Origin of the sequence: Riemerella anatipestifer, assembly GCF_009932355.1 — a bacterium.
Taxonomy (GTDB): domain Bacteria; phylum Bacteroidota; class Bacteroidia; order Flavobacteriales; family Weeksellaceae; genus Riemerella; species Riemerella anatipestifer_E.
Genome location: NZ_LEKU01000014.1, coordinates 1 through 57,671, shown reverse-complemented (window position 1 = coordinate 57,671; position 57,671 = coordinate 1). Strand labels below are relative to the sequence as shown.

Below are 57,671 nucleotides of genomic sequence, written 5' to 3'. Positions count from 1 at the left end.
AATGTAAATCTTCTTTCTTTGGTGAAGTAAATGGGTGATGCATCGCATGGTAACGCTGAGTTTCTTCGTCCCACTCTAAAAGAGGGAAATCTACCACCCAAAGAGGAGCAAACTCATCAGGTTTTCTTAAGCCTAACCTGTTGCCTAATTCCATTCTTAAAGCTGAGAGTTGAGTTCTTACGGTGGAAGCTGTTCCACTCATGATAAGCATTAAATCACCTACTTTTGCTCCGAATTTTTCAGCAATCAGTTTTAAATCTTCTTCAGTGTAGAATTTATTAACCGAAGAGGTTAGTGTCCCGTCTTCTTGATATTTTACCCAAACCATGCCGGTAGCACCTATTTGTGGGCGTTTTACCCAATCTATAAGTTCATCTATTTGTTTTCTAGTATAGTTTGCACAGCCTTCTACATTGATACCAACTACCAATTCTGCTTCATCAAATATTTTAAAATCTTTTCCCTTAACAATTTCATTCAGTTCAGTAAATACCATTCCGAATCTGATGTCTGGTTTATCATTACCATACTTTTGCATCGCCTCGGCAAAGGACATTCTAGGGAAGGCTCCAAAATCTTTCCCTGTAACTTTCTTTAGGAGATGAGCTGTCATACCTTCAAATACATTCATAATATCTTCCTGCTCTACAAATGCCATTTCACAGTCTATTTGAGTAAATTCAGGCTGTCTATCTGCTCTTAAATCCTCATCTCTAAAACATTTTACAATTTGGAAATATTTATCCATTCCACCTACCATTAAGAGTTGCTTAAAGGTTTGTGGAGATTGTGGTAGAGCGTAAAACTGCCCCTCATTCATACGGCTAGGTACTACAAAATCTCTAGCTCCTTCTGGGGTAGATTTAATGAGTACAGGTGTTTCTACCTCTATAAAACCTTGGTTAGAAAGGTAATTTCTCACTTCTTGTGCCATCTGACTACGAAAGATGAGCTTATTTTTTACAGGTGTTCTTCTAATATCTAAATAACGGTATTTCATTCTCAGTTCTTCACCACCATCTGTTTCATCTTCTATAGTGAAAGGCGGAAGTTGAGATTCATTTAAAATATTTAGCTCTTCTACTAATATTTCTATTTCTCCAGTAGGTATTTTAGGGTTTTTGTTGCTTCTTTCAATAACCTTTCCCTTGGCTTGTATCACAAACTCTCTACCTAGTTTCTTAGCTTTCTCTAGTAGCTCTTTAGATGTTCTTTCCTCGTCTAAAACAAGTTGAGTAATGCCATAGCGGTCTCTAAGGTCTATCCAGACTACGAAACCTTTATCTCTTATTGTCTGTACCCAGCCAGAAAGTGTTACATTTTCATCAAGATTTTTCAGCGAAAGTTCGCCATTAGTATGTGTTCGGAACATAATATTCTATTAGTATTATAGTTTATTTTACAATCTGTGCAAAGATACGGAATTGCCCTCAAAAAATATTTTTCTTTCACTTTTTTTATTTTTTTTGATTTAAAGAAGGCTTGATATCGTATAAATATGATAAATTTGTCGTAGATTTATAATTTTAGGAGAATATATATATGTGTGGAATTGTTTGTGCTTTTGATATAAAGCAATCGGCGGAGAGTCTTAGACCTCAGGTATTAGAAATGTCAAAAAAAATACGTCATCGTGGTCCAGATTGGAGTGGTGTGTATAGTGACGATAAAGTGGTTATCGTTCACGAGCGTCTAGCTATTGTGGATCCTACTTCTGGGAAACAGCCACTGTTCAGTCCTGACGGAAAGTTGGTTTTAGCTGTAAATGGTGAAATTTATAATCATAGAGAAATTCGTAAAAGATTTGAAGGGAAATATCAGTTTCAAACAGAATCTGACTGCGAAGTCATTTTGGCTCTTTACCAGGAGAAAGGTAAAGATTTCGTAGATGAACTTAATGGTATTTTTGGATTTGCCCTTTATGATACCGAAAAAGATGAATATTTTATCGCTCGTGACCACATGGGGATTATCCCATTATATATAGGTTGGGATAAAAATGGAACTTTTTATGTAGCTTCTGAACTTAAAGCTTTAGAAGGTTATTGTTCTAAAATAGAAATATTTCCTCCAGGTCATTATTGGCATAGCAAAGAAGCTAAATTTGAGCAGTGGTACAAAAGAGAGTGGAGAGCGTTTGACAATGTAAAAGACAATGCCACTAATCTGTCTGAACTTAGAGAAGCTTTAGAAGCTGCCGTTCACCGTCAGTTGATGTCTGATGTGCCTTATGGTGTACTACTTTCAGGCGGTTTAGATTCTTCTATTACTTCAGCCATAGCTAAAAAATATGCTGCTAAAAGAATAGAAACTGATGACCAATCTGAAGCATGGTATCCTCAACTACATTCGTTTGCGGTAGGGTTAGAAGGTTCTCCAGACCTTAAAGCAGCGAAAGAAGTAGCAAAGCATATAGGGACCATTCATCATGAAATAAAATTTACAATACAAGAAGGTTTAGATGCTATAAGAGATGTAATTTATTACCTAGAGACTTACGATATTACTACGGTAAGAGCTTCTACGCCAATGTATTTAATGGCGAGAGTAATTAAATCTATGGGGATAAAAATGGTGCTTTCTGGAGAAGGCTCAGATGAACTTTTTGGAGGTTATCTTTATTTTCATAAAGCTCCGAATGCAGAAGAGTTTCATAACGAAACGGTAAGAAAATTAGATAAACTCTACCAATATGACTGCCTAAGAGCTAATAAATCTCTTATGGCTTGGGGGATAGAAGGACGAGTACCGTTTTTAGATAAAGAGTTTATGGATGTAGCTATGCGTATCAACCCGAAAGATAAAATGATTACTCCAGAGCGAATGGAAAAATGGGTGCTTAGAAAAGCCTTTGAAGATGTCTTACCAGAATCTGTAGCGTGGAGACAAAAAGAGCAATTTTCTGATGGAGTAGGCTATAGCTGGATAGATAAGCTTAAAGAACTAGTGAACGAAAAGATAACAGATGAGCAATTAGCTAATGCTAAGTTTCGTTTTCCTGTACAAACGCCTACATCTAAAGAAGAATATTATTACAGAAGTATTTTTGAAGAACACTTCCCTTCAGAAGCGGCAGCACTTACTGTTCCGTCTGTGCCATCTGTGGCATGTAGCACACCTACCGCACTGGCTTGGGACGAATCTTTCAAAAATATGAACGATCCTTCTGGAAGAGCCGTAGCAAAGGTACACACCGAGGCTTACCGAAAATAGATATTTAATAATCTTAAAAATAATTAAGGTTGAGGTTTGGATTGAAAAATATTCCAAACCTTTTTTATTGAATTGAAATACAGTAGATGAAGATTATTTTCACGCTTATTTTTAATCAATTGTTTAATTTTGGCAAGCCTTTTGATTAGAAAGTTATTGTAAAAAACAAATTTTATAAAATTAAAAAATTGGAATTATGAAAAAATTATTTTTAGGATTAGCGGTAGTAGCTGGTTCATTTGCATTTGGACAACAATTTGGAGCAAAAGCAGGTTTAAATGTATCTTCTATCTCTAAGGAGGGCTACGATGATACTAAGGCTAAAGTAGGTTACTATGCTGGGGTATTTCTGAACGCTCCTGTATCGGAGAGTTTTAGTATCCAGCCTGAGATACTTTATAACAATTTGGGCTCTAAAACTACAATGAATGTTCCTATATTAGGAAAAGCAGAAACGAAATTAAACTTAGACTATATCTCGGTTCCTGTAATGTTCCAATATAAGGCTACTCCTGAATTTTATCTAGAAGCTGGACCAGAGTTTAGCTTTTTAGTGGGAGCAAATACTAAAACTTCTTACGAAACACCTCTTGGGTCGGGAAAAATCCCTGCAGAACTTAATAAGGATAACTTTAATAGCTTCAACTTTGGAATGGGGTTAGGTTTAGGGTTTGATATTACACCAAACATAGGTGTTAATGCTAGATACGTAGCAGGTTTTACAGATATTTCTAAAAATGGAACAACTTCTGCGTCAGATAATACAACCAACAAGAACAATACTTTCCAAGTAGGTTTAGGAGTTAAATTCTAGAGTATATTTTAGCAAAAGTAAAGCTGAGAAGTTTCCCTCTCAGCTTTTTTTATTTATATTGATATGGAAGAAAAATACTCATAAATAGTTATGAGTGTTTTATTTTTTAACCTAAGATAGTAACACCATTTTCTAGCATTTCGTAGATGGCATCTCTTCCGTTTTCAGGTTTTACGTTTACAGCACGAGTACCATTAAAGTGTAGACAGGTTAAGAATCCTTCTTTAACAGCATCTAAACAAGTGTATTTAACGCAATAATCTAGTGCTAAGCCAACAATTTCTACTAATTGTATATCGTTTTCTTTAAGATAGTCAGCTAACCCTGTTTTCATAAAATGATTATTGTCTTGGAATGCACTATAGCTATCTATTTCTGGGTTTTTACCCTTTTTTACAATATAATCTACTTTGCTAGTGTCTAAGTCTTTATGGAATTCTGCACCAAAAGAATTTTCTACACAATGGTCTGGCCACATAAATTGTGGTACGCCGTTCAGTGATATGGTTTCACCTACTTTTTTACCATTATTAGATGCAAATGATTTGTGATTTGCAGGGTGCCAATCTTGTGTGAAAATTATTTTATCATATTGATTCTCTTCAATTAAAAGGTTGATGTAAGGGATAATTTCATTAGCGTTTGGTACAGCTAAAGCTCCTCCTTCACAGAAATCATTTTGAACATCTACCACAATAAGTGCTTTTTTCATATTTTTAATCTTTTATAATTTCATCTCAAAACAAATTTTTCGCCAAATTAAAATTACTGACAAATAGACATATTTTACAAGATTTTACGCTAATATTGTGGACAACTTATTTTTCTGTACTTTTGTAGCTTTAAAAGTGATGAGTTTATGAAGCCTAGTTTAGCAAAGGGAACAAGAGATTTTTCGGCATTAGAAGTTTATTGTAGAAGATATATCATTAGTATTTTACAAAAGAATTTTGAACTGTTTGGTTTTTCTCCATTAGAGACACCTAGTTTTGAAAATTTATCAACTCTTACAGGGAAATATGGGGAGGAAGGAGATAGGCTTATTTTTAAAATTTTGAATTCTGGAGATTATTTAAGTAAAATATCAGAACAAGATTTAATAGAAAAAGACCATAAAAAACTCACGCCTAAAGTATCCGATAAGGCACTGAGATACGACCTTACCGTTCCATTTGCGAGATTTGTGGCTATGAATCACGGTCAGCTTGTATTTCCGTACAAACGATACCAAATTCAACCTGTATGGCGCGCTGATAGACCACAGAAAGGTCGTTTTAGAGAATTTTATCAGTGCGATGCCGATGTGGTGGGTAGCGAAAGCCTTTGGCAAGAGGTAGAGTTAGTTCAGCTTTATTTAAAGTCTTTTGCTGAGCTTAATTTAGATGTGAAAATCCATATCAATAACAGAAAAATACTTTCAGGGTTAGCTATTTATGCAGGTATAGCAGAACAGTTGATAGATTTTACTGTAGCTTTGGATAAGTTAGATAAAATCGGTAAAGAAGGGGTTATTGAGGAGCTTAAAAATAAAAATATACCTAGTGAAGCGATAGAAAAGTTGGAGTTTCTATTCCATCCATTAGAGGATAGTTTAGAATATCTATCGGCACTTAAAGAGCGTTTTTCTGATATAGAAATAGGGCTGAAAGGTGTTGAGGAATTAGAGTTTGTGATTAAACAATGTCTTGCTTTGGGTGTTTCTCCAAAGGCGCTTCAATTTGATATTACTTTAGCAAGAGGACTAGATTATTACACAGGTGCTATCTTTGAAGTTAAGTCTAACGAGGTACAGTTAGGCTCCATTGGTGGTGGTGGTAGATATGACAATCTAACAGAAGTTTTCGGTGTTAAAAATATTCCTGGAATAGGGATTTCTTTTGGCTTAGATAGAATTTATCTAGTTATGGAAGAGCTCAATCGTTTTCCACAAGAAGTGTCTCAAAATACGAAGTATCTTTTTGCTAATTATGGAGAGCAGGAGGCTTTTCACTCTATGGATATTATACAACAATTAAGAGCTAAAGGTGTTTCTGCGGAGCTTTATCCAGAAGCTGCTAAGTTGAAAAAACAATTCACTTATGCGGAGAAAAAAGGGATTCCATATATTGTGTTTGTAGGGGAAGAAGAAATTAAAACTAAACAAGTTTCTATTAAAAATCTAGAGACTGGCGAGCAAAAATCGGTAACTTTAGAGGATTTTTTAAACCAAAATTTATGATAAAATTATACCATAATAACAGATGTTCTAAGTCAAGAGGAGCTTTAGAACTGCTAAACTCTGCCAATGAGAATGTGGAAGTGTTCGATCTCCTTAAAGATTCTTTAACTAAAGAACATTTAGAAGAAATACTTTCATCTTTAGAAATGAAGCCGTCTGAACTTATCCGAAAGAAAGACACATTCTTTAAAGAAAATTATGGAGACAAAAGCTATACAGAGGACGAATATTTAGAAATAATGCTGAATAATCCTCGTCTAATAGAACGCCCAATAGTGGTTAAAGGTAAAAAAGCCACTATAGGCAGACCAACAGAACTTATCATTGATTTTTTGAAAAAATAAATAATTGAGGTTATCTTTTTAAGGATAACCTCAATTTGTTTTTAGAGATTTTTAGGCTTCCATTCGTTGAAGAATGCCTTTACTTTATCTAGACTGTAGCCTTTGTTCTCTTCTAATACAGCACTGTCTTGTATATGGATTACCTTGCCTGTTTGGTCTAAAACAATAAATACAGGATAACCATATTTCTCACCAGGGTTGCCATATTTTTCAAATAGAGCTTTGTTTTCGTTTTCTTTTGAATAATTCAAATGATAGTAGAGGTAGTTTTGGTCTATAATTTCTTTTATTTCAGGCGTTTTGTTGATGTAATCATTAAATCTAAGACACCAAATGCACCAGTTGCCACCTGCCTGTAGAATGATGTTTTTATTCTCTTTTTGAGCTTGAGAAATTAAGGCAGCAATCTTCTCCTCGGCGTTATCTTCTGGGTGGTAGGGCTTTTCTAGCTTGTCCTTTTCTTGCTCGGCTAGTTTTTGTTTAATTTCTGTACTATCACTGGTATTGCTAGTTGAGTTCTCTGCATTTTTGTTGCAAGATAAAATAGCGAGTGTAGCACTCATCAATCCTATGGTTAAATAGCGGTATTTCATAATTTTTTGATTTTAAGTTTAAATCCCAAAAATAAAGAATAATTCTGACATCTCATCTGTTTTGTAATTTGTAAATTTGCAGTCGTTAAGAAAAATCAATGCTAAATAATATCCTTTTTAGAACCGTTTATATCATCTCTAAACTGCCTTTAAGGGTGCTTTATATTTTCTCCGACCTTATTTTTGTACTAAGCTATTATGTAGTAGGTTACCGAAAAAAAGTAGTCTTGGAGAATTTAAGAAAATCTTTCCCTGAGAAGTCCGAAACGGAAATCAATACAATTTGTAAAAAGTTTTATCAAAACTTTGCAGACTATATTGTAGAAACATTAAAAACCTTTATTGTATCTAATAACGAGCTAAGAGTACGAGTTCAGCATATCAATCAACATTTGTTTTCGGAGGCGTTAGAAGAGCAGAAAAATATTATAATGCTTTCCGGACACATCTTTAATTGGGAATGGTTTAATGCCCTTGCAGAAGTAGTTCCACAAAAATACTGCTTTCCTGTATATAGAAAAATGCAGAGTGCTTTTTGGGAAGAAAAAGTTAAACTCATTAGAGGTCGTTTTGGTAATACAGCATTAGAGGCTAAGCAAGTGATAAGGCATATATTAAAGCAGCCTAACGATGGTAATTCGGTGTATATGTTTGTGGCAGACCAGTCGCCGTATGTGGTGGATGTAGATTATGGTTTAGAATTTTTAAATCAAAAAACACCTGCCTTTATTGGGTATGATAAACTTTCTACCAAAATGGATTTAATCTTTATTTATTGCGAAATGAAGAAGGTTAAACGAGGGTTTTATCAAGTTAATTATTACAGAATTTACCCCGATGGAGAACGATTTCAGCCGTACGAAGTGGTTAATAAATTTCATAAAATGCTAGAAACCACTATTAAAAAACGACCAGACAATTGGCTTTGGAGTCATAGGCGATGGAAGTATCAAGATGCCATTAAAACTTTTGCTAAATAATAAAATTATGAAATTAGCAATAGCAATACTTAATTGGAACGGAAAGCATTGGCTTAAAAGATTTTTGCCTAATGTAATTAAACATTCCCAAGGAGTAGATATTTGGGTGATAGATAATGCTTCTACAGATGATTCTGTTGTTTTTTTAGAGCAAAACTTTCCAGAGGTTAAAGTGGTTAAAAACTTAAAAAATAACGGCTTTGCAGGTGGATATAACGAAGGTTTACAAGCTGTAAAGGCAGATGTTTTTTGCTTGTTAAATTCTGATGTAGAGGTAAGTTCTGGTTGGTTAGAGCCTGTTTTAGATTTGTTCAAATCAGATGAGAATATCGTGGCGGTACAGCCTAAAATATTAGATTTTAATAACGAAAAGTATTTTGAATTTGCAGGTGCAGGTGGCGGAATGATAGACAACCTAGGTTATCCATACTGTAGAGGTCGAGTTTTTGATGCCTTGGAGAAAGATGAAGGGCAATATGATGATATATGCGAGATACATTGGGCTTCGGGGTGCTGTTTATTTATTAGAAGTGAAGATTTTTTCGGCATCGGTGGTTTTGACGAGCGTTTTTTTGCCCATCAAGAAGAGATAGACCTTTGTTGGAGATTGAGGAATTTAGGAAAGAAAGTTTACTATACTGGGCTTTCTAGAGTGTATCATGTGGGAGGTGGTACTCTTAATAAACAAAGCCCTTATAAGACTTATCTTAATATAAGGAATAATCTTTCTATGTTGCTTAAAAATCTACCTGTCTATCTGTTGTGGATTATTTTCGTTCGGTTGTGTTTAGATGGTGTGGCAGGACTTTATTTTGGGGTTAAAAACGGTTTTCCTCATCTTTGGGCAGTGGTAAGGGGGCATTTTGGTTTCTATGCTCAAGCGTACGGAACTTGTCGTAGGAGAGATAAAAATCAACTTAGCAAATATTATCAGTCCAAGTGGCTAATATTCAAATATTTTTTGTTCAACCAGACTAAGGTTTAGAGATTATTTGTATTTTTGCTTTACCACTGTAATTGTGGTTCTAATTTGGTATAAACATGAAACTTAATCTTCCAGAAAAACTATATTATTCCATAGGCGAAGTTGCCAAGGCTTTTGATGTAAATACATCACTCATAAGGTATTGGGAAAAAGAATTTCCTGTAATAAAGCCTAAAAAAAATAAGAAGGGTAACCGATATTTCACGCCAAAGGATATTGATAACCTAAAGATGATTTATCACTTAGTAAAGGAAAAAGGCTACACCTTAGACGGTGCTAGAGTGGCATTGGCTACTAACGAAAAAGTAAGCGAAACGGTAGAAATAATAGACCGATTAGAGTTTATAAAATCAGAACTTACCAAACTTAAAGACGCTTTGGTGGATAAGGAGTAAATGAGGCTAACATCTGATAAAAATGAATAATCGTAAATTTTTAGATATATTCTATTTGATTATTTCAAATCTGATGTTGTTTTGTTATGTTTATAAATTATGTTTTTCAATAAAAATTTCGGTAATCTTTTTCAATGCTCTCTTATCGTTATCATGTTTAAATTTTGCCATTATAACTTCTCCCAAAACCAAATTATTGAATAAAGAAAGTATTTGGTATATAATCTCTGAATGGATTTTAGGATTCGTCATAGTATCGTTTTTTACTAAATTCTTTTCTATTAGAAGCTCAGAGCTTCAGCTTTCTTTTTGGTTTTCTGTTTGTGGTGTTTCATTATTGGGTGGTATTTTGACTATTGTAAATCACAATAAAATTTTTGGTAGTAAGATTGATATTAAGAAATACTTTATCTGGTTGATTCTTTTAACTTTTCTTTTTCCTTTAGTAAGTTATTTCTTTTTTAAGTTTATGTATCATAAAGAATTTTATGACTTAAGTTTTTACATCATTATTCCTGAAATAATTATTGTGCTGATTTGGCAAATTTTTATGCAGTTAAGTCTAAAAAAGTACTAATCTAAAGAGTTTAAAGATTTATTTAGAAACTATTTTTCAATTCCATAATTTTATTTAATTTGGTAGCATCTAACTAAAATTAAATGCTATGAAAAAGCCATTCTCTAGACTGGAGTTCAGTATGATAAAAAAGCAAGTGTTAGGGTGGTCTGTTATAGCGGTGTTGCTTTTAGGAATTCAGATATTTTTTTACTTTTATAAAAAACAAAAAGAAGAGCAACCATTACCTGAGCTAACTTTTACCACCTCGGTAGAACACCAAAATAGAGAAAAATTAAATCTTACCCCATTTAATCCTAATCAGCTAAGTTTACAAGATTGGCAAAATTTAGGGTTTTCTGAACGACAATCTGAAACAATCCTAAAGTATAAAGATTTGTTGGGAGGTTCTTTTTCGTCTAAAGAAGAATTGTCTAAATGCTATGTAATCTCGGCAGAGAAATTTAGCGAATTGTCAGAATTTATAATGCTTCCTGATAAAGTGGCTAAGTCTTATGAGAGCTCATCTCGTCAATCGTTTTATAAGTCTAAAATTACTGTAAATAAGCCTTTTAATCCAGATTTATACTCTGTTTCGGATTGGATGAAGCTCGGCTTTTCTGAAAAACAGGCTCAATCTTTTATCAAATATAAAAATTATTTGGGTGGAAGTTTCATTAGCAAAGAAAAATTAAGAGACTGCTATACCTTAAGTCCTGAAAATTATGCTATTATAGCACCGTATGTTCTTTTGCCAAATAAAGTAAATCTTAGTACAACCAACGAAATTGGAGAGAAAAAAGAAAGTGCTGTATATCAACCTTTTGATCCTAACGACTTGGATTTAGTAGGCTGGCAAAAGCTGGGTTTTTCGGAGAAACAAGCTGCCGTTATTGTAAACTATAAGCAGAAAATACTCAAAGGAAGATTTAAAACAGTAGACGAGGTTAAGAAATGTTTTGTGATTTCTGATGAGAAATTCCAAGCATTAAGTCCTTATATTAGAATTAAAAATGAGGAACCTTCGGTAGTAGAAACTACAAAACCTCAGATAAAGACTAATTTTGCTTCGGTGGACCTTAATGAGATTTCTTATGAGCAGTTAGTGGAATTTGGGTTTACGCCTAAGGCAGCTAAAAGTTATATTTCGTTTAGAGGGCTACTCGGTGGGTTTGCTAACAAAAAGCAAATTCTAGAAACCTATTATATCGACCCTGATTTAACTCAAAAGTTAATAGAAACAGCCAATCTAAATACCTCTAAAGTAAAGAAATATAGCTTATCTAACGCTCCTGAAGAGTGGCTAAAGAAACATCCTTATTTTAAATATCACGCAGATAAAATTATTTTTTACAGACTTACAACGCCCAACGATAAAAAAATCATAAAATTTATCAACCCTAAACCAGAGTATTTAGAAAAAATGACTTGGTATATGGCGGAGTAAGGGTTTTAATTGTTTTTTTTAATAAAAATCCGTACTTTTACCCTCTTATTTTACCTAATGAAAATGGAAAAATCACTTCATATTTCATTTGAAGTTTTCGAAAGTATAGAGGCTTTAAATGATACAGAAAAAAAACTATACGAAGCCGCTAAAGCAGTTAGAGAAAAGGCTTATGCACCTTATTCTAACTTTTTGGTAGGCTGTGCTATCCTTTTAGAAAATGGGGAAATTGTAACGGGGAGTAACCAAGAAAATGCAGCTTACCCGTCAGGGTTGTGTGCGGAGAGAACTACCATTTATTGGGCATCTGCCAATTATCCAATTGTTAAAATGAAGAAGTTATTTGTAATTGGTGCACCAAAAGATAGTATTTCATCAATAGCAATTCCTCCGTGTGGAGCCTGTAGACAGAGTATTTTGGAGTATGAGGCTCTCCAAGAAGAACCGATAGAAATTTATTTTGCTTCTGTTTCTGGCGAAATCTATAAAACGAAATGTATAAGAGATTTACTGCCGTTTTCTTTTGATAAATCATTTTTATAATAATAGATTTATAAGACATTAAACATGGAAAAAATAGATAGCCTTAATCAAGTAGCAGAGTTTCACAGAACCTTTAATGCGCCTATATTAGACCAACCTCAAATTCCGTCTAAGGAAAGATGTGAATTAAGGGTGAGCCTTTTACAAGAGGAATTAAATGAGCTAAAACAGGCAATAGAAGACCAAAATATAGTAGAGATAGCGGATGCTTTATGCGACTTGCAGTATGTGCTAAGTGGAGCTGTTTTAGAGTTTGGGTTAGGCGAAAAGTTTGTAGAATTGTTTAACGAAGTACAAAGGTCTAATATGTCTAAAGCTTGCGAAAACGAACAACAAGCAGAGGAGACGGTAGCTTTCTATAAGGAAACAAAAGGGGAGGAGGCTTATTATGAAAAATCAGGAGCAAAATACAATGTACACAGAGTTTCTGATGATAAAGTATTGAAAAACAAATATTACTCTCCAGCAGATTTAAAATCAATAATAGAAAAATAAAAATAATATCATGATAAAAAAACTTGCTCTAAGTACCGTATTGTCACTGGGGATGGCTTCTTGTGGAGTGGTTGAGAAAACAGTTGTTAATCGTCAAGTAGAGTCCGAACAGTATGGAAAAGTTTTATTAGGAAAGCAAACGCTTAGTCAGTTTCAGCAAGAGCCGTTTAAAACATGGTATGATGAGGAGTATGCCAACTACGAAACAGATAAAAATACTATAGCGCTACTTAAAAAAAGCAAAGAGCTTAATAAATACAATCTTACCGTTTTTGTAGGCTCTTGGTGTGAGGATAGCCATAGAGAGTTTCCTAGGCTGATTAAAATATTAAAAGAGATAGATTATCCGTTGTCTAAAATGAAAATAATAGCACTTTCTAAACGCATGGAATCACCAGAAAGTGAGGAGTTAGATTATCATGTGAAAAAAGTACCAACTATTGTTTTAGAACGCTACGGAAGAGAGATTGGGCGTATTGTAGAATCACCATCTACAGGCTTTTTGGAACAAGATTTGTATAATTTAGTAAAGAAAAAGTAACCTAAATTGAAAAATATTAAAGTTATTATAGGATTTGTAGGGGGCGTTTTAGTAATGCTCCTTATTTTCTTTGCATGGAAGGGTTTTACGACCAAAAAAGGAGATGAAATCGTAAGTGATTATTACCTTATTAACAACCAAATTTCTAAAATGAATAAGATGGTGGTTATGGAACAAAACTTTTCTAGTATGCAGAAAACCACTATTAAATCTGAGCTTTTAGGGAGCAGTCTATTGCCATCTACTGAGAAAAAAATTATCACTTTTACAAAGACTATGGCACAGGTGTCCTATGATTTAACTAAAATGAAGATAGAGGTAGATAGTACTGATAAGAAACTAATTATAAAGGAGTTACCACAGCCACAAGTTAGGATTATACCAAGTGTAGAAATACAATCTCTAGATGATTCTTTCTTTGACCGTTTTGATGAGAAGGATATTAAAAAAATAACTCAAAATGCTAAAGATGAGGCATACAAAAGGGTTAATCAGGAAGATTTAAAGAAACAAGGAGAAAAGCAACTTATGACCAACCTTAACGAAATATTTGTTCTTGCTAAAGCCTTAAAATACGAGATTGTAGATGAAACCAAAATGATTCCTCTTGAGGGATATTAAATTAATTTATATTTAGCAGTTATTCAATATTTTATAAAATATTTTGTGATAAAAAAGTGAATATGATTAATAAATTTTTTATGGAAAGGAGTCTTCCAAGGTGTGGTCTACTGCAATCGAAAGTTGAAAGGATGACGAAACTCTAGCAAAAACGTTTTCTATTTCCTAAATTGCGAGAGAACTAAAAGCGGGTATTTTCTAGAAATTTTCTGAGATCACTTCAATTCCGCATCTTGCAACCCCCATGTTATGTGATGTTTTTCTCATTTTTCAAGTAGTATATTATAAAAATTATTATTTGCAAAAAGAATAAAAATTTAATTAGAATATCTTTCAAGGGGTTTAAAATTTGCCAATTACTTACATCAAAAACTAAATTCCAATGCTTTTCGCCTTCAATATTTCTTTTTCCAACAACTTTCCCTTCTATAAAGTTTGGATCAAAGATATAAGAAGGATTAAAGTTCTTTGGGAATTTTTTAAAAGAATTTTCAGTCAAATATATTTCTGAATAATCAATATTAAATCTCTTTAGACTATCTGGTGTTATTGTTCTCAAATATATTTTTCCTGTTTTAACAGTTAAATCAGGACAAGTGCAAGCCAAACCTTCAACTTTTAATTTACCCCAAGAAAATGGCATTAAATTATCCGAGAATATAAATAATTGAAAGAGAAATATCAGCGTAATTATTGAATAAAGATTTCTTTTATTTTTTAGCATCTTAATTTTTATTTTCCTTATATATTGTTGATTAAGGGATTTAACAAAATGTCGCATAAATAGTATTATGTATAATAATCAATCGGATTATTTATCAGGTATTGGCTTTTATTAAAATTGAAAATATTTGGAAACTTGTTGGATTGAGTGAATCATGGATTTCATAATAAAAGCAAGTTTTTTTTAGTTGTAATTATATTTTTCTGCTAGAAGTAGTTTTTTTGTGGTTAGACTACTTTTTTGTTGAGAAATAGTAAAATGTAATTATATTTCGTAACTCTCAAACTTTCCATTATCAAAAAATAAAACCACTCTTTTAACTTTTGGAGTGCTAGGTTCTTTTTCAATGTTAATAATCTTTTCGGAGCCTGAATTTTCTACTTTTTTCTCTAATGGCTGAGATTCTTTTATAGATTCAGTTTCTTTATCTACTTCCGTTTTATGAGATTCTCGCGGATTAGGAAAAACTTGTTTTTTTTCTTCACTTATAAAATTACTTTCAAAACTAAATAAATCGGGGAGGGTAGAGGTGGACTGTTCTCTACTATCATTCTCAGAGGACTTATCGGTTTTTAGCATTTCACCTTCTCCATTGATGAGCCAATCCCATTCAATTTCTGGAAATCGGTCTTTTATTTTTATAATAAAGTCAAGAGAGGGTTTGTTTCTCCCTGAAGTGATGTGAGAAATACTAGATCGCTGTACTTCTATTTCGTCAGCAAAATCAGAGGCGGTAAGCTCCGAATAAGCTATAACTTTGGATATTCTTTCATTTAAACTCATAAAATAGAGATAACAATTGTTAATTAATGCGCTTTACAAAAGTAAAATAAATAAATGAGTTAACAATAAACATTTGTAAAATTGAGATGAAAACTAAAATTTACAAAAATAAAAAATGCTTATAAATAATTTATTATAAGCACTTTATTTAATTTTAAATATGTAAATATTCGTAGAATTTAATCTGTTTTTTTCACTGGAATTAAAGAGGCAAGAATGCTTACGGCCAAAATACTTACAATTATGATAAGCGAATGTGTAGTGGTAAATCCAAGCTCATCTAGCTGATGGTGCAGAAGCATTTTCGCTCCTATAAAGGTAAGCAATACCGCTAAACCTATTTTTAAGAATCTAAATTTATCTATAATCCCTGCCAATAGGAAGAACATAGACCTAAGACCTATGATTGCAAAAATATTAGAAAAGAACACTATGTAAGGGTCTTTAGTAACAGAGAAAATAGCAGGAATACTATCTACGGCAAAGATTAAGTCGGTAAATTCTATAATGATAAGTACTAGAAATAGAGGGGTCATTTTTTTTACCCCATCTATATTTACAAAGAATTTATTTCCTACAAACTGATTATGAACTTTAAAATATTTATTAGCAAATTTTACTACAGGATGTTTTTCAGTATCTATACTTTCTTCTTCATCTTTTGATAGGAACATTTTAATCCCTGTAAATACTAGGAATGCTCCAAAAACGTACATTATCCAAGCAAACCTTTCTATAAGAGCGGCTCCTATGAAAATAAACATAAACCTCATAGCAACAGCACCTAAAATTCCCCAAAATAGAACTCTATGATAGTTCCTTTTCTCAACACCAAAAGCTGTAAATATTAGTACAATTACAAATATATTATCTACCGATAGAGCATATTCTACCACGTAGCCTGTAAGATATTCTAGTCCTAAATTTTGGTTATAAATCTGGATACTCGTTTCTAAATCATTTGGGATTATCTTTATAGGATGCCTATGTCTCTGAACAATGGTTTCTAGTTTTTTAATACTATCGATGCCGTGTAATTGATGTCCAAAACCTAACAAGATAGAGTAGAATACCATAGATAGGCAGACTACAAAAACACTCATTAGTAAGGCCTTCTTAAATGAAATACCTTCCGTTTTTTTATTTTTTGATTTGCTAAGTACTCCTAAATCTAGAGCCATAACAATCCCAATGAATATTAAAAATCCTAATAGAAATATAGTTTCGTTTGTCATAAAGCAAAGATATGAAAATAAAAAATCTTAACTAATTACAAAAGTGAAAATATGAACGTTTTTCATGAAATACACATTTGTAAGTGTTTAATGTTAGTTTCTGCAAATGGGGATAAATAGCAGTAATTACAATTAAAGTTAATTTGATAAAATACTTTATATAAAATTTATAAAATACTGATTTTTAATATTTAATAGTTTTTAATTGAATTGTATTTAATCCACAATTTTATCAACAGACATTTAGTCATATAGAAGTGTTTAAACAATTTACAAAAGTAAAATATTGTTTTTGCTTTTTTAGTATTATCTTTGTGGAAATAAAAATATTTGTTATGACAAATGTGTTTTCGTATGTTAAAAATGTAAAATTTAAAAATAGATATATTTCGCCCGAAAAATTGTTTGTTTTTCTAAAAGAGAAGTATGGGAATGTTTTAGAGCAGATAGGAACCTCTCCTATGGGGTTACCTATTTATATGATGAGTATAGGGAAAGGGAAAACCAGTGTAGTCGCTTGGAGTCAGATGCACGGTAACGAATCTACTGCAACTTTAGCTATGTTGGATTTATTAGAATCTTTAGAGCATAATCCATTTTTATCAGAACAACTTTGGCAGGATATAAGATTGGATTTTATTTGGATGCTTAATCCTGATGGTTCAGCAGTTTGGACGAGAAGAAATGCTCTGGATATAGATATTAACAGAGATTTTGTTAAAGAATCTTCTTTAGAAATGAGACTTCTAAAAGAAATCGTTTTAAATGGTGATTATCACTATGCTCTTAATTTGCATGACCAAAGGACTATTTTTACAATAGATGCGGTTCATCCTGCGACTTTATCTTTTTTAGCTCCATCAGAAAATATAGAGCGAGAAGTTACAGAAAATAGAAAGAAAAGTATGGCGGTGATTGCTGAGATTTTTAGCAAGTTATCAATAGAAATTCCAAATCAAATAGGGCGTTATTCAGATGAGTTTTACCCTACTTCTACAGGAGATAATTTTATGAAAGCAGGAATCCCTACCGTTTTGTTTGAAGGTGGGCATTTCTTTGATGATTATACTCGTGCAAATACGAGGGAATATTACACTAAGGCTCTTTACTACGCTCTGAGGGCGATGGCTGACTTAAAAGGAGAAACTGGCGGATATGAGAAGTATTTTGAGATTCCAGAAAATAGAGAAACTCATTATGATGTTATTTATAGAAATGTAAAACTAAATACTAATTTCCCTTGTGTGTTAGATGTAGCGGTACAATATAAGGAAGTCTATCATGAAGGAGATGAGGAAATTAGCTTTGTGTCTTATGTGGTAGAGGTGGGTGATTGTAGTAGAAAGAAAGGTTGGAAGGAAATAGATTGTACAGGTAAACACTTTGTGAGTGATAAGAAATATCCTAAATTAGATGCCGTTGTTAATTTCAAAGTAGAATAACTTTCTTTTTCCAAGAATAAAATGAAAGACACATTTGTACATAAGGGAAAACGAAAAATACTGGTAGAATATCTAAGAGAAAAACTGGGTATTTGTGATGAAAATGTACTATCAGCGATAGGAGCATTGCCTCGTCATTTTTTTATGGAAAGTGTTTTTGAGGATTATGCTTACGAAGATAGAGCTTTTCCTATTGCTGCACATCAGACGATTTCTCACCCTTCTACTGTGGCGGAACAAACCGAATTATTACAGGTAGAAAAAGGAGAAAAAATATTAGAAATAGGCACAGGTAGCGGCTATCAAACAGCGGTTCTTATGGTGATGGGAGCGAAAGTTTACACTATTGAAAGACAGAAAAAGCTATTTGATTTTTCTAAAAAGATGTTTAAAATTTTGGGGCTTCGTCCACATTTTCAAAGTTTTGGAGATGGTTTTTTAGGGTTGCCTACTTTTGCTCCGTTTGATAAAATTATTGTAACCTGCGGAGCTGAAACTTTGCCTGTAGAGTTATTAAAGCAACTTAAAGTAGGTGGAAAAATGGTCATTCCGCTAGGGGCTTTAGAAGAGCAGATACTTTATAGATTTACCAAAATTTCTGAAACAGAAATAGAAAAGGAAACTTTTGGAGTGTATAAGTTTGTTCCAATGTTGGGAGATACAGATGGCGTTTAAATAGGCTATCGTTGAAAAATTGAACGATGAAATTCGTGTGAGAGTTTAAAAAAACATTATCTTTGCTAAAAACCAATAAAACAATGGCAGAATATAAATTATTACTTCCTTCAATGGGAGAAGGCGTTATGGAAGCAACTATTATTTCTTGGCTATTTGACGAGGGTGACTTCGTAAACGAGGACGATAGTGTAGTGGAAATAGCAACAGACAAAGTAGATTCAGATGTACCTACTCCTGTTTCGGGGAAGATTGTTAAAATTTTAAAACAAAAAGACGAAGTAGCACAAGTAGGAGAGGCTATTGCGATATTAGAAACAGAAGGAGGAAGTGCAGTATCAGATACTACACAAGAAGCGCCAAAAGTCGTTGAAACTGTAGAAGAAGTTCCTAGTGCTGATGTTATAAAAACAATAGAAGCACCTTTAAATGAGTCTAAGGTAGAATTTTCAGGAGATTTATATTTGTCGCCTTTAGTGAAATCTATTGCTCAGGAAGAAAATATTTCAGAAGCTGAATTAAAAACTATACAAGGTACAGGTCTAGAAGGTAGAATTACCAAAGAAGATATATTAAAATATGTGGAGAATAGAGGTCAATCTTCTTCACCTGTTAAGAAACCGGAAGTACCTCAGGTGGTAGCACCTAGTAGTGCGTCTGCGGTGGCTTCTGTACCTGTAAGTACTTCTGAGGGAGATGAAGTGATACAAATGGATAGAGTTAGAAAAATTATTGCTGATTCTATGGTGCGTAGTAAGCACACGGCTCCTCATGTAAGCTCATTTATAGAGAGTGATGTTACCAATGTGGTGAAATGGAGAAATAAGTATAAGAATGTTTTCCAACAGAGAGAAGGCGAAAAGCTTACATTTATGCCTATTTTTGTAAGAGCGGTAGTGAAGGCTATTCAGGATTATCCAATGATAAATGTTTCTGTAGATGGAGACAAAATCATTAAGAAAAAAAATATCAATATAGGTATGGCAACAGCTTTACCAGACGGAAATCTTATTGTGCCTGTAATTAAAAACGCAGACCAATTATCGTTGAGTGGTTTGGCTAAAGCTATCAATGATTTGGCTCATCGTGCGAGAAACAAAAAACTAAAACCAGAAGATACTCAAGGCGCTACTTATACTATTTCTAATATTGGTTCTTTTGGCAATTTAATGGGTACACCAATTATTCCTTTGCCTCAGGTGGCTATTTTGGCAGTAGGAGCTATTGTTAAAAAACCTGCGGTACTAGAAACTCCAGAGGGCGATGTAATTGCGATTAGACAGAAAATGTTTATGAGTCACTCTTATGACCACCGTGTGGTAGATGGTTCTTTAGGTGGAATGTTCTTAAAAGCGGTTCACGATTATCTAGAGAATTGGGATTTGGATACAGAAATTTAATTGTAAAATTTTCTAAGATTAAATACTAAAAAAAGCTATCTCAAAATTGAGGTAGCTTTTTTATAAGTTAGAGTTAAATTTATATATATTTATATCTAATAATCACACAGGCTATAGACTTTTTAATATTCAGAATTACATTTGAAGATTTCTATAAAATTGTTCTTAGATGTCATTTGTGCTTTTTTATATCATTCTCTCTACTATTATCATAATAATATGGGTACATATATGAGCAATAAAGGCGCTTTCTAATCCCTTCTTCCAATATAGCCAACCAAATATTATGCCTCCAACTGAATTCCCAATAAATACATAACTTAATAATCCAAAAGAAGGGTTTTCCACGGCTTGATAGGTAATAGGGAAGTGACCAATAGCAAAAATAACCGATGCTATAATAATACCAATCCAATACACAATAGGTTGAGTTCCATTAAGTATTTTGGAAGCAATCCAAGTAACGAAAGTCATCACACCGAATCGCATTAAGATTTCTTCGGTTAGTCCGCCGTACAGAAATCTAGCAGTTAGGGTGGGTTGCAGAGTTTCTCCTAAGACTATAAATTCTTTCGGAAGCATTGGCTTAAATATAATTCCTGTAAGGCTTAATAAAACTCCTGATAGGATACCACCTAAAATACCATATTTTAGAATATTTTGGAGATTGGGGAGCTGATGACTTTTAATTTCGACTATGTGTTCAATAATGGGAACTTTTAGATTTACCTTTTGATGGAGAATAGTTCCTAGAACCACAGCAACAATGAGCATTATAGTGGGGTTTACTAATGCAAGTATTTTTATTTGTAGTGGACTAAAACTCTTACGTAGTATTACTTCTGCTTCAGGAGGTAAGGGTATTTCCATTGTGAGAATTGAAAATACCCCTATCATTCCTAAACATAATAGAATTAACCCTAATTCTATGTTCTGTTTTTTCATTTATTCAGCTTTTGAAAGTTTTTAGAAAATGGACTAATCAATACGCTGGTCTTTAATCTCATTTATAATTTCGGGGTTTAATAAAGTAGATGTGTCCCCAAAATTACTAAAATCACCTTCGGCTATTTTCCTTAAAATTCTACGCATAATCTTTCCACTTCTTGTTTTAGGTAAGGCAGATACAAACTGAATTTTATCTAACTTAGCTATAGGACCTATGGTATCTGCTATCAGATGATTGATTTCTTTTCTTAGATTTTCTTTATCTCTACTTTCTCCAGTATCTTTTAGAATCACAAAACCGTACAAGGCGTTTCCTTTAACCTCGTGAGGATAACCTACAATAGCTGACTCTGCCACGGCAGGGTGTATGTTAATACTATCTTCTATTGGTGCAGTACCTAAGTTATGTCCAGATACTATAATAACATCATCTACACGCCCTGTAATTCTGTAATAGCCTACCTCGTCTCTTAAAGCTCCATCTCCAGTAAAATATTTACCTGGGAAAGCTGAAAAATAGGTCTGTTTGTATCTCTCGTGGTCGCCCCAAATACTTCGTGCTATACCTGGCCAAGGGAATCTAATACACAAACTACCATCAACTTGGTTTGCGGTGATTTCGTTTCTCTTATCGTCCATGAGTACAGGCTGTATTCCCGGTAGAGGTAAGGTAGCATAAGTAGGCTTAGTAGGAGTGATAAAAGGAATAGGAGCAATCATAATTCCACCCGTTTCAGTTTGCCACCAAGTGTCTACAATAGGGCATTTTTTCTTACCTACATGGTCGTTGTACCAATGCCAAGCCTCGTCGTTAATGGGTTCACCTACGGAACCAATTACTCGTAAGCTAGATAAATCGTGTTTTTCTACCCAGTCCGAAGATTCCTTCGCCAAAGAACGGATAGCGGTGGGGGCAGTATAAAATTGAGTAACTTTATGTTTTTCTATAACTTCCCAAAATCGGTCAGGTTGTGGATAGGTAGGTACACCTTCGAAAATGACAGTTGTAGCCCCATTAGCTAAAGGACCATATAAAATATAGGAATGCCCTGTAATCCAACCTATATCGGCGGTACACCAATAGATGTCGTTTTCTTTGTAGTTAAATACATTTTTAAAGGTATAAGCAGCATAAACCATATAACCAGCACAGGTATGTAGCATACCTTTAGGCTTTCCCGTAGAACCTGAAGTGTAGAGGATAAAAAGAGGGTCTTCAGCATCCATAATTTGAGGAATATTGTCCACAGGAGTAGCGTTGTACAGAGGTTCTAACCAAAGGTCTCTTCCTTCTTTCATGTTGATAGAGTTATGAGTTCTTTTCACTACAAGAATTTTTTCAACAGAAGGTGTTTGCTCCATGGCTTCATCTACGATAGATTTTAAGTCTAACACTTTACTACCTCTATAACTTCCATCGGAACAGATAATCATTTTAGCTTCACAATCGTTAACTCTAGAAGCTATGGCAGAAGCTGAAAATCCTGCAAAAATAACCGAATGTATAGCTCCTATTCTAGCACAGGCTAACATAGCAACGGCTAATTCTGGAATCATAGGGAGGTAAATACATACTCTGTCTCCTTTCTGTATGCCTTGGGCTCTAAGAACATTGGCCATTTTGCCCACTCTCTCATACAAATCATTGTAGGTGATGTATTGCGTAGCTTCCTCAGGATTGTTCGGTTCCCAAATAATGGCGTTTTTATCGCCTCTTTCGGCAAGGTGTCGGTCGATACAGTTTTTGGTAATGTTGAGTTTAGCATTTTTAAACCATTTTATTTTAGCCTCATGCATATCGTACTCTACGACTTTGCTCCATCTTTGATACCAAACAAAATTTTCATCGGCTACTTTATCCCAAAACTTTTTAGGATTTTTTATAGATTTTTTATACTGCTTGAAATAGTCGGGTAGATTTTCAATAACATAATTTTTCATATACTTTACTTTTGTTAGGTTTATTATAAAATTATTTACTAATTGTGTTTATGAGTTCACTAATATAATTAAAAAATATTAAACTGTAATAAATGTAAGTGGAGCCGTTTTAACTTTAAACAAATAGAATCGCTTTTAGTATCTTTGTAGCACAGATATTTTAAGAGAGATGAATTGGGATAATTTAAAGATAAGTATTAAAACTTTTTACGGATTAGAAGAAGTTCTAACGGAAGAGGTAAAAAAGCTCGGTGGGAGAGAGGTTGAAACTAAAAATAGAGCGGTAAATTGCGTAGGCGATTTGGGGTTTCTCTATAAGATTAACTATGCCTTGCGTACAGGAGTTAAAGTTTTAGTACCTATCTTGGAGTTTAAGGCTTATAATGAGCAAAAGTTTTACGATAAATTATCTCGCTTTCCTTGGGACGAATTTATGAATTTGAACCAAACCTTTGCCATAGATGCTACGGTGCATTCGGAAAGGTTTACCCATTCCCATTTTATGACTCTTAAGATGAAAGATGCCATAGTGGATTACTTTCAGCATAAATATCATAAACGCCCAGATGTAGCTCCGAAAAACCCTGATATTAAATTCCATCTACATATTGATAGAGATATGGTGGTGATTTCTTTGGATTCTTCTGGCGACCCTCTCTTTAAAAGAGGCTACAGAAAGGAGCAAGGTGTAGCACCAATTAACGAAGTATTGGCATCTGGAATGCTACATTTGGCAGGTTGGGACGGCAAAGGTAATTTTTTAGACCCTATGTGTGGTAGTGGTACATTGCTGATAGAAGCTGCTATGATGGCAATGGATTTACCAGCTCAACTTTTTAGAAAAAAATTCGCATTCCAAAATTGGAGAAATTACGATGAAGAACTTTTTATTAAGATAAAAGAATTTAGAATCAATAGGATAAAAGAGTTTATGGGGAAAATCATAGGTTATGATATAGACCCAAAAGCTTTAGCTGTGGTAAGAACTAATATTGAAACCGCAGAGCTGGAAGATGTGATTGAACTAAAGAAACAAAATTTCTTTGAGTCAGAAAAAGAGCATTTTCCGCTTTTAATGGTATTTAATCCACCTTATGACGAGCGAATTAGTATCAATGATGAAGCATTTTACAAAAAAATAGGAGATACCTTTAAACAAAGTTATCCTAATACTTTGGCGTGGCTTATTAGTTCAGATTTAGAAGCGGTTAAAAAACTTGGGTTAAGACCTAGCCGAAAAATAAAATTATATAACGGTAAGTTGGAAACCAGATTCCTGCAATACGAAATGTATGAAGGAAGTAAAAAAGCCAAAAATCAAAACTAAATACTCTTTATTTTATGCCTAGTATTTCTATCATTATTGCTATCTATAATAGGAAAGACGAACTTTTTGAATTGTTAAATTCCCTATCTAGTCAGACGGATAAAGCGTTTGAGGTGATTGTAGTAGATGATGGTTCAGTTGTAGATTTACGACCTACAATAGCATTATTTGAGGAAATGCTGAACATTCAGTTTTTTAGGAAAGAAAACTCTGGTCCTGGTTTAACAAGAAACTACGGTGCAAGGCGTGCCACAGGCGATTGGCTGGTATTTGTAGATAGTGATGTGATTGTGGAAAATAACTATATAGAAGAAATAAAAAATAATATTTCTAAAACGTCTTGTGATGCCTTTGGTGGGGCGGATAAAGCCCATAGAGGATTTAACCTTATGCAGAAAGCCATTTCTTATTCTATGACTTCCGTTTTTACAACAGGAGGGATTAGAGGTAGTAAAAAAGCGGTATCACGATTTCAGCCGAGAAGTTTTAATATGGGTGTTAAAAAATCAGCTTTTGAGCAGGTAGGAGGTTTTTCTGAAATGCGTATAGGAGAAGACCCGGACCTGTCTATGTCGTTATGGGAGGCAGGCTGTAAAACGGCTTTTTTTGATAGTATTGGGGTGTATCATAAACGCAGAACCGATTTAGGTAAATTCTCAAAACAGGTCTATCAGTTTGGGATTGCTCGTCCTATTCTCAACCAAAGACATCCTAAATATGTAAAGCCTACTTTTTGGTTTCCTAGTTTGTTTTTGATAGGCTATATTATAGGATTTTTACATTATTTTATTTGGCATAATGGCTTATTACTCGGGCTTTACGGCTTATATACTTTTGTAGTTTGGATACACGCACTTATAAAAACTAAAAATATCAGTATTGCTATAATGGCAGTTATGGCAACCTATGTGCAAATGTTTTCGTATGGATATGGTTTTCTTAAGTCTTGGGTAAAGCTAAATGTTCTAAAACAAGACCCTAAAGAAGCGTTCCCAAGCCATTTTCATAGATTTTAATCTTCGTCTTCGTATTGCTCAAGATAGTAGGAAAAACTAAAACCATCTATCTCCTCATCAGCTTCTTCAAGGGTAGCCAAGAGGTCTTCAAAATCTTCCAGTTGCTCTACAGTCATATTTACAAATTCTAGGTGTAGAGGAAGTTCTATATCTCCACTAATGGAGTCGTAGAGAGCATCTAGATTATTTCCGAAATAATCGGGAAGAGATAATTTTTCTTTTAATTGAGAATAAAAATCTTCCTCATCGCCAATATTAAAAAAATCTATATATACAGTTTGCATAACCATTCTAAGCTTAAAAAATAATACGACAAAGGTACTAAAATTGTGTGTATTTTGGAGTTATTTAATTCAGTATAAATCAGGGGAATTTTCTGAAACCAAAGTGAAAGAACTGAATTATTTATAAAATAAATAAGTTGGACTTGATAAAAATCCAACTTATTATTTTTTATGCTCAATGTTAGAGTTATTTACTTAGCAGTAAAACTTACTTGTAAATCCATATTGTCTTTAATGACTACATCTTTCATAGTAGATTGGTAAACAATACCCCATTTTTGTCTATCAATAGAGAATTTATCCGAAGTTAAGGTAACTTCTCCTTTGTTTACATCTATTTTTGCAGGGAAAGTTACGGTATTGGTTTTGCCCTTTATAGTAAGTGCCCCTGTAATAAGGTAGTTGTAATCTGCTTTTCCTGTTTTTTTAAGAGAGGTGATTTTAAAGCTTCCCGTAGGATATTTCTCTACCTCAAAAAAATCTCCATTTTTAAGATGATTATTGAGTTTTGTTTGATACTCTCCTGTGAGGTCTGTGGCGTTGATGCTCGTCATATCCAAAAGGAAAGTACCTCCAGCTAACTGGTTATTTTTTAAAACTACAGTGCCATTTTTTACTCCTAATGTCCCATTATGAGAGGAAGCGTCGGATTTCATTACCTTATAACCCCACCAGTTAATATTGGCTTTTTCTACTTTTAGATTTTTGGTCTGAGCTGTAAGTAGCCCACCTACCATAACGAATAATAATGCTATTTTTTTCATTGTTTAATTATTTTACTAGTGCAAATATACATTTATTCTAATTCTAAATTATTGATCTATGTTAAGGAATTTAGAAATTAAGGTTCATAATATCCAATCCAATTTGTATTCCGTTTTTAGAAGGGATAAGAGCTTCATCGTTGAATATTGGAGTGAAGTCTTTTTTGATGAATAGATTAAACCCTCCGTAGCTTACACTGAATTTAGCTCCAAATAGAAACGAATTTACACCATAATCTATTTTGTTTTGGTATTTTTTGAACTTTCCGCCTTCGTTGTAATATTTCACTTTAATTAAACTTCTTAGGTTGATACCTCCGTAAGCTCCAAAGCCTATACGCCATTGTTTTTTGCTATTATCTAGATAAGATTTCCCCTTGTATTCCGTATAGCTAGGGTTCAGCACATACTGAAACTCTATAGGAAATGTAAGATAGACATGGCGAAGTTTAGAGCGCTTTAAAGAGCCTTCTTGGAATTCTGATAGTTGGAGGTGTCTATTTTCTTGTTGAAAAACCAAAGGGCGTTTTGGCATATAGGTGTCTGATCTATACGCTAATCCGTAGCGGATGAATAACGGACTGATGGTATTGCCTATTTGTCTTTCCTTTCTAGCTTGTACCTCAAAACTATGTGAGTTGCCTATACGCATATTAGAGGCTGTTTCAAACGGATTAAGGCTTCCTGCATTTTCAGTTAAGTTGAGAAAGGCGTAGGAGACAGATAGCCCAGATTTTTTAAGCAATGAAGCTGGGGTTTTCTTTTTGCTAGATCTAATATCGATGCTGTTTTTTCTTATAACGAAAAACCCTCTTATAGTATCATTTTCGGGAGAAAGTACTCTGTGTCTTACCTGTTCTTTGGTGAATTCTTCTAGAGTTTTTTTCTCTTCTTGGATTTTGGTGTTAATGCGTTGTTCGTACTTACGAGCAATTTCTGACTTTTGGTTTAAAAGGTTTTCGTGTGAAAGCTTTTTATCAGAATAAAGAACTTCCAAAGAATCTATTTCTTTATTCATAAGCTGTTTTTCTGATAGTACAATACTGTCCACCTTTTTGCTATAAGTTTTAAGCTTGTTTTCTTGGGCAGATACCATCATAGCGAATACCATGGTGCTGAACAATAAAATTTGAGTTTTCATAATGTGATAAGTTTTTAATCTAATTCTATATATTATTTTTCTTTTGAATATACTTTTACACCGAGAACTTCCACTTCTTTGGGTTCTTTAATTTCAATAGGGAACGTATTTTCTTTAGCTTCCTTTTTATCTACTTTTCCAAGTTTAGATTTACTTTCTGATTGATTTCTCTTTTCTTTGTCTATTTCTCTACCAAAGAGCAATTGGTCAGCTGTTACATAAGTTTCTTCCTTTTTTTCTTCAGATGATTTAGCTAAGATTTCAGAATTTTCTAAATCTTTAATTCTTAGGCTGTCTTTGTTTGTATGGTTATTTTTAGCAATAGCTTGATAATTATTTTTTTCTACTTTTAATTGAGGTTTAATTTCTGTTTCATTCTTTTTTTCTACGGGTAAAGTTTCTTGTGAAATAATATTTTTGGTAGTGCTTTCCACTGGTGTTTTTGTAGTGGTAGTTTGATTAGAAACAATAGCATTGCTATGTTCGGGAATGCTAGGTATATTTAATTTCCATAATAAACCTCCAAGGCTAACTAAAGCCAAAAATACAGCAGCATATCTCATTATTTTTTTGATGCTGAAAATAGGAGTCACTTTTTCGTTTGTTTCTAATTTTTCTTCTAGCTTTTCCCATAGCATAGGAGAAGGCTTTTCGGAAAGGTTTTCGTAGCTATGCTTTAAATTTTTATTTTCCATAAGATTGTTTTTGAGTGATGAATTCTTTGAGCCACTTTTTAGCTTTATTAAATTGACTTTTGCTAGTTCCTTCTTTTATATTGAGGATTTCTGCAATTTCGGAGTGTTTTTTTTCTTCAAATACATACAGGTTAAATACAAGTTTATAGCCCAATGGCATTTCTGATAACAACTCTTCTATCGGAATATCCAATAAATGATTTTGTGTTTCTGTATCTTCTGGTTCGTCTTGTAGGTCATCATTTATGTCTTTTTCTATGTATAAAATGTGCTTCTGTTTTCGTACGATGCTAATGGCTTCATTTATAACAATTCTTCTTAACCAAAAGGTGAAAAACTCTGCCCCTTTACAAGTGTCTATTTTTGTAAAAACAGTATAAAAAGCCTTTAATAAAGCATCTTCCGCATCGGATAGATTATTAGTATAAGATTTTGCTATGGCTAACATTTTACCCGAAAAAGCATCATAAACTTGCTTTTGTGCGAGTCGGTTATTTTGTTTTAATAAGTTAAAAATCTCTTTTGAAATCACGGTGATTGGTTTCTTCTATTCATAAGACGGCAAAATAATAAAAAGGTTGCCTCATCTGAAAATTAAAAATAAAAAAAGTCATCAAAATATTTTGATGACTTCTATTGGTTAAAGTAAAACTAAGAAAATATTATTTTCTCACTCTCTTTTTTGTAGTTGTTTTAGTTGCTTTTGTAGTTTCTGATTTTTGGGTAGCTTTGTAGAAATTATTGTAAGCATATTCTGCTGCTTTGTAAGTATCTATAACACCACCAGCTCTAGAAATTAAATCAAAACGATTGTTAGTATTTGAGTTAATCATAGCATTTACAGTAGATTTATTAGCTGTTTTTACTAATGACTCTATAATCTGCTCTGGAGTAAGGTTAGGCATATAAGCTAAAAGTACCGTTGCTGCGCCTGCTACTACTGGCGAAGCCATAGAAGTTCCTTGTAGATATTCGTATTTACCATCTGGAACGGTAGAGTAGATTTTATCTCCAGGAGCAAATACATCTACCATTTTACCATTATAGTTAGAGAAACCAGCTCTTAGAAACTCATTGTCATTTGTACTAGCTCCAACTACTATCATATTGTTTATGAAAGGTTTTTCATCAGTTGGTTTGTAGAAGTTAGTAGGGTAGTACACATTTTCTTCTATATTTTCGTTATCATTACCTGCAGCTTTTACAAGGAGTACTCCTTTTTCTTGAGCATATTTAAAGGCGTCCCAAACATATTTCTTACCTGGAGAAACAGGTTTCCCAAAGCTCATATTTAAGATTTTAGCTCCATTATCTACAGCGTATCTAATAGCATTAGCCACATCTTTATCTCTTTCGTCTCCGTCTGGTACCGCTCTTACGGTCATTATCTTAGCTACTTTAGATGCTACACCATACTGCACTTCTTTACCATGAGGATATCCAGCAATAATACCAGCCACGTGAGTTCCGTGCTGAGCATCTGGACCTTCGTAATGGTTGTTACCGTAGTATTTTTCAGAATAGTCTTCGTAGTTATCTCCTACGATTTCTTGTCTTGTATCAAAATCTAGATTATATTGCTTGGTGGCCTGCGTTTCAAAATGCTTTAAAGCATCGTTAATCTCTTTGCTTAAAGTTTCTTCTACTTCTTTAGAAGTTTTGCCTTGCATTTCTTTAGATGCTGCCATTTGGTTGAGTATCTGTAAATACATTGCTTCCTCTTGAGAAGTAGGTTTTATAGTAGCTAAATTTTCTGCAGTTAAAGTTTTATCTCCTAGAACTTTAGCAATGGCAGAAATTCTAGATTTAAACTGAGAGTAATATTGGAAACTTTGTTGAGCTTCAATTCCTTTTTTATTGAAAATCTCTTTGGATTTCATATACATTTCAAACTCTTCAGGCATTTGAGCTTGATTAGCTTTGTTTTTAGAAGAGTCATCGCCTTCAAAGATAGGCTTGTATTTCTTAACCACTCTAGTTACTTCTAGGTTATCTACATCTACATCGGCTGTCTTTCCTCCCATAAAATTCCAACCGTGGATATCGTCTATGTAGCCATTACCATCATCATCTATCCCATTATTAGGAACTTCATTAGGGTTTTTCCACATATTTTTTGCCAATCCTGGGTGGTCTACTTCTACGCCACTATCTAATACACCTACAACCACAGTTTTAGGCTTTAAACCTTTAGATTCTAAAAATTTATAGGCATTGTTAGTATTTACTCCATAAACATTAGTTGTGGAGAAATCTTTGTGATACCAAGTTTCTGCGTCTTTATCTCTTTTTTCTTGTGCTAAAGTTAAATTCAGTCCTGCTAGAAATAAAGCAGCAATCATTATTTTCTTCATTATTTTTTATTTTTTTAGACTTTAATATAATACCGACTTTCAAGTATTATACCATTTTATTTTTTTAGTTTAACATTTCTGATATAAGTTGTGGCTTCTGGACCAATGTTACAGATTAAATCTAAAATAGATAAATCTTCTAAAAAGCCCAACTTATCAGAAAAGGTTTGATAATATTCGTTTACTTCATAAGAAGTAGGCTGCTTGGCAGAAAAACAGTCTCTATAATCTTCTCCTTCAATTTCTTTCTCGTAGCTTTCGGAAAGTTGAAAGGTTTTATCTGTCTTTAAAATATTTTGAATTATATCTAAAGCCTTTAAATTAAAATCTTTTAAATAAGTTTCTTTAGATTGAAATATTTTTTCCAGCTTTGACTCATAAAACTCAAAATAAGGCGAAGTTTGGTAAGCTATTTTTATAGATTTCCAATGTAGACTCTGCCAATTTTCGTCATAGGAAATCTCCAAATCTTTCAACGCTCTTTTTCCATTATGCTTTATCGGAATGCTAAGGGATAGTTTACCATTAGCACCGTAAATGTTAGCTCTATTTCTGTAGGTTTGTTTTGGGAAGTTTTCGTATTGTTCTAGAATTATAGGTTCTTCCGACAAAAACTCTGACCACCAAGAAATAGGAGGGAGGTAAAACAAAGGTAATAGTTTCATCTAGTCGTCTTTTTTCTTTTTGAATAATTTAGAAATATACTCCCAACCGAAAAATAATCCAAGAATGATAGCGGCTATCCACCAATAAGAAGTTTTGTTAGCTTCTCCTGTATTAGTAGCTTTAAACATTCTGTCCCATCTTATTTTTTTAGGTCCTTCATCAAAGACACCTTGCAGACTCATCCAAGTAAACATTGGTTTTCCTACGATGTATTCTTCTGGCACAAATCCGAAAAATCTTGCGTCTAATGAAGCATCACGGTTATCCCCCATCATAAAGTAATAATCTTGTTTGATGGTGTACTCATTGGCTTCTTTACCATTGATGTAGATTTTTCCGTTTTTGTTTTCTAGTTTATTGTGTTCATATTTAGAAATAATCCATTGGTATTCAGGAAGTGTTTCTTGATTGATTTTTACTACATCTCCTTTTTTAGGAATTCTAATAGGTCCGTACCAATCCTGATTCCAATCTTTATTGATTGGGAAAATGGTATTAGTCGTATCAATTTTAGTCTGTTGAGGATTAAGGTAAGAAATTGTTTTTTCACCTTTTTCAGAAAGTATTTCTTCCGCTTTTACAAATTCAGGAAGTTGTTTAATATCTGCTAACAACTTATCTGTAAGCCCTTGGAAATGGTAAACATAACCATCTGCAGTAGCTCCTTCCTGTAAAGGTAAATATCCCAAACGATTCCAAAGTTGATTAACATCTATCTGTTGAGAAGTATATACAAGATAAGAAACTTGATTTTCTTGGTCGCCTAAAATAACCTCTGGCTTACCATTGATGAAAAGTCTCCCTTTTCTAACCTCTAAAACATCACCGCCTACAGCCACACACCTTTTCACATAGGCATCTTTTCTGTCTATAGCGGTATGTACAGAGTCTTGCGGATAATTAAATACCACAATATCGTTACGTTCTACTTTCTCCCAACCAGGTAGTCTAAAATAAGGTAGTTTAACGGCTTCTACATAAGACTTAGGGTCGTCCTTTGGATTTTTAGGCTCTCCTGTATCCATTATTGTTCCTTGCAAAAATGGTATAGCTAAAGGTCTCATAGGCATTCTATAGCCGTAGTTGAGTTTATTAACAAACAAGAAATCTCCCACCAATAAAGTACGCTCCATAGACCCTGTAGGAATGCCAAATGGCTGAGTAATAAAAGTATGTATTACCGTAGCAAACACCGCAGCGAAAGTAATAGACCCTAAGAAAGATTCTTTTTTCTCTTCCTTTTCTTCTCCACTTAGATAGAAGGTGTCTTTTTCTTCAATTTCAGTTTTAGGGTTGTAATTAACCGTTGCCATATAGATAAACGGTAATACTACTGTAAGAATTTGACTTACAATATCTGTTTTCCCAAATTTCTTCATAAGATGTAAGTGAAAAACAGACATCATAATAGGACCTACAATAGGGAAGTAGGATAATACAACCCACCATTTCGGCTGTTCGGTTTCTTTTAAAACTATAAAGTAGTTATAAAATGGTATAAAAGCAAAAACAGGATTGTATCCCATTTTCTTAAACAGTTTCCATGTAGAAATACCCATTAGTACAGAAAGAATGAGTACAAAAACGGTATATTTTAATATATAATCCATTGGTTTATTTTTTATTGAATTTAATCGTTATTTATTGAAATAGAACATCTTTCATACTGAAGTTTCCTTGCTTGCCTACAATCCATTCGGAAGCAATTACAGCTCCTAGAGCAAATCCGTTTCGGTTAAAAGCGGTATGTTTTATTTCAATTTCATCAACTTCGGAACGATAGAATACACTGTGAGTACCAGGTACTTCGTCTTCTCTTATGGCTGTAATGCCTAAGGCTTTATCTTTAGTTTCATCTAACTTCCAACTATCAAAATCAGTATGTTTTATAATGCCTTCTGCTAGAGTAATTGCCGTTCCGCTAGGAGCATCTTTTTTGTGAGTGTGATGAATTTCCTCTAACTGACAACCATATTCTCCAAAGTTATTCATTAGTTGAGCTAGCCTTTCATTTAATTCAAAAAACAGATTAACTCCAAGACTAAAGTTAGACCCATATAAAAATGCAGTTTTGTTAGCTTCTGCTATTTTTTCTATTTCAGGCTTTCTTTCTAACCACCCTGTTGTACCACAAACCACAGGAATATTAAGTTCAAGACAAGTTTTGATATTTTCAAAAGCGACTTCTGGATTAGAAAATTCTATTACCACATCGGGCTGATTAAGATTTTCTAGGGTAGGAGATTCATTAAGCCTAGCAACCACTTGATGTCCTCTTTTGGTAGCTATTTGGTCTATAATTTTCCCCATTTTACCATATCCTACTAGTGCAATTTTCATAAGTTTTGTTTTTTTAAAATCTATAATTGAGTGAAAACCCTAATTTTCCGTTTTGTAAGCCCCATTGGTCACTGAGTAGAGTAGGAGCAATGGCTAAATCTGGGTCGTTTCTTTGTTCGTGTAAATGAGCGTCCACAACGGCATCAATAATATTGAGCAAATAAATTCCTGCCGAAATGGCGATGGCATAATCTCTTTGGCGTTTCATTCGGTCTTGTGTATTTCCAAGAACGGTAGCATCTACACCGCTAATGCCAGAAAATTCGTGTGGCTGATTGTTAAGCTCTGCTACAAAAGCTTTTCGGTAGCGTTCATAATTGTTTTGATTCCAAATGGCAATGCCCACGCTGGTACCTACAGCACCCCATACAATAGGGATTTTCCAATATTTTTTGTTATAATACTGCCCTAAACCTGGTAATACCGCAGAATAAAGCCCTGCAAGTGTGGGATTGTAAGTTTTGAGAATAGGTTTATTAGCATTAGCTTTTTCTATTTCTTGTACTACTTCAGTCTCTGTTTTAGAAATACCAAGAGTATCTACATTAGTGTTCTGAGCTAACCCTAGCGAAATGAATAGTAAAGCTAAAAAACTAAAAACTTTAGACATTAATTTATTTTTCAAAAGCATTTAAAATTCGTTCTAGCTCTTCTTCATTATTGAAATCAAAAACTATTTTTCCTTTCTTTCCGTTGGCAGAGGCTTTGATATCTACCTTGATTTCTAGCAAATCAGAAAGTGATTTTTGAGTTCTTTTTAAATGATTAGGAAGCTCTCTTTCTACTTTATTTTTTTTCTCTTTAGGATTTTTTAGTCCAGATGCTACGGCTTCCGCTTGGCGGACATTAAGCTGTTCTTTGATAATTTTATCAAATAGCTCTTGTTGTAGCTTTTCGTCTTGAAGGCTTATGATGGCTCTTCCGTGTCCTGCTGAAATTGCTCCTGTTCTAATAGCTCCTTGTACTTCTGGGCTTAGTCTTAGAAGTCGGATATAATTAGTAATCGTACTTCTTTCTTTACCAATACGCTGACTTAGATTTTCCTGTGTCATACCTATTTCCTCAAGCAACCTTTGGTAAGTTAAAGCAATTTCAATAGCATCTAAATCTTCTCTTTGGATATTTTCCACAAGAGCCATTTCTAGGAGCTCTTGGTCGTTTACCAAACGAATGTAGGCAGGGATAGTTTTTAATCCTGCTATTTGGGACGCACGATATCTTCGTTCCCCTGAAATAATTTCAAATCTAGCACCGTCTTTTCTAAGCGTGATAGGTTGTATTACCCCTAGGTTTTTAATAGATTGTGCTAATTGATTAAGAGCATCTTCGTCAAAGTAAGTTCTAGGCTGGTTAGGGTTGGGGTAAATATCCTCTATGTTAATCTCTACGATACTTCCCATAATCTGCTTAGCACCTTCGTCTGTAGCAGTGTTTATGGTTGCCTTTTTTTCAGCATTCAATATCGCTCCTAAACCTCGCCCCATAGCTCTTTTTTTATCTTTCATTTAATAATGATTTAGATTTAATGTTTTTAGTTTGATACTTTTTCTTCATTTTTAAGTAAAACTTCCTCAGCAAGTTGTATGTACTGTATTGCACCTTTACTCTCGGCATCGTACATTAGGATACTTTCTCCAAAACTAGGTGCTTCACTAAGTCTTACATTACGATTGATAACGGTTTCAAAAACCATATCAGGGAAATGGGTGTTTACCTCTTCTACCACTTGGTTGGACAGCCTAAGTCTACCATCGTACATTGTTAAAAGAAGCCCTTCTATATCCAAATTAGGGTTATGTATATTTTGTACATTTTTGATGGTATTAAGTAGTTTACCTAAACCTTCTAGTGCATAATACTCACACTGTATAGGAATAATAACAGAGTCTGCGGAAGTAAGTGCATTAACTGTGATAAGACCTAAGCTAGGAGCACAATCTATAATGATGTAGTCATAATCGTCCTTTACTTCTTCTAGAGCTTGTTTTAGCATGTACTCTCTGTTGTCTCTATCTACAAGTTCTATCTCTGCAGCAACCAAATCTATGTGAGACGGAATGATGTCTAAATTAGGAGAGCTAGTTGGTACAATACATTCTTTCGCGGTAACGCTATGTTCCAAAAGATTGTAAGTAGAATATTGCACTTCCTCTATGCCTAGCCCAGAAGTGGCATTAGCCTGAGGGTCTGCATCTATAATCAAAACTTTTTTCTCCAAAACGCCTAATGCCGCAGCCAAATTAACGGAAGTTGTAGTTTTCCCTACACCACCTTTCTGATTAGCAACACCTATTATTTTACCCATATTTTTGATTTAAGTCCCAAAAATACAATTTTTTTAATGCAGTCTCAATTTTCAAAATATAAAAATATGTTAATTTGTTTGTAATGAATGCTTTAAACTTATAAAAAATTATCCACAATTTTAAGGTAATTGTGGATAATTAATTGGTCAAAAATTGTAATTATTTATCATTCAAACTTTATAGATACAGGAATTTTGAAGTAAGAACGCACTGCCTCTCCTTTAATTTTAGCTGGAGTCCATTTACCTCTGACAGATTTTATGGCTTTTTCTGCTTCCTTATTAAACATATTGTTTTGCCCCTCCGCTTTTACATTGGTAATAGTACCATCTTTTTCTACCACAAATGTTACCATTGCCTTTACAAGACCTTCCTCTCCAACCATTGCTTCATAATCAAAATTCTCACCTACTTTAGCTCTAAAAGAATCTATACCTCCCATAAATACAGCATCTTCGTCCACTACGGTTTCTATAACATTATTGGGTTTAACTACTTCTGGCGCTACATTATTAGTGGCAGCTCCATTTCCAATGTTAGGTTTGGTAGGTGCAATACTAGTGGTAGAAATAATTCCTTCTTTATTTTCAAAACCAGATGCAGCTGTTTGTAGAGTTTTAATACTTGGTAAAGGTGTTTCTATAGGCGGATTAGCCGTAGGTGTAGGAACACGAGTATCCACTGTTTTAACTTCTACCGTTTTTTCGACTTTCTTAACCGATTGTACTTTGGGTACGATGGGTTTAACTATTTTATCCTCTTTTATTACAGGGGCAATAGGTTTTAGCTCTATTTCTACGCCTTTATTGGTAGTAATATGTACTTTTTTTGTTTGCAAATAAGCATAGGTCCCTCCAATGAAAACCCCGAATAAAGCCACTCCTGAAAATAAAGCTTTTTTAAGATAATAATCAGCTTCTGCTCTAAGAGAATAGGCTCCATAGGCTTTATTTCTACCTGCAAATAAGAGCTCATCTAGAGCTTTCTGTTCGTTTTGATTTTGTGAAAAAGTTATCATTTGTCATAAAATTTAAAATTAATACTAAATAAATCTACAAATGATTATTAGTTTTGAGGCTTTTTGCAAAAAGTAATTTGTCGCAATCAATTTTCTTGCCAAAATTAATTTTAAATATGTAAAATGATATTCTTAAAAGTATATTTTAGATGTAAATAAACATATCTTACTATCTATTGATACCTCTGATGTTCTTTATTCTTTGAGAATTTCTGTATTATAGGTTTAAAGAAAGCTTTATACTTTTCAGCATCTAAAATTTGCGAATCCGTAAGTGCTTTTACAGTAAACCATATACCTAGAGGAGCTAGTATTAAGTTTGGTAGCCACGCTGCTAAATAAGGGTCGAGTTTCCCTTTCCAAGATAGATTTTCAACGGTTAAGTTAAGAACATAAAAAATAATGAATATGACAATCGCAATAACCACAGGAAAGCCAATGCCTCCTTTTCTTATGATAGAACCCAAGCTAGAACCTATTAAAAAGAAAATAATACAAGTTATGGAGAATGAAAGTATCCTCTGCTGATACATAATCATCTTGCTACGTTGTTTAAGCATTTCGTATAACTCAGGGTCTTTATTGCTTTTTTTGTCCTCTTTAAGAGTGTTTATTTTTTTATATGCATTGTAAAGAATTTCTATTTTCTTCTCTTTTTTTAGAGTATCAATTTTAAAAGGTTGTGTAGCTTTTTTATTTTTTGATTTATCTAGGTAATTGACATAAAAATTATTCTGAGCTACTAGCTCGTTACTAATATTATCAAACCTAGTCTTTTGCTCTTTTTCTAGCTGAGCTATAGAACCATTGATGTCTAGATAGGTTTGGAATTGATAATTTTCGGTAATTTTTTCTTCTTCTATGGCTTTGTTTATAAATTCACTTACATCAAAATGGGTTACTAAACTATCGAATTTTATACTTTTGTTAGGTTGTTTAGTCCTTTCATTATAATTGTAGCTAGTATTTTCATCTTCATAAACATAGCCTTTATATAAGATGAGTTTTAGATAGTTTCTGTTTTGTGCAGGTACAAACTTCCCTTTAGGGGCAATAATAGTTTGCTGTGGATTGTTTCCATTTACTTCTTTATGGATGATAATACCTTCTAAATTCTCGCCATTTTCTCCAGAAATTTTATCAAATTTTACAGATGCTCCAGGTATTACTCCGATAAACTGACCTGCAGTAAAGTTGAGTGCAGGTTTAGTGGCTGCAATATTGTAAAGCATATTTTTGGCTTTTCTATTAAAGTCTGGAATAACATTGTTAGAAAAGATAAATAAAATGATGGAGAGTAGTGTTACAACAAATATGAGCGGACGCATAATTCTAAATAATGAGATGCCTGCCGCTTTCATTGCTGCGAGTTCGTAGCGTTCACCAAATGCACCAAAGGTCATTATGGAAGAAAGGAGTACCGTAAGAGGGAGTACCATATTAACTACGCTAACACCCATATAGAACAAGAGTTTGCTTATTTCAAAAGGGGAAAGCCCTTTGCCTGTAAACTGTGAAAGTTTAATCCAAATGATGTTAACTAAGAAAATAAAAAACAATACGCTGAATATGAACAAAAAAGGTCCAAAAAAAGTTTTAATAATATAGCGGTCTAGTTTTTTCAGCATATCTTGTATGATTACAAAATCAATTTAAAAGCCACAAAGATAAAACCTCTGTGGCAATTTTTATAGTTTTTAATGATAATTTTTAACACCTACTCTTTATAAAACTGAAAAGTATTGTCTAGAAAACTAACAACTATATTAAAGCTTAAAGTTCAGTAATAAGATAGTTTTGATATTTTGATTTATTAAAACTAAAAGTATCAGCACTTAAGTTTTGATTACTTTTAAAATCTTTAATATCAATCACAGCAATATCATTATCTTTGGATTGCTGTTCTAGTTTTAAAAGTTCTTTTTTACCAGCATCTACAAAAAGATAAACATATTTTATTTCACTTTGTTTAGTGGGTTTCATTCTTACCAAATCAGCTACCTTACCTGTACTGATTTTCTTTTTGCCTAGATACTCAATATCGTAGCCTTTTTTGTAATCGTCTAGATAGCTCATAGGGGAAAACATTGCTGTATCGTTGTTGAGCATAGCGATGGTAACCTCTTGGTCTTCATCACTGATATTGTAAACTTTTTTTCCGTCAAATATCTGCTCGGTTCCCATTATTTTTAGTTTATATTGAGAGCCATTAGAATAGAAAATACCTGTCTCAGCTTTCTGAACTTTATTCTTACCAGAACCGTATGAAAATTTAAAGTAGGTATTCTTTTTTGATTTATAATTAGCCGATACACCATCTAGAAGAGCTTTCGCCTTTGCATCAACTTTTTGAGCTGATAGGTAAGAAATAGCTCCTAGAGATAGGGCAACTAATCCTGTTTTTTTTAGTATAGATTTCATAGATTGTTTTTTTAATTTCGTCTCATTGATTCCAAAAACTGTTCCAATGATGTTAAATCTTGAATGAGGACTTCCCTTGCTTTAGAACCATTAAAGCTACCTAAAATACCTGCTGCTTCTAACTGGTCTACAATTCTACCAGCTCTGTTGTATCCTAATTTAAGCTGTCTTTGTAGCATGGAAGTAGAACCTTGTTGTGTAGAAACTACAATTCTTGCTGCTTCTTCGAAGAGGGCATCTTTTTCATTAGGGTCAAAATCGCTACCAGAACCACCATTATCTTCCCCACTATACTCTGGTAGTTCGTAAGCTCCAGGGTAGCCTTTTTGTTCGCCTATAAAATCAGCTATTTTCTCAACTTCAGGTGTATCTATAAAGGCACATTGTACACGGATAATATCATTACCATTGGTGTAGAGCATATCTCCTTTGCCTATTAGTTGGTCAGCACCAGTAGCGTCTAATATCGTTCTAGAATCTACACTTGCATTTACTCGGAAAGATACTCTAGCAGGGAAATTTGCCTTTATCATACCAGTGATAACATTTACCGATGGTCTTTGGGTTGCAATAATCAAATGAATCCCAACCGCACGAGCTAGCTGTGCTAGACGAGCAATAGGGTGTTCTACCTCTTTACCTGCTGTCATAATAAGGTCAGCAAACTCATCTACTACTAAAACGATATAAGGTAAATAACGATGCCCGTTTTCTGGATTTAGTTTTCTTTCAGTGAACTTTTTATTGTATTCCTTAAGGTTTCTACAGAAAGCATTTTTAAGTAAATCGTATCTGTTGTCCATCTCAATACACAGAGAGTTAAGTGTATTGATAACCTTAGAATTATCTGTAAGTATAGCTTCTTCTGTATCAGGTAGTTTGGCTAAATAGTGTCTTTCTATTTTAGAATAGAGTGAGAGTTCCACTTTTTTAGGGTCTACCAATACTAGTTTAAGTTCGCTAGGGTGTTTTTTATAAAGCAAAGACGCTAATATCGCATTGATTCCTACGGATTTACCTTGTCCTGTAGCTCCTGCCATTAGAAGGTGTGGCATTTTGGCTAAATCTGCCATAAAGACCTCGTTAGAAATGGTTTTACCAAATACAATAGGCAAATCCATATCTGTGGTTTGGAACTTTTGAGAAGCAATTACCGAACGCATAGATACCATAGACGCATTTTTTCTAGGTACTTCTATACCTATCGTCCCTTTGCCAGGCATAGGTGCAATAATACGAATCCCTAAAGCCGAAAGGTTAAGAGCTATATCATCTTGTAATTTTTTAATAGATGCTACTCTTGTACCTACTTCTGGTACTATTTCGTAGAGAGTAACGGTAGGACCGATGGTTGCTTTTATCTGTGCGATACCTACATTAAAGTTCTTCAGAAGTCCTACAATTTTATTTTTGTTTTCTTCTAGTTCTTCTTTATTGATGGTGATTTCTTCATTACCATAGTCGGCTAGTAGCTCAATACTAGGCATTTGGAATTTAGCTAATTCTAGCCTATGGTCATAAAGTCCGTGTTTTTTTACTAATTCGCTAGCGACATCTTCACTTTCTATAACTTCCACAGGAGCTACTTTCTCTATGCTGAAATCAATGTCATCATTATTTGAAATATCTTCCTTTGGGGTTGATTCTAAAGAAACTTCTACGATATTTTCCTTTTTAGTTTCCGAAGTTTTGTTAGGTGTCGCAATGATTTCGGCTGTAGATTGAGGCTCTAAATCAAAATTGATATTATCAAAGGAGATATTTTCCTTTTTAGTAGGAATTTCTATTTTGGGAGTAGAGATAATATTATAGGTTGGTTCTTCTTTAACTAAATTATCTGCATCAGAGTCTAAATCTGTGGTATCCTCAGTAGAGGTGTCTTCATCGTCTTCTTCATCTTGAAAACCTGTTTTAACTTTAATATTTTCCAAAGTAGAAGTCGCTTTATCGTTAAGACGGTCAAACTTAGCTTTAATAACGCTCGGACGAAGATTAAACTCCAAAACAAAGTACAAAGCAATACTGGTAATAAGGATAAGCCAAAGCCCAAAATCTCCGATGAATACACTTAGATAATCATATATTTGGAAACCATATACACCACTTAAAACACCTTCGCCTTTGGTAATAGCTCCAATAAAAATAGGTAACCAACAAATAAAAAATAACGAATGAGAGAATGCTTTTAAAGGTTTAAAGTACTTCTTTTTAAGAACTAAAGTTCCTAGCATAAAGATTAAGAAAGCAATAATAAAGGCACTTATTCCAAAACTTTCAAAGATAAATAGATTCCCTAGCCAATCTCCGAATTTCCCTATAAAATTAGAAGATTTTACAGATTTGTCCGTAAGCATTCCTGCTTGGCTTTGGTCAGACTTCCAACTTCCCAAATAAGAAATGAAAGAAAGAACTAAGATGGCAGAAATTAAAATTAAACTTACGCCTATAATAATACGCCCTTTGGATAAGGTTTTACTAGGAGTTTTTATATCTTGTTTTGGATTCATACTCTAAAAATTATAAGAATTGCAAATTTAACAATTAACAATGACAAAATAGGCTAGACCACTTAGAAATTAGTATAACTCTCTCTTGTAGAATGTGTAATTTTCATTCTCATATTTGGCATAGATGTGTTGCACACCATTACTTAAAATAATTTCGGGGGATTTTATAATGCTATTATATCTCGCGATTTGTTCAAAAGTAGCTTCGGTAAGAGGAACGGAAGGAGCTTTGCACTCTATTAAAATTTTAGGCTTTGTCTTTTCTGTAACTAGTAAATCTAGGCGTTTTGTTGTTCCGTTAAGCTCTAGTTTTTGTTCTGTGATAAGGGCGGAAAGATGATAACCTTTAGTCTTGTGAAAATAATGTATCCAGTGTTGTCTCACCCATTCTTCAGGTGTAAGCACCAACCACGATTTTCTTGGTAAATCGTAAATAAAAAATGTATCTTTGTCTTTCTTAAACTGGAAATCAAAAGTTTCCTTAAAATCAAGTTTTGGAAGTTGCATTTTTATGAAAGAGTTAGAAATAATCCTCAAAAATATTAAAAATAAAGAACTTCTCCCTATTTATTTTTTTCATGGGGAAGAGCCTTATTATATAGATGTAGCGCTAAAACATTTCGAAAATGAAGTCCTTACGGAAGATGAAAAAGCGTTTAATCAAACCGTAGTTTATGGTAAGGATACTACCTATTCGGAAGTGTTGGCGTTAGCAAGGCAGTTCCCAATGATGGGCGATAAACAGCTTATCGTACTCAAAGAAGCCCAAGATATTAGACTTACAGAAAAAGAGACAGAAGCTCTAGAAGCCTATGTTAATAATCCTGTGCCGTCTACCATTTTGGTAATCGCTCACAAGCATAAAAAAGTAGATTCTAGAAAAAAGTTTGCTAAAACTTTGGCTAAGAATAAAATGCTTTTCCTTAGCGAACCTGTCAAAGATTGGAATTTACCTCAATTTATACAAGATGAAATTTCTAGAGCAGGGCTGAAAGCAGAACCTAATATCCCTACAATTTTAGCTGAATATCTAGGAAACGACCTTTCTAGGATAGCTAATGAAATCAATAAACTTAAACTGATTTTAAAGGAAGGAGAGGTGCTTAACAGTCTTCTTGTAGAGAAACATATTGGGATTAGTAAAGATTATAATGTATTTGAACTACAAAAGGCATTAGGAACAAAGAATGAAGAACAAGCGATGAAAATAGCTTATTACATCGGTAAAAATCCAAAATCTAATCCGTTTGTGATGATGTTGGGTAGTTTGTATAATTATTTTTCTAATCTTATTGTTTTTCATAGCCTTAAAGGTATGTCGCCACAGAGTATTGCTGCAGAGATGGGTGTTAATCCTTATTTTATTAAAGATTACGAAACATCGGCGAGGCTTTATCCGCTAAAACACGCCACTAGAATTATATCTATTCTTAGAGAATTTGATATGAAAAGTAAAGGTCTAGGGGCAGTAAATATGACAGATGCTGAGCTTCTGAAAGAAATGGTTTATAAAATTTTGAATGTAGATAAAACAAAAGTTAAAGTATAATTAAAAACTGAAAAATAAAGATTCTAATTATGAAAAAAAATATCATTGTGGCTTGTTTGGGCTTAATGCTTTTAGCCTCTTGTAATAAAGATAAAGAGATATTAAATACACTCAATGAATATAATCTTTCTATGGAAGAAAAAGGGTATCATTTTGGTGATGCTATCAAACTTCCAGAAGAGGTTACTAAAAATGCTGAGACGATAAGTATTAGTTTTGGAGATAAAGAAATATCAGACCTTAAGATTACTCCTGAAGTATTTAGTTTAGGCGATAACGAGGTGTCTTTTATCATTAAAACTAAAAATGGAGAAACATTAACTCAAGACGCAACTATCTATGTTTTTGCTAAAAATCCAGAACAAAATTTAAGTTACACTATTGTGAACGAATATCCACATAGCACCGAAAACTTTGTGCAAGGATTTCAGTTAGAGGGTAATACTATTTACGAAAGTGATGGGCAACACGGTAGCTCCAGAATCCTAAAGTATAACTTAGGAAGTATAACGCCTTTGGCTGTAACGCCACAGTCTAACGATATTTTTTCGGAGGGTTCTACTATTGTGGGCGATAAAGTCTATCAACTCACTTGGCAAAACAAAAAAGGATTTATTTATGATAAGGCTAGTTTAAAACTTTTATCAGAGTTCCCTTATCCTGGGGCGATAGGCGAGGGGTGGGGACTTACCTATGACGGTAAAAACCTTATTTTATCAGATGGAACAAAAAATCTCTATTTCTTAAACCCTAATAATCCGTCTGAAATTACCAAACAGATTGCCGTAGCAGGAAATACTCAAGCTTATGACCGACTTAATGAGCTAGAATATCATCAAGGATTTATTTACGCTAATGTATGGCAACAACCGTATATATTGAAAATCAATCCAAATACAGGAGAGGTTGTAGGGAAATTTGATTTTTCAGAAATAGCTAAAAAACACACCTCGGGAGAAGATGATGTCTTAAATGGAATTGCCTTCAAAGGTGAAAATATGCTAGTTACAGGGAAAAATTGGGATAAAATCTACGAGGTTAAGATTAAATAATTTAGTGAAGTGCGAACCCTCGTCTTCGTTATAAGTTTTTGGTTTGCAAACCTTTCTGCACAGGTTATTGTACCTATAGATGAAAGGGTACTGAAGTCTGTGCAAGATATTTTTATAGACGATTATGAAAATATCTACCTATACCAAAATAACGATTTTAGCTTTACCAAATATAACATACAAGGGCAAAAACAAGGACGAATGATGATGGTATTTCCGTTTAAGGTTCAATCGGTGCAAAATCCTCTTAATATCGTTTTGTTTTCAGAAAATCAGCAGGAAATAAAAATGCTAGACCAAAATCTTAACGAAATTCAAAGTCTTAAGCCCAGTCAAAGTCCCAGCTATATCAGCCATTTATATATGGAAAATCTACAATTTATGTGGCTGCTTAATCCTATGTCTAAGACCTTGTTACAGTATCATTTCAGAGAAAATAGATTACTTAATTCTTTTGTTTTAGATATAGATTTTAATGATATTAAAGATTTCATCGTAGATAATGGTTTCTTATATTATTTGCAAAATGACTATTTAATAAAAATATCCTTAATCTCAAAAAAGGTTCAAAAAATGGAAGTGCCATTTGCTAGGAAGTTAAGGAGAGAAGGAAACTCTATTTTTGTGATTACCAATACTTCTGTAATTGAGTTGAAAGAAGATAAATTAAAAACTGTTTTTTCTGAACCTAAAGCTCAAATTGTGGAAAAAAATAGCAATGGATATTTGGCTTTGATAGGGGACAAACTTTATCTTTACGAACTTTTTTAAATCAATAATTTTTTTTCAAAAAACAAATCCATGCATATAGCAGTAACAGGAAATATAGGTGCAGGTAAAACTACACTTACCAAGATGTTAGCAAAACATTACGGCTGGGAGGCTCAGTTTGAAGATGTAGATGATAACCCTTATTTAGACGACTTCTATCACGATATGTCTAAATGGTCTTTTGCCTTACAAATATATTTTCTAGGAAGTAGATTTCGTCAGGTTAAAGAGATTAGAGAGAGTGGTAAAAACATTATTCAAGATAGAACCATCTACGAAGACGCTCATATCTTTGCTGAAAATCTAAACGAAATGCAACTCTTAAGTGATAGAGATTATAAAAACTACACATCGCTTTTTGAGTTGATGAAAACTTTTGTTTCTGCACCAGATTTACTGATTTATTTAAGAGCCTCTGTACCCAAATTGGTAGGACAAATTGCCAAAAGAGGGAGAGATTATGAAGCAGAAATAAGTATAGACTATCTTTCTAAACTTAATAATAAATATGAAAGTTGGATACAAAATTATAAAGAAGGTAAACTTTTAATCATAGAGGTTGATGATTTAGACTTCGTAGAAAGACCAGAAGATTTTGGTTCTATATTAGAAAGGATAGATGGTCAGCTCAATGGTTTATTCTAAATTAAAAAGCACTAAAGGGAATCTCTTTGGTGCTTTTTTTGATAGAAAGTTATACTCTTGTAAACTATTATTATGTACTATTTTAATATTAAATTCAAAAATTTAGTTAAGCTTTTAATATTAACGATTTTTATATTACAGTCTTGTGATAGTAAAGTTGAGACTAAGGAACGAAAATCTTTAAAGGTTTACCATAGCTCTTCACCTAAGTCTAATGAATATATTGAGCCTGAAAAAATTTCTTTAGGAGAAGACTTTGAAGATATAAATGCTTATGCAAAAAATATATATGAGAAAAATGGAATTATCTATATTGACCTTGATTTTGTAGAAGTAAAGTATAGAAATATAGATGAAAAGTTTATTGTTAATAAAAGCTCTAAAATAAGAACTTATATCATTGATGCTCATACTTTGGTTATCTCAAATGACTGTGAGAAGTTAGTACCATTAGATATACTTAAATACAAAGAGTCTTTGCTGAAAGATAAAACAACTGTTACTATTGGTGAGTCAAAAAATGGACGAATGGTAAGTGTTAATTTTGGTTGTTATGGATAATAAGTTAGACTGTTAAAATGCGTTACTTTACTGAGAGTGAGAAATAAATATCTAATCTTAACTAACAACATTGATACTTCATAGTACGACTCTATGTAATTCTTTGAGTGATTAAAATTGTTGTTTGAAGAGTCAAGCAAATGTTTTTTAATAAAACAAAGTTGTTATGAGACATTTTTTCACTCAATAATTTTAAGACTCAAGTTTATATTTCCTTCCAAAAGTTTATAGCTTTTGTTTTCCATTTGTTCAATATATTTTTTACATCCCATTTCTGAAGAAATAGCTCTTGAAAATTTTTGATTACTTATTACAATCCTGTAATTATTATTGCTATCAAAATCATAGGTTCCGTTATATTGAAATATTGGCAATAGAACATTTTTAGTTTCTCCTTTCATAATTATTTGAAAATCTTTTTCACATTCACTATATTCTCTTTCAGCAGGATAACTACTTGAATAATATGATTTTTGAGGAAGGTATTTTTCATTTTTTAAAATCAATGCTCTGCCCCAAAATGAATTCACAGATGTATCAATAAAATAATTAAAATTTGAATTGTTTTTAATTGTAAAAAGATAATAAGTTCCAAGAGAATACTTTACATATTCAAAAGGAAAGATTATATTAACTTCTTTATTGTCATTCACAATAGTTTGTGATTGAAACTTAGATGTAGAATAAATTACAAAAACAATTGATAAAAATAATTTAATTTTTGACCATTTAACATTATTCCGTAAAGTGAATAAATGAGTTTTACTTTTCAATTTAACATCTTTTTTCTGTTTTTTACAAATATTATGTCAGCTGTAGTCGTTTTAATCTTTGAAGTTGCTTCCACTCACATAAAGACCAAAATTTATTGAAAGTCCTAGCTCATTCATTCTTCTTATATCTTCTGTATCAATATTATACTCACCAAGCATTCCGTTTCCGTTATGAATATCCATCTCAACCTGTATATAACAATCAGCTTTTTTAACAAGTTCTTTGATTCCATTCTTATCTTGTTCTAAAAAGTCAAGCAATTTTTTTAGCTTATCTTCAAATTCATCGGGTTCTGGATTAGGTAAAAAAGTAAGATTACTAAATGTATATCTTAACTTTCCTCTTTCTTTTAAGTCCCCGTTGTTCCAAAATTCGGTTGGTGTTAACTGTGTAATTGCTTTTAAGTCGTCAGCTGATAATGTCTCTGATGTTACTCTAAAACAAACATAATAGAACGATTCTGTACCAACATTTATAACCTCATTTATATTTGTGTCAATATATACCGAAAAATAAAATCTCTCGCCAAGCACAGGTAAGTAAGCGATAATTAGTCCATCTTTTCTATCACGGTCAATACGGTCAATCCTAAGATTATTATCAACATAAATTGGACTATGAATTTCAAGATACTGCTCCGTTACCGCAAGTGTTTTATTCTTGAATTCTTTTTCTATAATTTCTATTGCGTGTTGGTCGGTCATACTATTATTACAGCAAATGCTTTTTCAATGCTACTAAATTAAACAAAATTGTGGAAGCGAAAAGTTTTTGTGGCAAAATATTACAACCGTTTCAACCTTGTCTTCAACACGCTCGTAGAAATACCCTGTTGTCTACAGTATCTTTATTTCTTTTTTTCGATTTTTAATTTCAGAATTAGGTTATAAATATTTAATATAATTAATAAAAATATTGTTGTAATCCAAATCCAAAATGCGACATCTAATGAGATAATTTTTCCATTTTGACCACTTTCAGATACAAGAATTTCATTCCATTTTGTAAAGCTAATTGCAATTACGAAAGAAATTATACTCAGTATGATTCCAATTTTCGGATTTTTTTTTGAAAAAAGCAATGAACAAAAGGCAATGGGATTTGCTGTCCAAATCAAAAATTCTAATATTCCGCCTCCCAAAAAAGATAATAATCCAAAAAAGAACAAATCTATACCCATGAAGTTCTTAATCTCATCATAATCCTTTACAATAATTGCATTGAAGAATAGAGATATAATGAAACTAATAAATACTAAAATTTGATACTTATATTCAATAATTTTTCTTTGAATTTTCACTTTGAATTATTTAGCATTATGGTTTGGTGATATTGTAGATAACGGCTGAGTATTTGCGATGAAATGTTACCGATTTTTCTGTCATTCCCTGAACTCTGCCTCTTGCAAATTACTATGTTGTAGGCAGTGCTTTTTATTGCCCTTTCCAATTAATTTGATTTTGAATTTCTTCAAATGTAAAATTTCCAAATTTTATAATTTCGCCCTTTTTATTAATGTATCCGTGTCTTTGACATTCTATTGAATAGTGTTGGCAATCACTTTCTTTAGGATGTTCAACCCAAGGTTTTTTAACACATTTCTCAGCAATTATTGCTTTTCCTTTATTGAATGAAGATACCATTTCAAATTGCGGGGGAATAATAATTTTCCCTTTTTTATTTGCAAATCCAATCTTTCCGTTAGAATTCACTATTCTAATCCTATTTTCAATTATATCGTCTGGACTTGGGGTTCCAAATTCAGTATTGTATACTTTAAACAGTTTGTTTTCATTTATATCAATCGCTGTCCAACCATCCTCACCTGTAATGGAAAATATTGAAAAGTATCCCATTGTTTCGGGTCTATAGTTTAATCCATAAGAATCATCAAGTTTCTTAATTACATTTCTGTTTTTATCAGCAATGTAACTAGTTTTATAATCTTCATCTAAGTAGATAACCTGAAATTTTTTCTGTGATTTACAGGAAAACAAAAATATTAAGGATATAAAAAAAGTCAGTGTCTTCATCTGATAGCGGTATTTTTGGATAGTGTTGCTAAACTAAGAAAAAAAGTAATACGGAAAAGCAGAAGTGACTAAATATTACCAAACTTCAATCCTACACCTACCCCGCCTTTCGCAAATACTATGATGTAGCGAAATCCGCTTCGCTCCTTTCGCTACATCGGCTCGGCGGCTTACACCGCCTGATGAGCTCGTCGCTTCGCGAACTTCGCACATCAAGCGGTTTTGCAAAATTCCCTCTCGGAAGCAGAGCTTCCAGAGGAAACTTCGCAAAGCCGCCGAGCCGTTGTGTGCAGTTTTTATATTAGTTCTTCAATATAGATAATTGTCTTTTTATCAACTAAAATTTGGATACTATAAATAATTCCATCAACTGTTTTTGAAAATGTGAGATTGTCTTGAATTTTTTTCCATTCTCTAGAAGTTTCAAGACTTTGCAAAATCTTCAGACAGTCCTCTTCATTTGTTATAAACTCGTAATACAAGACGTAGTCAGGACCTGCATCTTCAAATCTATCCTGAATTACTTTGACAGAATCTGGAAACTTAATTCCTGTATTCTTTTCAAATCTAATATTGCTTTTTGTTCGATAATTACATGAATTTAAAAAAAATGAAAATCCAAAAATCAAGAGAAATATTTTTGTTCTCATAAATTATATTTTTTAATTTATATAAACTAGATTTGTCTTTCTGGTACTATATTTTTCAGAAAATTGCACAGAAACGGTCAAGTATTTGCGAAGGGCGGAACTGAAATGAACCTTAAGTTCAATTCAGTCCAACAGAAGCAGATGCTTTTTCAATGAAACTAAATTAATCTAAATAGCTGTCTTATAAAGTTATTATTTCATTTTTAATTTGTTTTTTAAATTGTTTCCACAGAATTGAAGAAAAGACAATCATTATGATGTTTAATGATACATGATACTTCTTATAATTCCAAAATATTATAATACCCAATAAAGTTCCATATAGAAATGAAAATAAGCAAATAATTATTATTCCTTTTTTAGTAATCTTTAGATTTCCTATCCTTACGCTATTCATATTTTTATGTAATTTAGTTTTAACATCACAGGTAACAACTATATCTACGCAGAATTTCTACTCGCATTAATGTTTCCAAATAGAGATCTTACCACCATATTTTCATAAACCTCGGAAAGGGGACTTCTGTCTTGTACTTTTTTTAGAGCATATTGTTGTATGGTGAGTAGAGGCAGAACCATTTCTTCTCTTATTTGTATAGAGGCTTTACCAGCTGGGTGGTCTTCCATGAGGCTTTTAAACTCGGTAAGTTTTAGGAGCATTTCTTTAGAAAGTTGATATTCTTGATAAATTTCTTGCCAAAAAGCACCAAATTCCACATCGTCTTTCATATACTCTGTGAGTTTAAAGAAAGATTTGGTAAGACTCATCATACTATTTTCTAGTAAAGTTCTGAAAAATAGAGATTTTTTGTATAGTGCCTTTAGTTTTTCAAAGTTTCCATTAGCATCATAATGAGCTAAAGCTGTGCCCACACCATAAAAACCAGGTACATTTTGTTTTAGTTGGCTCCAACTACCCACAAACGGAATGGCTCTTAAATCGCTAAAGTTGAGCGTATCCGAATTACCTCTCTTAGAAGGTCTGCTGCCTATATTGGCTTTAGCATAATACTTTAGCGTACTCATCTTTTCGAGGTACGGAATAAACTTAGGATGATTTTTAAACTCCGTATATTTTTGATAGCTAATGTCTGCTAAATCTTGTAAAATTTCTTTCTCTTCGGACGAAATATTAGCTTGTTCGCTAGTGAAAATTTTATTATTAACACCAGCACTAATAAGCTGTTCTAAGTTGTACTGAGAAGAGTCTAAAGTCCCAAAGTTAGAGCTAATGGTTTGTCCTTGTATTGTAATCTGTATAGCATCAGATTCTATATCTTTACCAAAAGAAGCATAGAACTGGTGAGATTTGCCACCACCTCTAGCTGGAGGTCCACCACGCCCATCAAAAAACAGAACTTCTATACCGTGTTCTCTAGAGATTTTGGTAAGTCTTTCTTTAGCGGTATAGATGCTCCAATTGGCTTTTAGATAGCCACCGTCTTTAGTTCCGTCAGAAAAACCGAGCATAATGGTTTGTTGATAGCCTCTAGATTTAAGATGTTCTCTGTAATCTTTATTTTGGTAAAGCGTTGTCATTACCTCTTCGGCATTGTCCAAATCATCTATAGTCTCAAAAAGTGGTACAATATCTACGGTAGGGTTTTGCCAACCACAAAGCTTCAGTAAGGTATATACCTCTAGTACATTAGCTGCGTTTTGATTATTACTAATGATGTATCTGTTGCAACCTTTTTCTCCATTTTCTTTTTGGATAGCCATCATCATTAGGATAGAACCTAAGGTATCTTTAGTAATTTCTTGGTTAAATGAGGTTAAGTCTAAGACGCCATTTGCCTGTGATAGGGCTTGGATTTGTTCTTCGTAGGAAAGACTTGAATAGTTCTCAGGAATAATTTTTCCAGAGGTCGATTTTGCAATATCTTCTATCACACTTCGGTGGATTCTAGAATCTTGTCTAATGTCTAGGCTTGCAAAATAGAATCCAAAAATATCAATTTTATAGAGTAAAGCATCTAATTCATCTACAAATAGAGATTGATGTTCTGAGATTAAAATGGCTCTTATTTCCTCTAAAGTTTGCCTAAATTCTTGAAGCGTTAGAGTGTTTTCTTCTTCTAAAAACGCTGCTTTATAGAGTTGCTCTTCTAGGTTTTTCACCAAATGTTCCACTCCTTTAAAAGTGAGTCTTCTTTTTAGAATTCTGACGTCTTTATAGTAATTTTTAAGAATACTTTTTTTGAGTCTTTCCGCTACTTTTAGAGTGGTTTCTGGTTTTACGAAAGGGTTGCCATCTCTATCGCCTCCAGGCCAAAAACCTAGCTCTACCACGGAGTTTTTAAGAGCTTCATCTTTTAAAATATGTTTTTTAAGATAGCTGTAAATATTCCCCATAGAATGATAGAACACATTTTCTAAATACCAAATAAGTCCAATAGCTTCATCTAGCGGACTTGGTTTTTCCTTTTTATAAAAAGGTGTTTTCCCTAGTTGTGCTAGAAGTTTTTTGATGGTGGTTAAATCATTATCTTTAATCGCTTGGGTTAAATCGTTAATGATAACCAATACAGAGTCTGGATAGAATTGAGTTGGGTGAGCCGTAAGTACAGGTCTTACTTTAAGTTTTTGTAGAGTAGCTTTAAGTTCAGTCACTTTGTTACGAGCTTCGGCTTTCTCTTTCATATTTCGAATACTGCCCAGTCCGTCCATATTATTTACTGTGGAGAAAGCGGCATCTTCTATGGCATCAAACAAAACTACTTGCCTTTCAATATATTGTATAAACCTAAACAGAAGGTCGTTAGTTTCTTTTTCGGAGGATTGTGGAGCGTATTTTTTGAAAAACTCTTCTACGATTTCGGTAGGTGTTTTATTATCTTGATAGCCTTTTTTACATTCTTCGCCAAACAGAGGCAAAAATCTCCCCACATTAGACACACCACTGAAAGGTAATGTCATAAAAATACTGTTGTAAATCTGATATTTAGATAACACACTTTCTTCAAAACGCTCTAGTTTTGTTTTTCTATCCTCCATAATATATATTTGTTTTAGTCTAAAACTATTTCTGGGATTTCTCCTTCTATAATGAGTTTCCCAGCTGTTGCCTTTTTAATATCGTCTAGGCTTACATTGGGAGCTTTTTCTAATAATTTAAAGCCTCCTTCGGGCACTATTTCGTAAACGCCAAGCTCTGTAACTATTTTTTTGATACATTTAACTCCTGTAAGAGGTAAGCTACAGTTTTGGAGAAGCTTAGATTCACCATGTTTATTCACTTGCTGCATTGCTACAATAATATTCTTTGCGGAAGCAACTAAATCCATTGCACCTCCCATACCTTTTACCATTTTACCTGGTATTTTCCAGTTAGCGATGTCTCCATTTTCGGAAACTTCCATCGCTCCCAGTATGGTTAAATCTACTTTTTGAGCTCTAATCATACCGAAACTCATTGCTGAATCAAAAACTACTGAACCAGGTAAAGTAGTGATGGTTTGCTTACCTGCGTTTATTAAATCCGCATCTTCTTTACCTTCTTCTGGAAAAGGTCCCATTCCGAGTAACCCATTTTCGGATTGCAATACAACATTTATGCCCTTTGGAATGTAGTTGGCAACTAGGGTAGGGATACCTATGCCTAGGTTAACATAGGAATTGTTTTTTATTTCTTTAGCAATTCTTTGTGCTATTTGTTCTTTTGTTAAAGCCATAATTGAGTTTAGTCTTGATTGGATTTTCTTACGGTTCTTTGCTCTATTCTCTTCTCGTAGTTTTCTCCTTGGAAAATACGGTGTACATAAATTCCGGGAGTATGTATTTGGTCAGGGTCTAATGTTCCTGCAGGTACAAGCTCTTCTACCTCTGCAATAGTAATTTTACCTGCCATTGCCATTGGTGGATTAAAGTTTCTGGCTGTGGAACGATAGATTAAATTCCCGGCTGTGTCGCCTTTCCAAGCTTTAACGATGGCAAAATCAGCATCAAAAGCATATTCTAAAAGATAATCTTTACCATTAAAGTTTCTGACCTCCTTACCCTCAGCAACTTCTGTCCCTACGCCAGCAGGTGTGAAAAAAGCAGGCATACCATACCCCGCAGCCAAACATCTAGTTGCTAGAGTTCCTTGTGGGATAAGCTCTACTTCTAACTCTCCGCTCAGTAGTTGTCTTTCAAATTCGGCATTTTCTCCCACATAGGACGAAATCATTTTTTTAATTTGCTTTTTTTGAAGTAGAAGTCCTAGCCCAAAATCATCAACACCTGCATTATTAGAAATACAAGTAAGGTTTTTTACATTTTTTCTTACCAGCTCGGCAATGCTATTCTCCGGGATTCCACATAGCCCAAATCCACCAAGCATAATGGTCATTCCGTCTTTGATGCCTTCACAGGCTTCTTGCACATTTTTAACAGTTTTATCTATCATTGTTCAGATTTAATTCTATTGGTTTATTAAACTTTTATACCTTTTTTCATACTTATTAAAGCCCACAAAGTAGTAGTACAGGCTAAGAATAGCCGAAGCCACCAACCAAATAATCCCATTTTTTCCTAAAAAGGCTTTAAAATCATCAGGTTGAGTAATGAAATAATTGATAGGAGCAGCAATAAGTATAAACATAAAAGCGATTACTACGCCTTGTCTTACCGAAAATTTGAGTCTACTTTGTCGTAAGTTTTGCCATAAAGTGATGAATCGTTTGTCTTTTTCGTTCATAGTTTCAATTTCGTTTTTATAGTTAATTTTTATGAGAAAGCATTAATACCCGTGATATCCATACCTGTTATTAAAAGATGAATATCGTGAGTGCCTTCGTAAGTAATTACAGATTCTAGATTGGCAGCGTGTCGCATCATAGGGAAGTCTCCCATAATCCCCATAGCACCTAGTATTTGTCTGCTTTCCCTAGCAATGTCTAATGCCATTTTTACATTATTTCTTTTAGCCATAGAAATTTGTGCTGGAGTAGCTTTGTTTTCATTTTTAAGCAGACCTAAACGCCATGAAAGAAGTTGAGCTTTAGTAATTTCTGTGAGAAACTCGGCTAATTTCTTTTGTTGAAGCTGAAAGCTACCAATAGGTTTACCAAATTGGGTACGCTCTTTAGCGTATTGTACTGCGGTGCAATAGCAATCTATAGCAGCACCTATAACACCCCAAGAAATCCCATATCTAGCAGAGTTAAGACAGGACAATGGACCTTTAATTCCTTTTACATTCGGTAGGAGATTTTCTTTAGGGATTTTTACATTTTGGAACACCAATTCTCCCGTTCTAGATGCTCTTAGGCTCCATTTATTGAGTGTTTCTGGAGTAGTGAAACCTTCCATTCCTCTTTCTATGATTATCCCTCTAATGGTATTGGTTTCATCTTTAGCCCAAACAATAGCGATGTCGCAAGTAGGAGCATTGGTAATCCACATTTTAGCTCCATTAAGCAGAAAATAATCGCCCATATCTTTAATGTGAGTTTCCATATCAGACGGATTAGAGCCGTGGTTGGGTTCGGTAAGTCCGAAAGCTCCTGTAATTTCACCCGCTCCGAGTAAAGGTAGGAATTTTCTTTTTTGTTCTTCTGTTCCAAATTCAAAAATGGGATACATTACTAAAGATGATTGTACCGAAGCCGCAGAACGCACTGCAGAATCTCCTCTTTCTAATTCTTGCATAATGATGCCGTAGGAAATTTGGTCTAGCCCAGCACCGCCATACTCTTTTGGGATATAGGCTCCTAGAGCTCCTATTTTGCCCAATTGTTGCATTAGGTTGGGGATTTCTTTGTGTGTTTGTACGGCGTTATCTATCTGAGGAATTACAGAACTTTGCACCCATTGTCTCACAGAATCTCTAACCAATTTATGCTCTTCGGTAAGAAGGCTATCTAGCATATAATAGTCTGGGATACTACTAAGTGGATAATAACTCATACTAATGTGATAAGGTTGATTTAAACGCTACTAATATAGTTAAAATTATTATATTTGAATAAAATAAATTTGGTTATGGTAAAAATATTTGAATCAGGATTTCTATACGAAGTAGAGATTATGAAGTCTAAACTTTCGTCTGAAGGTATAGAAAGCTATATCAAAAATGAGTATGTTAATAATGTAGCTGTAATGCCTGTAAACCAAAACTATATCCTTGTAGTAGATGAAAGTATGGCTGACCGAGCAAGAGAAATTTTGGATAGGGTAGAAGAATAAGGTTAGGAGCTGGTTGATTGAAAATCAAATTAATTAGTTTTGGAGGGATATGTTTTATTGGAAGTAATTAGATATGATTGATTGGTTTTATAGAAATAAAAATAAGATTGAGAATTACGCTCTAAGTTTGACATTGGAGTTTGGTAAAAATTGGGGTGGAGATATTTCAGAAAAACTACAATCTAGATTTCCTAATTTGACAAAAAAAGAGATTGAATACTATAAACAATTGGCTAAAAATGTTGAAACAGATTGTTGGAATTGTATTGATGATGAATACTCTGAAATTGACTCTAAGCAATTAAGCGAATTTCTTACGACTAAAGTTTTTCTAAAATATACTTGGATAAATAAAAGGAATAAAGTCAATATAAACTCTAAATTTCAGTATTATTTTTGGAGGGAAGGTCGTCTAAAATAAAAATTTTAAAACATTGTATTTGAACTAAATAAAATCAGATATGCAGTGGAATAGCTCTTTATATCAAACGAAAGTTGGGGAACACCGTGAGAAAAATGTGATATGGATTTCTTTTCCGTATCAGAAGGAGCTTATAGACCTTCTTAAAGAACATACCACTGCCCGTTGGTCGGCTAGTCAAAAAAGTTGGTATGTACCTAACAATAGACATTATAGAACCCTTTTTAGTATTACAGAAGAGCCATTGGTTGGCAAAATGGTATTTTCAAAAATAAAAGCGGTTAATCGCCCTGCTTTTGAGCGTTTTCAGGAGCATTTAAAACTAAAAGGATACAGTCGAAATACGCTTAGAACTTATGCCGTAGAGTTTGCCCAACTGCTTTATGTTCTAAAAGATTTTCCAGTAGATGAATTGTCCGAAGAACGCTTAAGGTCTTATTTTCTTTATTGTTTTGAGAATTTAAAACTTTCGGAGGCGGAAATAAACAGCCGTATCAATGCGATTAAATTTTACTTTGAGCAAGTCTTACATCGCAAAAAAATGTTTTTTGATATTCCTCGTCCTAAAACAAAAAAACAACTACCAAAGAGTTTAAATAAAAAACAAATTTTAAAAATATTTGAAGTAACCACCAACCTCAAACATAGATGTATGTTACAGCTTTGTTATGGTATGGGGTTGAGAGTGAGTGAGATTGTTAATTTAAAACTAGAGGATATATGTAGCGAAACTATGCGTGTGCGGATTGAGAATGCTAAAGGTAAAAAAGACCGTATGGTGCCTTTACCTGAAAGTGTTTTGCCTGAACTTAGAGCCTACTATCGAGAATATAAACCTAAAAAGTATCTATTTGAAGGACAATATGGCGGTATGTATTCGGTAAGGTCGGTTCAGTCGGTTTTTAAGACTGCGATGAGAAAGGCAGGTATAAATAAGACAGTAGGCATACACGGTTTAAGGCATAGCTATGCTACTCATCTTTTGGAAATGGGGACAGATATAAGATATATACAAGAGTTTTTGGGACATAATAATATCAAGACTACTCAAATCTATACGCAGGTTACTTCTGAACATCAGCGGACAATAAAAAGCCCATTGGATAGTTTAAAGTAATGATTATTGTTTCTTAGTAGTATCTCACAAAGTGTGTAAAGTTTAAACTATCGAGGGTTGCAACCCTCGATAGTTTTTTTATTAACTTTAAATTTTTATACACGATGAACAAAGCAGATTTTTTAAACGACGATTTTTTTAAACAATTCCAAAGCGGTGAAGAACTTACCGATTTTTTGAAGTCCATTCAAAAGC

The 57,671-nt window shown here is 33.4% G+C and carries 61 protein-coding genes (1 of these 61 running past the window's edge); 26 read left to right on the top strand and 35 right to left on the bottom strand.

The genetic code is table 11. The features are described 5' to 3' along the window. Window positions 1-1,372, bottom strand: partial view of an aspartate--tRNA ligase gene (gene aspS, locus GXW81_RS05530; protein WP_161531536.1) — the 5' portion only. It extends 377 nt beyond the left edge of the window; the window shows 1,372 of its 1,749 coding nt (coding positions 1-1,372); the start codon lies at window positions 1,370-1,372; its stop codon lies beyond the left edge, outside the window. 170 nt (window positions 1,373-1,542) lie between these two features. Here aspS and asnB point away from each other — a divergent pair, with 170 nt between their 5' ends. After that, window positions 1,543-3,213, top strand: coding sequence for an asparagine synthase B (gene asnB / locus GXW81_RS05525; RefSeq protein WP_161531535.1), 1,671 nt, complete (start codon window positions 1,543-1,545; stop codon window positions 3,211-3,213). Between the two features lie 196 nt (window positions 3,214-3,409). Then, complete coding sequence (locus GXW81_RS05520) at window positions 3,410-4,027, top strand: porin family protein (RefSeq protein ID WP_161531534.1); 618 nt, start codon at window positions 3,410-3,412, stop codon at window positions 4,025-4,027. A gap of 106 nt (window positions 4,028-4,133) precedes the next feature. Here GXW81_RS05520 and pncA read toward each other — a convergent pair whose 3' ends face one another. Beyond that, the gene (gene pncA / locus GXW81_RS05515; RefSeq protein ID WP_014938599.1) at window positions 4,134-4,739 is read right to left on the bottom strand and encodes a bifunctional nicotinamidase/pyrazinamidase; all 606 of its coding nucleotides are present in this window, start codon (window positions 4,737-4,739) and stop codon (window positions 4,134-4,136) included. 147 nt (window positions 4,740-4,886) lie between these two features. Between pncA and hisS the strand changes: the two genes are divergently transcribed. Together hisS and arsC are read left to right on the top strand one after the other, a co-directional pair. Further along, the gene (gene hisS, locus GXW81_RS05510) at window positions 4,887-6,245 is read left to right on the top strand and encodes a histidine--tRNA ligase (RefSeq protein ID WP_161531533.1); all 1,359 of its coding nucleotides are present in this window, start codon (window positions 4,887-4,889) and stop codon (window positions 6,243-6,245) included. Next, the gene (arsC, locus tag GXW81_RS05505; protein ID WP_161531532.1) at window positions 6,242-6,589 is read left to right on the top strand and encodes an arsenate reductase (glutaredoxin); all 348 of its coding nucleotides are present in this window, start codon (window positions 6,242-6,244) and stop codon (window positions 6,587-6,589) included. The genes hisS and arsC overlap by 4 nt, the downstream gene beginning before the upstream one ends. Window positions 6,590-6,630: 41 nt before the next feature. On the opposite strand, the gene GXW81_RS05500 is transcribed toward arsC, so the two are convergent. Further along, the gene (locus GXW81_RS05500; protein ID WP_161531531.1) at window positions 6,631-7,182 is read right to left on the bottom strand and encodes a thioredoxin family protein; all 552 of its coding nucleotides are present in this window, start codon (window positions 7,180-7,182) and stop codon (window positions 6,631-6,633) included. Window positions 7,183-7,280: 98 nt separating this feature from the next. On the opposite strand from GXW81_RS05500, the gene GXW81_RS05495 reads away from it, so the two are divergent. From GXW81_RS05495 to GXW81_RS05455, 9 genes are all read left to right on the top strand, one after another. Further along, window positions 7,281-8,162 (top strand): lysophospholipid acyltransferase family protein, encoded by an 882-nt coding sequence (locus GXW81_RS05495; RefSeq protein ID WP_161531530.1) that lies wholly within the window; start codon window positions 7,281-7,283, stop codon window positions 8,160-8,162. Between the two features lie 7 nt (window positions 8,163-8,169). Further along, on the top strand, window positions 8,170-9,147 hold the full coding sequence (locus GXW81_RS05490) for a glycosyltransferase family 2 protein (RefSeq protein ID WP_161531529.1): 978 nt from the start codon (window positions 8,170-8,172) through the stop codon (window positions 9,145-9,147). 56 nt (window positions 9,148-9,203) lie between these two features. Beyond that, window positions 9,204-9,542, top strand: a complete 339-nt coding sequence (locus GXW81_RS05485; RefSeq protein WP_004918800.1) for a MerR family transcriptional regulator — start codon at window positions 9,204-9,206, stop codon at window positions 9,540-9,542. A gap of 22 nt (window positions 9,543-9,564) precedes the next feature. Further along, window positions 9,565-10,119, top strand: coding sequence for a hypothetical protein (locus GXW81_RS05480; protein WP_161531528.1), 555 nt, complete (start codon window positions 9,565-9,567; stop codon window positions 10,117-10,119). Window positions 10,120-10,207: 88 nt separating this feature from the next. Continuing rightward, entirely contained in the window at window positions 10,208-11,545 is a 1,338-nt protein-coding gene (locus tag GXW81_RS05475) for a helix-hairpin-helix domain-containing protein (RefSeq protein WP_161531527.1), read from the top strand. Between the two features lie 57 nt (window positions 11,546-11,602). Further along, entirely contained in the window at window positions 11,603-12,088 is a 486-nt protein-coding gene (cdd, locus tag GXW81_RS05470; protein WP_161531526.1) for a cytidine deaminase, read from the top strand. Window positions 12,089-12,112: 24 nt separating this feature from the next. After that, entirely contained in the window at window positions 12,113-12,583 is a 471-nt protein-coding gene (locus GXW81_RS05465; RefSeq protein WP_161531525.1) for a nucleoside triphosphate pyrophosphohydrolase family protein, read from the top strand. A gap of 10 nt (window positions 12,584-12,593) precedes the next feature. Continuing rightward, entirely contained in the window at window positions 12,594-13,124 is a 531-nt protein-coding gene (locus tag GXW81_RS05460) for a thioredoxin family protein (protein ID WP_161531524.1), read from the top strand. 6 nt (window positions 13,125-13,130) lie between these two features. Further along, on the top strand, window positions 13,131-13,745 hold the full coding sequence (locus tag GXW81_RS05455) for a DUF4230 domain-containing protein (protein ID WP_154136946.1): 615 nt from the start codon (window positions 13,131-13,133) through the stop codon (window positions 13,743-13,745). A 247-nt stretch (window positions 13,746-13,992) separates the two neighbouring features. Here GXW81_RS05455 and GXW81_RS05450 read toward each other — a convergent pair whose 3' ends face one another. From GXW81_RS05450 to GXW81_RS05440, 3 genes are all read right to left on the bottom strand, one after another. Next, window positions 13,993-14,469, bottom strand: a complete 477-nt coding sequence (locus tag GXW81_RS05450; RefSeq protein WP_161531523.1) for a hypothetical protein — start codon at window positions 14,467-14,469, stop codon at window positions 13,993-13,995. Window positions 14,470-14,733: 264 nt separating this feature from the next. After that, window positions 14,734-15,252, bottom strand: a complete 519-nt coding sequence (locus tag GXW81_RS05445; protein WP_161531522.1) for a helix-turn-helix domain-containing protein — start codon at window positions 15,250-15,252, stop codon at window positions 14,734-14,736. Window positions 15,253-15,431: 179 nt separating this feature from the next. Next, on the bottom strand, window positions 15,432-16,487 hold the full coding sequence (locus GXW81_RS05440; RefSeq protein WP_161531521.1) for a TerC/Alx family metal homeostasis membrane protein: 1,056 nt from the start codon (window positions 16,485-16,487) through the stop codon (window positions 15,432-15,434). Between the two features lie 335 nt (window positions 16,488-16,822). On the opposite strand from GXW81_RS05440, the gene GXW81_RS05435 reads away from it, so the two are divergent. From GXW81_RS05435 to GXW81_RS05425, 3 genes are all read left to right on the top strand, one after another. Further along, entirely contained in the window at window positions 16,823-17,929 is a 1,107-nt protein-coding gene (locus tag GXW81_RS05435; RefSeq protein ID WP_161531520.1) for a M14 family zinc carboxypeptidase, read from the top strand. A gap of 21 nt (window positions 17,930-17,950) precedes the next feature. Then, window positions 17,951-18,604: a protein-L-isoaspartate(D-aspartate) O-methyltransferase gene (locus GXW81_RS05430; RefSeq protein ID WP_161531519.1), complete on the top strand. Its 654-nt coding sequence runs from the start codon at window positions 17,951-17,953 to the stop codon at window positions 18,602-18,604. An 83-nt stretch (window positions 18,605-18,687) separates the two neighbouring features. Beyond that, entirely contained in the window at window positions 18,688-20,004 is a 1,317-nt protein-coding gene (locus tag GXW81_RS05425) for a dihydrolipoamide acetyltransferase family protein (protein ID WP_161531518.1), read from the top strand. A gap of 186 nt (window positions 20,005-20,190) precedes the next feature. Here the strand turns inward: GXW81_RS05425 and GXW81_RS05420 are convergent, their stop codons facing one another. Beyond that, window positions 20,191-20,949: a CPBP family intramembrane glutamic endopeptidase gene (locus GXW81_RS05420; RefSeq protein ID WP_161531517.1), complete on the bottom strand. Its 759-nt coding sequence runs from the start codon at window positions 20,947-20,949 to the stop codon at window positions 20,191-20,193. A gap of 33 nt (window positions 20,950-20,982) precedes the next feature. Next, window positions 20,983-22,893, bottom strand: coding sequence for an acetate--CoA ligase (gene acs, locus GXW81_RS05415; RefSeq protein ID WP_161531516.1), 1,911 nt, complete (start codon window positions 22,891-22,893; stop codon window positions 20,983-20,985). A gap of 169 nt (window positions 22,894-23,062) precedes the next feature. Here acs and GXW81_RS05410 point away from each other — a divergent pair, with 169 nt between their 5' ends. Both GXW81_RS05410 and GXW81_RS05405 read left to right on the top strand, forming a co-directional pair. Continuing rightward, window positions 23,063-24,220: a class I SAM-dependent RNA methyltransferase gene (locus GXW81_RS05410; protein ID WP_161531515.1), complete on the top strand. Its 1,158-nt coding sequence runs from the start codon at window positions 23,063-23,065 to the stop codon at window positions 24,218-24,220. Window positions 24,221-24,234: 14 nt separating this feature from the next. After that, window positions 24,235-25,236 (top strand): glycosyltransferase family 2 protein, encoded by a 1,002-nt coding sequence (locus GXW81_RS05405; protein ID WP_161531514.1) that lies wholly within the window; start codon window positions 24,235-24,237, stop codon window positions 25,234-25,236. Here the strand turns inward: GXW81_RS05405 and GXW81_RS05400 are convergent. The 17 genes from GXW81_RS05400 to GXW81_RS05320 all read right to left on the bottom strand — a co-directional run bounded on the left by GXW81_RS05400 (window position 25,233) and on the right by GXW81_RS05320 (window position 42,239). Then, a complete protein-coding gene (locus GXW81_RS05400; RefSeq protein ID WP_161531513.1) occupies window positions 25,233-25,520 on the bottom strand; it encodes a barstar family protein in 288 nt (95 codons plus the stop codon). The two genes, GXW81_RS05405 and GXW81_RS05400, sit on opposite strands and share 4 nt — an antisense overlap. 191 nt (window positions 25,521-25,711) lie before the next feature. Next, on the bottom strand, window positions 25,712-26,284 hold the full coding sequence (locus GXW81_RS05395) for a YceI family protein (protein ID WP_161531512.1): 573 nt from the start codon (window positions 26,282-26,284) through the stop codon (window positions 25,712-25,714). Between the two features lie 70 nt (window positions 26,285-26,354). Then, window positions 26,355-27,425 carry a PorT family protein gene (locus tag GXW81_RS05390; RefSeq protein ID WP_161531511.1) on the bottom strand — a complete coding sequence of 357 codons (1,071 nt, stop codon included), beginning with the start codon at window positions 27,423-27,425 and terminating at the stop codon, window positions 26,355-26,357. A gap of 32 nt (window positions 27,426-27,457) precedes the next feature. Next, window positions 27,458-28,120, bottom strand: coding sequence for a hypothetical protein (locus GXW81_RS05385; protein ID WP_161531510.1), 663 nt, complete (start codon window positions 28,118-28,120; stop codon window positions 27,458-27,460). Further along, the gene (locus GXW81_RS05380; protein ID WP_161531509.1) at window positions 28,110-28,652 is read right to left on the bottom strand and encodes an RNA polymerase sigma factor; all 543 of its coding nucleotides are present in this window, start codon (window positions 28,650-28,652) and stop codon (window positions 28,110-28,112) included. The genes GXW81_RS05385 and GXW81_RS05380 overlap by 11 nt, the downstream gene beginning before the upstream one ends. Window positions 28,653-28,782: 130 nt before the next feature. Beyond that, window positions 28,783-30,474 (bottom strand): S8 family serine peptidase, encoded by a 1,692-nt coding sequence (locus GXW81_RS05375; RefSeq protein ID WP_161531508.1) that lies wholly within the window; start codon window positions 30,472-30,474, stop codon window positions 28,783-28,785. Window positions 30,475-30,530: 56 nt separating this feature from the next. Then, complete coding sequence (locus tag GXW81_RS05370) at window positions 30,531-31,139, bottom strand: WbqC family protein (protein ID WP_161531507.1); 609 nt, start codon at window positions 31,137-31,139, stop codon at window positions 30,531-30,533. Next, window positions 31,140-32,750: a signal peptidase I gene (gene lepB, locus GXW81_RS05365; RefSeq protein WP_161531506.1), complete on the bottom strand. Its 1,611-nt coding sequence runs from the start codon at window positions 32,748-32,750 to the stop codon at window positions 31,140-31,142. 31 nt (window positions 32,751-32,781) lie between these two features. After that, window positions 32,782-33,480, bottom strand: a complete 699-nt coding sequence (dapB, locus tag GXW81_RS05360; RefSeq protein ID WP_161531505.1) for a 4-hydroxy-tetrahydrodipicolinate reductase — start codon at window positions 33,478-33,480, stop codon at window positions 32,782-32,784. A 13-nt stretch (window positions 33,481-33,493) separates the two neighbouring features. Then, on the bottom strand, window positions 33,494-34,090 hold the full coding sequence (locus GXW81_RS05355) for a DUF5683 domain-containing protein (RefSeq protein WP_161531504.1): 597 nt from the start codon (window positions 34,088-34,090) through the stop codon (window positions 33,494-33,496). A 4-nt stretch (window positions 34,091-34,094) separates the two neighbouring features. Further along, window positions 34,095-34,985, bottom strand: a complete 891-nt coding sequence (locus tag GXW81_RS05350; RefSeq protein ID WP_161531503.1) for a ParB/RepB/Spo0J family partition protein — start codon at window positions 34,983-34,985, stop codon at window positions 34,095-34,097. A 26-nt stretch (window positions 34,986-35,011) separates the two neighbouring features. Beyond that, entirely contained in the window at window positions 35,012-35,785 is a 774-nt protein-coding gene (locus tag GXW81_RS05345) for a ParA family protein (RefSeq protein ID WP_004919110.1), read from the bottom strand. A 167-nt stretch (window positions 35,786-35,952) separates the two neighbouring features. Then, the gene (locus GXW81_RS05340) at window positions 35,953-36,804 is read right to left on the bottom strand and encodes an energy transducer TonB (RefSeq protein WP_161531502.1); all 852 of its coding nucleotides are present in this window, start codon (window positions 36,802-36,804) and stop codon (window positions 35,953-35,955) included. A 173-nt stretch (window positions 36,805-36,977) separates the two neighbouring features. Beyond that, window positions 36,978-38,432: an LptF/LptG family permease gene (locus tag GXW81_RS05335; RefSeq protein ID WP_161531501.1), complete on the bottom strand. Its 1,455-nt coding sequence runs from the start codon at window positions 38,430-38,432 to the stop codon at window positions 36,978-36,980. Window positions 38,433-38,577: 145 nt separating this feature from the next. Continuing rightward, a complete protein-coding gene (locus GXW81_RS05330) occupies window positions 38,578-39,225 on the bottom strand; it encodes an outer membrane lipoprotein carrier protein LolA (protein WP_161531500.1) in 648 nt (215 codons plus the stop codon). Window positions 39,226-39,236: 11 nt separating this feature from the next. Further along, window positions 39,237-41,732, bottom strand: coding sequence for a DNA translocase FtsK (locus GXW81_RS05325; protein ID WP_161531499.1), 2,496 nt, complete (start codon window positions 41,730-41,732; stop codon window positions 39,237-39,239). A 69-nt stretch (window positions 41,733-41,801) separates the two neighbouring features. After that, window positions 41,802-42,239, bottom strand: a complete 438-nt coding sequence (locus GXW81_RS05320) for a type I restriction enzyme HsdR N-terminal domain-containing protein (protein ID WP_161531498.1) — start codon at window positions 42,237-42,239, stop codon at window positions 41,802-41,804. A 4-nt stretch (window positions 42,240-42,243) separates the two neighbouring features. Between GXW81_RS05320 and holA the strand changes: the two genes are divergently transcribed. The 5 genes from holA to GXW81_RS05295 all read left to right on the top strand — a co-directional run bounded on the left by holA (window position 42,244) and on the right by GXW81_RS05295 (window position 46,310). Beyond that, window positions 42,244-43,281: a DNA polymerase III subunit delta gene (gene holA / locus GXW81_RS05315; RefSeq protein WP_161531497.1), complete on the top strand. Its 1,038-nt coding sequence runs from the start codon at window positions 42,244-42,246 to the stop codon at window positions 43,279-43,281. Window positions 43,282-43,310: 29 nt separating this feature from the next. Further along, complete coding sequence (locus tag GXW81_RS05310; RefSeq protein ID WP_161531496.1) at window positions 43,311-44,333, top strand: glutaminyl-peptide cyclotransferase; 1,023 nt, start codon at window positions 43,311-43,313, stop codon at window positions 44,331-44,333. 9 nt (window positions 44,334-44,342) lie between these two features. Continuing rightward, window positions 44,343-45,104 carry a hypothetical protein gene (locus tag GXW81_RS05305; protein WP_161531495.1) on the top strand — a complete coding sequence of 254 codons (762 nt, stop codon included), beginning with the start codon at window positions 44,343-44,345 and terminating at the stop codon, window positions 45,102-45,104. A 30-nt stretch (window positions 45,105-45,134) separates the two neighbouring features. Beyond that, a complete protein-coding gene (locus GXW81_RS05300; protein WP_004919090.1) occupies window positions 45,135-45,749 on the top strand; it encodes a deoxynucleoside kinase in 615 nt (204 codons plus the stop codon). 72 nt (window positions 45,750-45,821) lie between these two features. After that, entirely contained in the window at window positions 45,822-46,310 is a 489-nt protein-coding gene (locus GXW81_RS05295; protein WP_161531494.1) for a hypothetical protein, read from the top strand. Window positions 46,311-46,489: 179 nt separating this feature from the next. On the opposite strand, the gene GXW81_RS05290 is transcribed toward GXW81_RS05295, so the two are convergent. The 10 genes from GXW81_RS05290 to GXW81_RS05245 all read right to left on the bottom strand — a co-directional run bounded on the left by GXW81_RS05290 (window position 46,490) and on the right by GXW81_RS05245 (window position 55,659). Beyond that, window positions 46,490-47,083 carry a hypothetical protein gene (locus GXW81_RS05290; RefSeq protein WP_260393554.1) on the bottom strand — a complete coding sequence of 198 codons (594 nt, stop codon included), beginning with the start codon at window positions 47,081-47,083 and terminating at the stop codon, window positions 46,490-46,492. A 51-nt stretch (window positions 47,084-47,134) separates the two neighbouring features. Further along, the gene (locus GXW81_RS05285; RefSeq protein WP_161531493.1) at window positions 47,135-47,788 is read right to left on the bottom strand and encodes a DUF4279 domain-containing protein; all 654 of its coding nucleotides are present in this window, start codon (window positions 47,786-47,788) and stop codon (window positions 47,135-47,137) included. A 143-nt stretch (window positions 47,789-47,931) separates the two neighbouring features. Continuing rightward, complete coding sequence (locus GXW81_RS05280; RefSeq protein ID WP_161531492.1) at window positions 47,932-48,384, bottom strand: hypothetical protein; 453 nt, start codon at window positions 48,382-48,384, stop codon at window positions 47,932-47,934. Window positions 48,385-48,517: 133 nt separating this feature from the next. Continuing rightward, window positions 48,518-49,117, bottom strand: a complete 600-nt coding sequence (locus GXW81_RS05275; protein ID WP_161531491.1) for a WG repeat-containing protein — start codon at window positions 49,115-49,117, stop codon at window positions 48,518-48,520. 296 nt (window positions 49,118-49,413) lie between these two features. Continuing rightward, entirely contained in the window at window positions 49,414-49,767 is a 354-nt protein-coding gene (locus GXW81_RS05270; protein WP_161531490.1) for a hypothetical protein, read from the bottom strand. Window positions 49,768-50,208: 441 nt separating this feature from the next. Continuing rightward, complete coding sequence (locus GXW81_RS05265; RefSeq protein WP_161531489.1) at window positions 50,209-52,764, bottom strand: phosphoenolpyruvate carboxylase; 2,556 nt, start codon at window positions 52,762-52,764, stop codon at window positions 50,209-50,211. Window positions 52,765-52,778: 14 nt separating this feature from the next. Further along, window positions 52,779-53,441, bottom strand: coding sequence for a 3-oxoacid CoA-transferase subunit B (locus GXW81_RS05260; RefSeq protein WP_161531488.1), 663 nt, complete (start codon window positions 53,439-53,441; stop codon window positions 52,779-52,781). Between the two features lie 8 nt (window positions 53,442-53,449). Beyond that, on the bottom strand, window positions 53,450-54,157 hold the full coding sequence (locus tag GXW81_RS05255; RefSeq protein WP_161531487.1) for a CoA transferase subunit A: 708 nt from the start codon (window positions 54,155-54,157) through the stop codon (window positions 53,450-53,452). Between the two features lie 15 nt (window positions 54,158-54,172). Further along, complete coding sequence (locus GXW81_RS05250) at window positions 54,173-54,448, bottom strand: hypothetical protein (protein WP_161531486.1); 276 nt, start codon at window positions 54,446-54,448, stop codon at window positions 54,173-54,175. Between the two features lie 29 nt (window positions 54,449-54,477). Continuing rightward, window positions 54,478-55,659, bottom strand: a complete 1,182-nt coding sequence (locus GXW81_RS05245) for an acyl-CoA dehydrogenase family protein (protein WP_161531485.1) — start codon at window positions 55,657-55,659, stop codon at window positions 54,478-54,480. A gap of 75 nt (window positions 55,660-55,734) precedes the next feature. Here GXW81_RS05245 and GXW81_RS05240 point away from each other — a divergent pair, with 75 nt between their 5' ends. From GXW81_RS05240 to GXW81_RS05230, 3 genes are all read left to right on the top strand, one after another. Continuing rightward, on the top strand, window positions 55,735-55,938 hold the full coding sequence (locus tag GXW81_RS05240) for a putative signal transducing protein (RefSeq protein WP_014938619.1): 204 nt from the start codon (window positions 55,735-55,737) through the stop codon (window positions 55,936-55,938). Between the two features lie 73 nt (window positions 55,939-56,011). Then, complete coding sequence (locus GXW81_RS05235) at window positions 56,012-56,359, top strand: hypothetical protein (protein WP_161531484.1); 348 nt, start codon at window positions 56,012-56,014, stop codon at window positions 56,357-56,359. Window positions 56,360-56,399: 40 nt separating this feature from the next. Beyond that, a complete protein-coding gene (locus GXW81_RS05230) occupies window positions 56,400-57,476 on the top strand; it encodes a tyrosine-type recombinase/integrase (protein WP_161531483.1) in 1,077 nt (358 codons plus the stop codon). Window positions 57,477-57,671: the final 195 nt, after the last annotated feature.

Coding starts and splice junctions, on each gene's coding strand:
- pncA (WP_014938599.1), bottom strand. CDS start 4,739: ATGAAAAAAGCACTTATTGTGGTAGATGTTCAAAATGATTTCTGTGAA.
- GXW81_RS05395 (WP_161531512.1), bottom strand. CDS start 26,284: ATGAAAAAAATAGCATTATTATTCGTTATGGTAGGTGGGCTACTTACA.
- GXW81_RS05475 (WP_161531527.1), top strand. CDS start 10,208: ATGAAAAAGCCATTCTCTAGACTGGAGTTCAGTATGATAAAAAAGCAA.
- GXW81_RS05465 (WP_161531525.1), top strand. CDS start 12,113: ATGGAAAAAATAGATAGCCTTAATCAAGTAGCAGAGTTTCACAGAACC.
- GXW81_RS05500 (WP_161531531.1), bottom strand. CDS start 7,182: ATGAAATACCGCTATTTAACCATAGGATTGATGAGTGCTACACTCGCT.
- GXW81_RS05400 (WP_161531513.1), bottom strand. CDS start 25,520: ATGCAAACTGTATATATAGATTTTTTTAATATTGGCGATGAGGAAGAT.
- GXW81_RS05490 (WP_161531529.1), top strand. CDS start 8,170: ATGAAATTAGCAATAGCAATACTTAATTGGAACGGAAAGCATTGGCTT.
- arsC (WP_161531532.1), top strand. CDS start 6,242: ATGATAAAATTATACCATAATAACAGATGTTCTAAGTCAAGAGGAGCT.
- GXW81_RS05270 (WP_161531490.1), bottom strand. CDS start 49,767: ATGAGAACAAAAATATTTCTCTTGATTTTTGGATTTTCATTTTTTTTA.
- GXW81_RS05345 (WP_004919110.1), bottom strand. CDS start 35,785: ATGGGTAAAATAATAGGTGTTGCTAATCAGAAAGGTGGTGTAGGGAAA.
- GXW81_RS05235 (WP_161531484.1), top strand. CDS start 56,012: ATGATTGATTGGTTTTATAGAAATAAAAATAAGATTGAGAATTACGCT.
- GXW81_RS05275 (WP_161531491.1), bottom strand. CDS start 49,117: ATGAAGACACTGACTTTTTTTATATCCTTAATATTTTTGTTTTCCTGT.
- GXW81_RS05240 (WP_014938619.1), top strand. CDS start 55,735: ATGGTAAAAATATTTGAATCAGGATTTCTATACGAAGTAGAGATTATG.
- GXW81_RS05430 (WP_161531519.1), top strand. CDS start 17,951: ATGAAAGACACATTTGTACATAAGGGAAAACGAAAAATACTGGTAGAA.
- hisS (WP_161531533.1), top strand. CDS start 4,887: ATGAAGCCTAGTTTAGCAAAGGGAACAAGAGATTTTTCGGCATTAGAA.
- GXW81_RS05370 (WP_161531507.1), bottom strand. CDS start 31,139: ATGAAACTATTACCTTTGTTTTACCTCCCTCCTATTTCTTGGTGGTCA.
- asnB (WP_161531535.1), top strand. CDS start 1,543: ATGTGTGGAATTGTTTGTGCTTTTGATATAAAGCAATCGGCGGAGAGT.
- GXW81_RS05390 (WP_161531511.1), bottom strand. CDS start 27,425: ATGAAAACTCAAATTTTATTGTTCAGCACCATGGTATTCGCTATGATG.
- GXW81_RS05310 (WP_161531496.1), top strand. CDS start 43,311: ATGAAAAAAAATATCATTGTGGCTTGTTTGGGCTTAATGCTTTTAGCC.
- GXW81_RS05355 (WP_161531504.1), bottom strand. CDS start 34,090: ATGTCTAAAGTTTTTAGTTTTTTAGCTTTACTATTCATTTCGCTAGGG.
- GXW81_RS05250 (WP_161531486.1), bottom strand. CDS start 54,448: ATGAACGAAAAAGACAAACGATTCATCACTTTATGGCAAAACTTACGA.
- GXW81_RS05445 (WP_161531522.1), bottom strand. CDS start 15,252: ATGAGTTTAAATGAAAGAATATCCAAAGTTATAGCTTATTCGGAGCTT.
- dapB (WP_161531505.1), bottom strand. CDS start 33,480: ATGAAAATTGCACTAGTAGGATATGGTAAAATGGGGAAAATTATAGAC.
- GXW81_RS05485 (WP_004918800.1), top strand. CDS start 9,204: ATGAAACTTAATCTTCCAGAAAAACTATATTATTCCATAGGCGAAGTT.
- GXW81_RS05420 (WP_161531517.1), bottom strand. CDS start 20,949: ATGAAAAAACAGAACATAGAATTAGGGTTAATTCTATTATGTTTAGGA.
- GXW81_RS05450 (WP_161531523.1), bottom strand. CDS start 14,469: ATGCTAAAAAATAAAAGAAATCTTTATTCAATAATTACGCTGATATTT.
- GXW81_RS05375 (WP_161531508.1), bottom strand. CDS start 30,474: ATGAAGAAAATAATGATTGCTGCTTTATTTCTAGCAGGACTGAATTTA.
- GXW81_RS05410 (WP_161531515.1), top strand. CDS start 23,063: ATGAATTGGGATAATTTAAAGATAAGTATTAAAACTTTTTACGGATTA.
- GXW81_RS05435 (WP_161531520.1), top strand. CDS start 16,823: ATGACAAATGTGTTTTCGTATGTTAAAAATGTAAAATTTAAAAATAGA.
- GXW81_RS05350 (WP_161531503.1), bottom strand. CDS start 34,985: ATGAAAGATAAAAAAAGAGCTATGGGGCGAGGTTTAGGAGCGATATTG.
- GXW81_RS05325 (WP_161531499.1), bottom strand. CDS start 41,732: ATGAATCCAAAACAAGATATAAAAACTCCTAGTAAAACCTTATCCAAA.
- GXW81_RS05405 (WP_161531514.1), top strand. CDS start 24,235: ATGCCTAGTATTTCTATCATTATTGCTATCTATAATAGGAAAGACGAA.
- GXW81_RS05425 (WP_161531518.1), top strand. CDS start 18,688: ATGGCAGAATATAAATTATTACTTCCTTCAATGGGAGAAGGCGTTATG.
- lepB (WP_161531506.1), bottom strand. CDS start 32,750: ATGGATTATATATTAAAATATACCGTTTTTGTACTCATTCTTTCTGTA.
- GXW81_RS05495 (WP_161531530.1), top strand. CDS start 7,281: ATGCTAAATAATATCCTTTTTAGAACCGTTTATATCATCTCTAAACTG.
- acs (WP_161531516.1), bottom strand. CDS start 22,893: ATGAAAAATTATGTTATTGAAAATCTACCCGACTATTTCAAGCAGTAT.
- GXW81_RS05520 (WP_161531534.1), top strand. CDS start 3,410: ATGAAAAAATTATTTTTAGGATTAGCGGTAGTAGCTGGTTCATTTGCA.
- GXW81_RS05230 (WP_161531483.1), top strand. CDS start 56,400: ATGCAGTGGAATAGCTCTTTATATCAAACGAAAGTTGGGGAACACCGT.
- GXW81_RS05320 (WP_161531498.1), bottom strand. CDS start 42,239: ATGCAACTTCCAAAACTTGATTTTAAGGAAACTTTTGATTTCCAGTTT.
- GXW81_RS05330 (WP_161531500.1), bottom strand. CDS start 39,225: ATGAAATCTATACTAAAAAAAACAGGATTAGTTGCCCTATCTCTAGGA.
- GXW81_RS05245 (WP_161531485.1), bottom strand. CDS start 55,659: ATGAGTTATTATCCACTTAGTAGTATCCCAGACTATTATATGCTAGAT.
- cdd (WP_161531526.1), top strand. CDS start 11,603: ATGAAAATGGAAAAATCACTTCATATTTCATTTGAAGTTTTCGAAAGT.
- GXW81_RS05265 (WP_161531489.1), bottom strand. CDS start 52,764: ATGGAGGATAGAAAAACAAAACTAGAGCGTTTTGAAGAAAGTGTGTTA.
- GXW81_RS05300 (WP_004919090.1), top strand. CDS start 45,135: ATGCATATAGCAGTAACAGGAAATATAGGTGCAGGTAAAACTACACTT.
- GXW81_RS05335 (WP_161531501.1), bottom strand. CDS start 38,432: ATGCTGAAAAAACTAGACCGCTATATTATTAAAACTTTTTTTGGACCT.
- GXW81_RS05385 (WP_161531510.1), bottom strand. CDS start 28,120: ATGGAAAATAAAAATTTAAAGCATAGCTACGAAAACCTTTCCGAAAAG.
- GXW81_RS05460 (WP_161531524.1), top strand. CDS start 12,594: ATGATAAAAAAACTTGCTCTAAGTACCGTATTGTCACTGGGGATGGCT.
- GXW81_RS05285 (WP_161531493.1), bottom strand. CDS start 47,788: ATGACCGACCAACACGCAATAGAAATTATAGAAAAAGAATTCAAGAAT.
- GXW81_RS05260 (WP_161531488.1), bottom strand. CDS start 53,441: ATGGCTTTAACAAAAGAACAAATAGCACAAAGAATTGCTAAAGAAATA.
- GXW81_RS05440 (WP_161531521.1), bottom strand. CDS start 16,487: ATGACAAACGAAACTATATTTCTATTAGGATTTTTAATATTCATTGGG.
- GXW81_RS05480 (WP_161531528.1), top strand. CDS start 9,565: ATGAATAATCGTAAATTTTTAGATATATTCTATTTGATTATTTCAAAT.
- GXW81_RS05340 (WP_161531502.1), bottom strand. CDS start 36,804: ATGATAACTTTTTCACAAAATCAAAACGAACAGAAAGCTCTAGATGAG.
- holA (WP_161531497.1), top strand. CDS start 42,244: ATGAAAGAGTTAGAAATAATCCTCAAAAATATTAAAAATAAAGAACTT.
- GXW81_RS05295 (WP_161531494.1), top strand. CDS start 45,822: ATGTACTATTTTAATATTAAATTCAAAAATTTAGTTAAGCTTTTAATA.
- GXW81_RS05255 (WP_161531487.1), bottom strand. CDS start 54,157: ATGATAGATAAAACTGTTAAAAATGTGCAAGAAGCCTGTGAAGGCATC.